Genomic DNA, 56,017 nt, shown 5'->3' with positions numbered 1-56,017 from the left:
CGTCGATGACGTCGCCGATCGGCCGCCCCGCCGGGCGGCCCTTGTTGAACTCGTTGACGAAGGCGCGTGCCCCGATTGCGCCCATCGACTCGATCGGCGGCAGGTTGAGCGTAGCCAGCAGGTTCAGCACCAGCCGCACATCCGGCTGCAGGCGCACCACCTCGCCGTCATTGCATTGCGCGGCGACATTGGGGCCGGTGAGCTTGAAGCCGAGCATGCCGCGGCTGACAACCTCGTCGCAGATGCTGCGATAGGGGCCGACGCCGCCGGTATAGGGCATCAGGCCCTGCACCTTGCCGGGCACGTTGGCGCCCGTGTACCAGGTGTTGGCGAGCCGGTGCAGCGTCACCATCGAGCAGTCGGCCATGTGCCGGCCCCAGCCGGCCTGCGCCGTCTCGGTCGGCTCGATCGTGGCGAAGCCGGCGTCGCGCAATGCTTTGAGCCGGTCTACGACCCAGTCGACATGCTGCTCGATCGACACCGCCATGTTCGACAGCACCGACGGGCTGCCGGGGCCGGTGATCATGAAGAAGTTCGGGAAGCCTGCGACGGTGAGCCCGAGATAGGTCTGCGGCCCGTGTGCCCAGACATCGGTGAGCGACTTGCCGCCACGTCCGGTGATCGGATGCACGGCGCGGATCGCGCCGGTCATGGCGTCGAAGCCGGTCGCGAACACGATGACATCGACGTCGACGCTGCGCTTGGCCGTCGTGATGCCGCTTGCGGCGATCGCCTTGATCGGCTCCTGGCGCAGATTGACCAACGTGACGTTCGGCCGGTTGTAGGTCGCATAGTAGTTGGTATCGAGGCAGGGCCGCTTGGCGCCGAAAGGATGATCGTGCGGCATCAGCGCTGCCGCCGTCTCCGGATCCTTCACGGCCGCAGAAATCTTTTCGCGGATGAGGTCGCAGATCAGCTTGTTGCCGTCGACATCGACGGCCTGGTCGGCCCAGAGCTGTGTGAGGATGTAGACGAGGTCGCCCTTGCCCCAAGCTTCCTCGAAGCGCGCACGCCGCTCGGCGTCGCTGAGCTGCCAGCTCACTGCGGTCTGCTGCGGATAGGGCACGCCGGCCATCGACTGGCGCGCCTGCTCGCGATAGGCCGCGCGGTCGCCTTGCAGGAGACTCGCGCGATCGGACGGTGCGGGACCGTTTTGTGCAGGCAGCGCGAAATTCGGCGTGCGCTGGAACACGGTCAGGTGCGCGGCCTGCTCGGCGATCAGCGGGATCGATTGAATGGCCGACGATCCCGTACCGATCACCGCGACGCGCTTGCCGGCGAGATCGACGCCGTCATGCGGCCAGCGTCCGGTGAAATAGACCTCGCCGCCAAAATCCTTGACGCCGTCGATTTCCGGCGGTTTTGGCGCCGAGAGGCAGCCGGTGGCCATGATGTAATGGCGGCAGGAGACCGGTGCGCCATTGTCGGCGGTGAGCTGCCAGCATTCGGTCGCCTCGTCCCATTTCGCTTCCGTGACCTTGGTCTTGAAGCGGATGTCGCGCCTGAGATCGTAGCGGTCGGCGACGAAGCCGAGATAGCGCAGGATCTCGGGCTGGGTCGCGTATTTCTCCGACCAGGTCCAGGCCGTCTCGAGGTCCGGATCGAAGGTGTAGCTGTAATCGATGGTCTGGATATCGCAGCGCGCGCCGGGATATCGGTTCCAGTACCAGGTGCCCCCGACATCGCCGGCCTCGTCGAGCGCGACGGCCGTGAAGCCGGCCTTGCGCAGGCGATGGAGGAGATAGAGACCGGCAAATCCGGCGCCGACCACGGCGACGTCGACCTGTTGGGCTGTTCCATTCGCCGCATTGGATTCACGTGCGGCAACCATTGCGTCCGGCATGGCATTCCTCCCGTGTTTTGTTTTGCCGGCAGGCTAGCGCTGCAGGCTCGGCTTGTCATCAGAGCAAGTGCAATCTTCGGTGGTCGTTTGCGGCGTGATCGTGGCGGCGCGAACGCTGCTTCAATGCACGCATCGCGATGCACAATGGCCGTGATTGCCCGGGCTAATCATGCCCGATCCGTCTGTGTATGCTTGCGGCTACAAGCCACGCGTACTGACCGGGCGTCATGACAGAGTTGAGTGAACGGACCAAAGCGAACATGGACGTCGTCCTGGAGGAGACGTGCCGCCAACTGCCGCATGGCGGCGATCACGACAGCCGCAGATTCATCGCCAAGCGCCTGATCGAGGCGGCGCAATCCGGCCACTCCACGCTCGGTGAGCTCGGCATCATCGCACGGCACGCACTGGCGGAGCTTATCGCCAAGGGGAGCTAGGCGCGGCCGCGACGCTTGCCTCGCAGTGGGCCACGGACATAACCTGCCTGCACCCTTCCGCGCATCGAGATGCTCCGAAGATGCGGTCCCTGTTCGCGCTTTTTGCGACGTCTGTCGTCCTGTGTTGCGGCGGTTCGGCCGTGGCCCAGCCGGTCGGCCAGTTTCCGTTCGCGTTGACGCGCGAAGGACAGATGCTTGGCGCCGTCGAAGGCGAGGTGGCGTCGTTCAAGGGGCTGGCCTATGCGGCGGTGCCGATCGGCGCGCTGCGCTGGCGCCCGCCGCAGGCTACGCCCGAGAGTTCGGAGATGCGCACTGCCTACGAGTACGGCGCGCCGTGCCTTCAGCCATCGCTGCCGGGCGCGAACGAGGATTGCCTCACGCTGAACGTGTTCCGTCCCTTCGGGGTCGACGGCCCGCTGCCGGTGATCGTGTTCGTCCACGACGGCGCTTTCGTCCGTGGCACCTCGAACGATCCGCTGTTCGACGGCGCCAGGCTGACGCAGGCCGACCTCATCGTGGTGACCGTGAATTTTCGCCTCGGCGCGCTCGGCTGGCTCGCTGATCCCGCGCTGTCGGAAGGCGGCTCCGGCAATTACGGCCTGATGGACCAGATCGCCGCCTTGCATTGGGTGCACGACAACATCGCGGCCTTCGGCGGCGATCCGAACAACGTCACCTTGTTTGGCAGCGGCGCAGGCGCGACCTCGATCGCGCTCCTGATGCTGTCTGCGCAATCGCGCGCGCTCTTTCAGAAAGCCATTCTGCAATCGGTCCCTGGCCGCGCGCGCCTGCGCTCGGCGCAAGAGGCCGAGATTGTGGGCCGGCAATTCGTGGCGGCGCTTGGGCGACAGGCTGATTTGCGCGCCGCCGGGCCGCGAGATCTGCTTGCCGCCGAAAAACATCTGCTGGAAAAATCACGGCGCAGCTTCGCGCCGATGATCGATGGAAGCCTGGTGAGCGAGGAGGTCGCCGCAGGCTTCGCCGCCGGACGTGAGAGCCGCATTCCCCTGATCATCGGCTCGAACGACGACGAGACAGGTTTCGACAGCGAGCTCGATATCAGGGAGGAGCTGGCATCGTCGGGCACCACGGGCGATGAACTGCGCGAGCTCTATCCCGACCTCGCCAGAGCTTCGGACCGCGCGGCAAGGTTCTACACCGACAAGGTCTTCTCGGAGCCGGTGAGACTGCTGGCGCGCCTGCATGCCGCAAGCGGCGCGCCGACCTTCCGCTATCGCTTCGCCTATGTGCCGGAGGCACGGCGCGCCAACCCCGAGGGCGGTCACGGGCGGGAATTGCAGTTCATCTTCGGTGTGGAAGGCGTGCCCGGTGCGGGCATCTTCTCCCGAGGTGATCGCGAGGTCGCAAACCGCATGCGCGCCTACTGGATCAACTTCGCCAAGAGCGGCGATCCCAACGGTGCGGACCTGCCGCATTGGGATGCGGCCGCAGGCAGCGATCGCCTGCTGCTGATCACGAACGATCGCATCGCGAGCGGAGACGACCCCTGGTCGGAGCGTCTCGACCGGCTGGCGCGCTAGCTAGGGCAGGATGAGTTGGACTTAAGCCGCGAGCTCGACGCGCGGTGCCGGGCTCAGCCGGTCTTCCTCCAGATAATCCATCGCGCCATCCTTCTCGATGGCGTAGAACTGCTGGCCTTCCTTCGATCTGTAGGCGGCGCGGACGACGCCGCGGCGGCCCTTGTCACTGTTGACGACGTCCCCCAGCGCAAACTTCTTCATCTCACGTCCCTGGCTTCTGGCCGACTCCTTCGGCCACGCCCGTGACTTTGGGCGGCAAATCGTTAACGTCTTGCTAACCATACGGGTTTGCCTATGCTCGCGACCGATCGCCCGGGCAGCTCGCACGTGCATGTTGCCAACGAAACGAGCTTTCGCCCATGGTGCGATTTCCGACCTTCTTCCTGTCGCATGGCGGCGGTCCCTGGCCGTTCATGGAGGACCGGCGGGTGCAATATGCGAAGACCGCCGAGGCGTTCGGCCGGCTGCCGCAGCTATTGCCGGCAAGCCCGAAGGCAGTGCTCGTCATCACCGGACATTGGGAGGCCGACGCCTTCACCGTGTCCACCTCAGCGCATCCGCCGATGGTGTACGACTATTACGGCTTCCCCGAGCACACCTATCACCTTAAATATCCGGCGCCGGGCCAGCCCGAGCTCGCCGGGAAAGTGAAGGCGCTGCTCACGCGGGCCGGCCTCGATTGCCGGGAGGATCCCAATCAGGGTTTCGATCACGGCACCTTCGTGCCGCTCGGCCTGATGTATCCGAACGCCGACATGCCGATCGTGCTGCTGTCGCTGAGATCGAGCTATGATGCGGCCGAACACATCAAGGTCGGGCAGGCGATCACTTCGCTGCGCGATGAAGGCATTCTGATCGTCGGCAGCGGGCTGACTTATCACAACATGCGCGGGTTCGGCCGGGCGGAGTCGAAGCCGGTCTCGTATGATTTCGAGGCCTATCTGAATGAGGCGATCAGCCACAAGGATGCGGCGCGCCGCAACGCGATGCTGGTTGACTGGGAGAACGCACCGAGCGCGCGCCTGGCCCATCCGCGCGAAGATCATCTGCTGCCGCTGATGGTGGCCGCCGGTGCCGCCGGCAGCGACGTCGGCCATCGCGTCTTCGTCGACGAGGTCGCGAATGTCGCGATGGCGTCCTATGTGTTTGGCGGGTGATCTTCTCCCTCTCTCGCGTTCGGCACGGCGATCGCATATGGCTTTTTGGCAAGGCCTTAGCGCCCGCCTCGTCCTTCGAGACGACCGCTCCGCGGTCTCCTCAGGATGAGGCTAATCGGCATCCGTGCCCGTTGAAACTGCTGCCACGCATTCCATCCTCGTCCTGAGGAGCCCGCCTAAGCGGGCGTCTCGAAGGATGGCCGCAGGAACCGTTCTCAAAGCAAGATGTGGAATCTCACCCGTACTTCAGCTTCATGAACAAGATGCCGCCGGCGAGCACCATGGTGACGGCGTTGGCGGCGACCAGCGGGGCGTCGCCGGAGAGCAGGCCGTAGACGAGCCAGAGTGCCAGGCCCAGCACCATGACCAGGAACATGCCGAGCGAGATATCGCGGGCCGAGCGGGACTTCCACACCTTGATGAACTGCGGCGCGTAGGCGACGGTGGTGCAGGTGGCGGCGGCAAAGCCGAGCAGCTTGATCAAGAACGGGTCCATGCCGGCTCTATAGCATGGATTCGTCGGTGTCATGCCGTGCGGCGCGATGTCAAGAGATCGCGATAGAGCGCGGCATAGTCGCCCGCGCGGTTACGCCAGGACACGTCGGTCGCAAGGCCGCTCAGTTGCAGCCGCCGCCAGGTCAGCTTGTCATGAAAGGCGGTGTTGGCCTTGCGCAGCGTGCCGGCGAGAGCTTCCGCGGTGACGGGGCCGAACTTGAATCCGGTGGCATCGCGGCCGGACACGTCGGCCTCGCCGATATCGACGATGGTATCCTCGAGGCCGCCGACGCGCGAGACGATGGGCACGGCGCCGTAGCGCAGCGCGCAGAGCTGGGTCAGGCCGCACGGCTCGAACCGTGACGGCACGATGAGTCCGTCCGAGCCGGCCTGGATCAGATGCGCCATGATCTCGTCATAGCCGATCACGACCCCGATCCGGCCCGGGTTCGCGCGTGCGGCGGCCTGATAGCGCTCCTGGAGATCGCGGTCGCCGCTGCCGAGCAGCGCGAGCTGCATGCCTTCGCTCAAGATGGTCGGAATGGCCTCGAGCAGGAGATCGAGCCCCTTCTGCCAGGACAGGCGGCTGATGACGCCGAGCAATGGCGCCTCGTCCGAGGAATCCAGATTGAACTGTTGCTGAAGTACCGCCTTGTTCGCGGCCCGGAACGTAAGGTCCTCCGCGCCGAAGCGGTAGGCGATGTGCGGATCGATCTGAGGATTCCAAACGGATATATCGATGCCGTTGAGGATGCCGCTCAGCACGTTCGCGCGGGCGCGAAGCAGGCCGCCGAACCCCATGCCGCCCTCGTCGCTCTGGATCTCCTGCGCATAGGTCGGCGAGACCGTGGTGACGCGATCAGCGAATTGCAGGCCCGCCTTCAAGAAACTGATGCCGCCGAAATATTCGAGGTCGTTGACGCCGTAGGCGTGCCAGGGCAGGCCAATCGAACCGATCAGCTCAGGAGCGAACTTGCCCTGATAGGCCATGTTGTGGATGGTCATCACGGTAGCCGGCCGCGGTCGGTTGTCATAGTGCAGATAGGCCGGCGCGAGCCCCGCCTGCCAGTCATGGGCGTGCACCACGTCGGGAACGAAGGCCGGAACGAGGCCGTGGCCGATATCGGCGGCGATGCGCGACAGCGCCGCGAAGCGCACGCCATTGTCCGGCCAGTCGATGCCTTCGGCCGTCACGTAGGGGTTGCCAGGCCGTGCGTAGAGATGCGGCACGTCGAGCACGAACAGATCGAGGCCGTCATGCGAGCCGGCGAGCAGGCGTCCGGGTCCGCCGAAATAATCCGGCCAGCGCCGGATTTCGTCGGCTCCCCCGAGCATCCGCATCACGTCGGGATAGCCCGGCATCAGCGTGCGCATCTCGACGCCATGTGCCTTCAGCGCGATCGGCAGCGCGCCCGCGACATCCGCGAGGCCGCCGGTCTTGATGACGGGATAGACTTCGGAGGCGACCGCGAGGACGCGAACAGGCGTCATGTATTGAGCCTGTCGAGCATCGGCTGGGTGATGAGCGAAATGCCCTGCTCGGTGGTGCGGAAGCGCTTTGCGTCCAACTCGGGATCCTCGCCGACGACGAGTCCTTCCGGAATCTCGACACCGCGGTCGATCACGACGTTCTTCAAGCGCGCGCCGCGGCCGACATTGACATAGGGCATGATCACGGCGTTCTCGACATTGGCGTAGGAGTTGACGCGCACGCCTGTGAACAGCAGTGAGCGCCGCAGCGAGGCGCCGGAAATGATGCAGCCGCCCGAGACCAGCGAGCTCACGGCCTGGCCGCGCCGGCTCTCCTCGTCGTGGACGAATTTTGCCGGCGGTGTGATCTCCGAATAGGACCAGATCGGCCAGGCGCTGTCGAACAAATCGAGCTCGGGCACCACGTCGGTGAGGTCGATATTGGCGGCCCAATAGGCGTCGACCGTGCCGACATCGCGCCAATAGGCGCGGGGGTCGCTGCCGGAGCGGACGCAGGAGGTCGAGTACTGGTGCGCCATGGCGCGACCGTTCTTGACGAGGTAGGGGATGATGTCCTTGCCGAAATCGTGGTTGGAGTTCGGGTCCTCGGCGTCGCGCTTGAGCTCCTCGAACAAGAATTTCGCGTCGAACACGTAGATGCCCATGCTGGCGAGCGAGACGTCCGGCTTGCCCGGCATCGGCGGCGGATCGGCCGGTTTCTCCAGGAACGACTTGATCCAGCCGTTCTCGTCGATATGCATGATGCCGAAGCCCGAGGATTCCGCCCGCGGCATCTCCAGGCAGCCGACGGTGACGTCGGCGCCGCTGTCGACGTGCTGGCGCAGCATCACCTCGTAATCCATTTTGTAGATATGGTCGCCGGCGAGAACCACGATGAAGCGGCAGGCGTGGGATTCGATGATGTCGATGTTCTGGTAGACCGCATCGGCCGTGCCGACATACCACATGCTCTCGGAGACGCGCTGGCTTGCCGGAAGGATGTCGAAGCTCTCGTTGCGCTCGGGACGGAAGAAGTTCCAGCCCATCTGAAGGTGCCGGATCAGGCTGTGCGCCTTGTACTGGGTGGCAACCGCGATGCGGCGGATGCCCGAGTTCACCGCGTTCGACAGCGCGAAATCGATGATGCGGGATTTTCCGCCGAAATAGACTGCGGGCTTGGCGCGCCGGTCGGTCAGCTCCAGGAGCCGGCTGCCGCGTCCGCCGGCCAGGACGAACGCCAGCGCCTGGCGGGCAAGCGGCTCGGGTCTCGCGGCACTCATGTCATCCTCCCACAACTCTGGCGCTTCGCGAGAAGCCTCCCGGCCGCGCACATTGGAACCGATAATAATGGCACGAATAGTCAATCGGGAAGGCGGTTGTTGGTTGCGAACGCACGGGAAGCTTAATGCTTTGCCGCGGCGATCGGGCCTCAGGCGCCGTCGTACCGGTGTCATACGCGGCGGGGTCGTCGAACCCCATCCGGTACCGGTTGATCAGAATGGAGACATGCGTCTTGTGCGGTGCACGCAAATTCGAAGCTGAACTCGAGGCCGAATTCGAGGCTTTGACTTGGCGCAAGGATGACCGATCATGGCGCTGCGATCCATTTCCAAGCGAAACGTCAGACAGGGAGTAAGACGATGAGGATCTGGAAAACGGCAATTGCCTGTTCGCTGGCCGGTGCGGTCATGGCCGGCCAAATCGAGCAGGCCGCAGCGGGCCCAATGCCGACCAATGTCGCGACCATGAAGGCCGCGGCCAGCGATGATGTCACGCAGGTGTACTGGCGCGGCCGAGGTTTTGGATGGGGTATCGGTGGCCTTGCTGCCGGCGCGATCATCGGCAGCGCCATCGCCAGCAGCGCGCCTTATGGTTATTACGGCGGCGGCCCGTATTACGGCGGCTACGGATATCCGGGGCCGGCTTACGGCTATGCGCCTGCTTACTATGGCGGCTATGGCCCGGGTTACGCCTATGGCCCGGGTTACGGTTATGGGTATCGGTCCTACTACCGTCCCCGTCCCTATTATGGCTACCGCTATGGCTACTACCGGCCCCGGGCGTATTACCGGCCTTACTACCGCGGCTATTGGTGATCTTGCGCGGCTAGAGCGAGAGCCACACGATCAGGCTCATGCAGGCAAAATGCGCGAGCACGATCGCGGCGAGATGCAGCGGGCCGGCCTTGAGACGGAGCCCGCGCATCCCGCCGCCGCCTAGAGCTTCGGTTCTGATTGGCATCAGAACCGAAGCTCTAGATTTCTTTTGACGCGTTTTCTTCACGCGAACCGGTATCCACTTCGCTTGAAAACGCTCTAGTTCGATCCCGCGGCCGCAGCGGTGAAGCTGCGGTCGACGGCTTTGTTCACGTCGAGCTTCTTCGGCAGGATGCCATAGCGCGTCGAGCGGTCGGAGGCTTCCTGCACCTCCTTCACGACGTTCTCGTCGATCACGATCGGGCTGGTGCGCTGCGCGGTGTAGGCCGAGAGCAGCACGTCCTCCGGCAGCTTGGTCAGTTCGGCCGTGCTCTTGGCATATTCGCCGAGGTGATCCAGCGACCACAGCCGCGCCTTGTTCAGCCGCTGCACGAGGTCCTGCACCGCCGCGCGCTTGGTGGCGATGGCGTTGTCGGAGGCGACGATGAAGGTAATGGTCGGCGTCAGGCCCTCACCATGGGCGATCACGCGGGCCTTGTCCTTGAGCGTCGCGAACGAGACGTAGGGCTCCCACACCGCCCAGGCGTCGATCGAGCCCGCGACCAGCGCGATCTTGGCGTCGACCGGGCCAAGCGGTGCGAAGGTCGCGTCCTCCAATTTGATCTGCGCCTTCTCCAGCGTGGCGTCGATCAGGAACTGGCCCCAGCCGCCGCGCGTGCCGGCAAGGCGCTTGCCCTTGAGATCGGCTGCCGATTTGATCGGCGAATCCTGGCGCACGAGAATGGCTTGTGTCCTGGCATCCGACCTGGTGCCGCCGATCGCCTTGATCGGCGCGCCGGCCGCGTAGACCGAAAGGAACGAGAGGTCGCCGGTATAGCCGACGTCGAGTGCACCGGCGTTGAGCGCCTCCAGGATCGGCGCGGCCGCCGGGAATTCCGACCACTCGATCTTGTAAGGCAGATCCTTCGCGTAGCCTGAGATCTCGAGCAGCGAACGGTTGCCGCCCTTCTGGTCGCCGACGCGCAGCACGACGGCGTCGGCTGCGAACGATGCCGCGGCCGTCGACAGGGTGATGGCGGCTGCGAGCAGCGATGCGGCGAGCCGGCGGGTGATGGAATGGTCGAGGGAGTTGATGCTCATGTGGCCTGTCATGTTGCTTTGCTCACGACGCGTGAGCGAAAGATGCCGCGGAACGGTCAAGTCTATGGTCACGCGATGCGCAGTCAATGAAATGACCAACTGTATTGCGCGCGCGATGGGCAAGGACGTTTTAGCGACGTGCTGCTTTCGAGAACGTGCGGTGTGCGTCGGCGAAGCTGCGCAAGAATGAAGCAGGAGAGGGAGTCGCGCCGCCCTCTGCCAACCGATGCATTGGCGGAAATCCTTTCATCGTCCCCGTAGGCGCCGGTGGAGAGAATGACTTCGCTTCGCGCCACATTCGAAATTCCATTTCATTGACGCTGCGGCGAGCGCGCCGCATGATTTGCGCATCGCATCAACGCGGCGCAGGAAGCGCCGGCGAAAAGATTTTCTCTCAACGCAGCTCCGCACGGAATATGCGCAACATAATCCGTTGTGCAGATGGCGGAGCCATGCCAGCGCAGGAGTGGGGACGGATGAACGACGACGACAAGCACGGCGGATCGAGGCTCGACCGGCGCCACCTGCTCCAGGCGGGCCTCGCGGCGGCCTTCGCCGCGCCGCTCGGTGCGCTTGGCGCGCAGGCTTTTGCGCCGCGCGGGATTGCGTCCGGCATCGACTTCTCGGAGTTTCCGCTGTGCCGGACGGCGTCCGACACGCCCGCGCTCACCGGCGCGCCGCGCAAGCTGAAGCTGTCGTGGAATGCCGGCGCGGTCTGCCTTGCGCCGCTGCCGGTCGCCATCGAGCACGGCTTCTTCCAGAAGCAGAATCTCGACGTCGAGCTCGTCAACTATTCCGGCTCGACCGACCAGCTGTTAGAGGCGATCGCTACGGGCAAGAGCGATGCCGGTCTCGGCATGGCGCTGCGCTGGCTGAAGCCGCTGGAGCAGGGCTTTGACGTCAAGATCGCCGCCGGCACCCATGGCGGCTGCATGCGCGTGCTGACGCGCGCCGACTCCAACGTGAGCAAGCTGGCCGACCTCAAGGGCAAGATCGTCGCGGTCGGCGATCTCGGCGGCCCCGACAAGAATTTCTTCTCGATCCAATTGGCAAAACTCGGCATCGATCCCAACAAGGATGTCGACTGGCGCGCCTATCCCGGCAACCTCCTCAATGTCGCCGTGGAGAAAGGCGAGGTGCAGGCGTTCCTGTCGTCCGATCCGCTCGGCTATCTCTGGCTCAAGGACAGCCAGTACAAGGAAGTCGCATCCAATCTCGATGGCGATTACCGTGACAAGAGCTGCTGCATCGTCGGCCTGCGCGGCAGCCTCGTGCGCGAGGAGCCGCAGGTCGCACGCGCCATCACGCAGGCGTTGCTCGATGCCGCGATGTTCACCTCGCAGAATCCGGTGGTGGCGGCAAAATCGTTCCAGCCTTATGCGCCGAAGACGGCAACGCTTGCCGATATTGAGGGCATGGTGCGCTACCACACCCATCATCATCATCCCGTCGGCGAGGTGTTGAAGCGCGAGCTCAAGGCCTATGCCGACGATCTCAAGAGCGTGCAGGTCTTCAAGCAGAGCACCGACACGGCCAAATTCGCGGAGCGCATCTATGTCGACGTATTCGCTGTCTGACGGCCTCGCCTCCGGCGCGCCGCGGCTCTCGCGCGCGCCGCTGCTAGCGAGCTGGATCCGTGAATCCGGCGTTGGCGTTCTCGCTAGCGCCGCGTGGATCGCCTTCGGTCTGTCCTGCCTGTGGTGGGAGGATGTCGGGGACTGGTCACGAACCCATTCACTCGGCATCGCTGCCTTCATCGTTGCGGCGGTGGCCTTGTTCGGAACGGTCGGCGCCGATTATCTCGGCTCGGCCGGTCGCGGCTTGCGCCAGCGTGCGCCATGGCTTGTGGCGCTTGGTGCGTTCCTGACCTTGTGGGAACTTGCTACTGCCAAATTCGCCTGGCTGCCACTGCCGTTCTTTCCGCCGCCGCAATCGATCATCGAGGTCTATACCGACGATTTGCCGAAGCTGCTCGACAGCGTGTTCGCGTCGGTCAAGCTCCAGCTCGGTGGCTATCTGATCGGGGCCACGGTCGGCTTCCTGACCGGCGTCTCGATCGGCTGGTCGCGCGCGGTCGGCTATTGGGTGCATCCGGTGCTGCGCTTCATCGGCCCGCTGCCGGCGACCGCCTGGCTGCCGATCGCCTTCTTCACGTTCCCGTCGAGCTGGAGCGCCTCGACCTTTCTGATCGCGCTGGCAACCGGCTTCCCGGTCACCGTGCTGACCTGGTCGGGGGTCGCGAGTGTGGGCAACGCCTATTACGACGTCGCGCGGACGCTCGGGGCAAAGCCGTCCTTCCTGGTGTTGAAGGTGGCGATCCCCGCGGCATTGCCGCATGTCTTCGTTGGCCTGTTCATGGGGCTCGGCTCGTCCTTCGCCGTGCTGGTCGTCGCCGAGATGATCGGCGTCAAGGCCGGGCTCGGCTGGTATCTGCAATGGGCGCAGGGCTGGGCCGCCTACGCCAATATGTACGCGGCGCTGATCGTGATGTCGCTGCTCTGCTCTGGCGCGATCACGCTGCTGTTCGCGATCCGCGACCGCCTGCTGGTCTGGCAGAAGGGGACTGTGAAATGGTAGCCGCAACTGCACTGGCTGAAATCGACGCTCACCCGGCCGCCGGCGCCGCGCTCGACATCGAGCAGGTCAGCCACGCCTTCGACATCGATGGTGCCGAGCTGCCGGTGCTCAGCGAGGTCAGCATCTCCGTCGAGCCGGGCGAGTTCGTTGCGCTGCTCGGTCCCTCCGGCTGCGGCAAGTCCACGCTGCTGCGCCTGGTCGCAGGCCTCGACAAGCCCAGGTCGGGAACGCTGCGCGAGGACGAGGCCCGCATCACCCGGCCGCATCCTTCGCGCGTTGTCGTGTTCCAGGATCCGACCCTGTTTCCCTGGCGTACGGTCTGGGACAACGTCGCGCTCGGGCTGGAGGCGCAGGGCATTTTGAAGAGCCAGCGGCACCGCGTCGATGCCGCGCTCGATCTTGTCGGCCTTGCGTCCTTCCGCAATGCCTATCCGCACCAGCTTTCAGGCGGCATGGCGCAGCGCGTCGCACTGGCCCGCGCGCTGGTCAATGATCCAAAAATCCTCATCCTCGACGAGCCGCTCGGAAAACTCGACTCGCTGACCCGCATCACCATGCAGGGCGAGCTGGTCTCGCTGTGGCAGCGCAAGGGTTTTACCACGCTGCTGGTGACGCATGACGCCGAGGAGGCGCTGGTGCTCGCCAATCGCGTCATCGTGTTCAGCGACCGCCCGGCACGGGTGAAGGCCGACATCCGTGTCGATCGGCCCTATCCGCGCCACCGCGGCGATCCGTATCTCGCGGATCTGCGCCGCCAGATTCTTGGCCTGCTGGGACTGGACGCCACATGGTGACTTCGATCGCCAAGGGGCGCATGGCCCATAGCGAGCCCGATTACATCGCACGTGCCGAGGCGCTGGCCGAGGACTTCGCCGCGCGCGCGGCCGAGCACGACCGCACCGGCAGCTTTCCCTTCGAGAATTTTCGCGAACTGTCCGAGGCAGGTCTGCTGTCGCTGACGGTGCCTGCGGCCCATGGCGGGGCCGGAGCGGGCGCTCGATACGCCGCACGCGTCCTCGGCATCATCGGCAAGGCCGATCCGTCGACCGCGCTAGTGCTGTCGATGCACTACATCAACCACCTGGTGATGGCACGGAGCCCGACCTGGCCGGCGCGGCTGTCGCGCAAGCTTGCGCGCGAGAGTGTCGAAGGCGTTGCGCTCGTCAACGCGCTCCGCGTCGAGCCCGAACTGGGCTCGCCTGCGCGCGGCGGCCTGCCCGCGACCATTGCACGTCGGACCGAGACCGGCTGGCGGCTCTCGGGGCACAAGATCTATTCGACGGGATCGCCGATCCTGAAATGGTATCTGGTCTGGGCGCGGACGGACGAAGCCGAGCCGCGCGTCGGACAGTTTTTGGTGCCGGCGGGCCCGCCGGGGACGCGCATCGTCGAGACCTGGGATCATCACGGGCTGCGGGCCAGCGGCAGCCACGACGTCATCTTCGACGATGTCGTGATTCCTCTCGATGCCGAGATCGATGTGCGCAAGCCGGCGGACTGGCGCCCACCTGATGTCACACAGGCGACCGTCCATACCGTCTTCGTCGCCGCGATCTATGACGGCGTCGCGCGCGCGGCGCGTGACTGGCTGGTCGCGTTCCTGAAGCAGCGCGTGCCGGCCAGCCTGGGTGCGCCGCTTGCGACCTTGCCGCGCGCGCAGGAGATCCTTGGCGCGATCGAGGCACGGCTCGCGGTCAATGCGCGGCTGATCGCATCCTTCGCCGGTGATTTCGATGACGGCATCGAGCTTTCCGCGGCCGAGTCCAACGTCATCAAGCTGACCGTGACCAACAATGCCATTGCCGCGGTCGAGGACGCGCTGTCGCTCACCGGCAATCACGGCCTCTCCCGCGCCAATCCGCTGGAGCGGCACTATCGCGACGTCCTGTGCGGCCGCGTGCACACGCCGCAGGACGATTCCACGCGCACCGGCCTCGGCCGTGCCGCATTGGGACTCTAGCTTTCAGAAAAGAAACAGGGAGACGATCATGTCGATCGAGTTCATCGGCTTCATCAGCAACAACAATTCATCCGAAACCGTGGTCCGCGAGGGACCGATCCTCAACCCGACCCACATCGAGACGGTGGCGAAGGCGCATGAGAATGCCGGCTTCGATCGCGCGCTGCTGGCGTTTCATTCGACCACGCCGGACGCGCTCCAGGTCGCCCAGCACGTCCTCGGCGTCACCGACCGCCTCAACGTGCTGATCGCGCAGCGCCCCGGTTTCACCGCTCCGACCCTGCTGGCGCGACAGTTCGCGGCGCTCGACCAGTTCTCCCGCGGCCGCGTCGCGCTCCATGTCATCACCGGCGGCAACGCCACCGAGCTGCGGCAGGACGGCAATACGCTCGACGACAAGGACGAGCGCTACGCGCGCACCTCCGAGTTCCTCGACGTCCTGAAGTTGGAATGGACCAGCGACAAGCCCTTCACCTACAAGGGCAAGCACTATCAGGTCGAGAACGCCTTCTCGCAGGTGAAGCCATATCGCCCGGAGGGCATCCGCGTCTATTTCGGCGGCGCCTCGGATGCGGCGATCGACGTCGCCGGCAAGCACGCCGACACGTTTGCGCTGTGGGGGGAATCCTACGCGCAGGTGCGCGACGTCACCTCGCGCGTTCACAATGCGGCCGTCAGGCAGGGCCGTCCGACGCCGCGCTTCAGCCTCTCGGTGCGGCCGATCATTGCCCCGACCGAGAAGCAGGCCTGGGAAAAGGCGGAAGAGATTTTGGCGCGCGCCACCGCGCTCCAGGACAAGACCGGTTATCGCAAACCCGCCGACGGCCATGCCACGGCCGGCGCGCGGCGCCTGCTCTCGCTCGCCGACCAGGGCAGCCGCATCGACAAGCGGCTCTGGACCGAGATCGCAAAGCTCACCGGTGCCAACAGCAACACCACCGCACTGGTCGGAACGCCCGAGCAGGTCGCGGAAGTCTTTGGCGACTATTACGATCTCGGTATCACCCATTTCCTGATCCGCGGTTTCGATCCGCTGATCGACGCCATCGAATATGGGCGCGAGCTGATCCCGCTGACGCGCGCGTTGGTCGCCAACCGTCAGGCCGTTCACGGCGAGGCCGCGGAATGATCCGCCTCATGCTGGCTGGCGCGCTGCTGTTCGGCTCGTTCGAGCTGGCGGCGGCGCAAGCCACCTTGCGCGTCGGCGACCAGAAAGGCAATTCGCAGGCCGTGATGGAAGCGGCGGGCGTGCTCAAGGACGTTCCGTACAAGATCGAGTGGAAGGAGTTTCCGGCAGCGGCTCCGCTGCTGGAAGCGCTGAGCGCCGGAGCGATCGAGACCGGGCTCGTGGGCGACGCGCCCTTCACCTTCGCTGCCGCCTCCGGGGCGCCGGTGAAAGCGATTGCCGCGATCCGGCAGACGCGCGAGGGCCTGGCCATTCTTGTGCCCGAGGCCTTGCCGATCAAGAGCTTTGCCGATCTGCGTGGCAAGAAGATCGCAACCGGCCGCGGCTCGATCGGCCAGCAACTGATCCTGGCCGCGCTCGAGAAGAACGGCTGGAGTGCGAGCGACGTGCAGATCGCGTTTCTCGCGCCTTCCGATGCCAAGGTCGCCTACACGCAAGGCTCTGTCGACGCGTGGTCGACCTGGGAGCCTTATGTCAGCCAGGAGGAGGTGCTGTTCAAATCGCGCCGCATCATCACCTCGGAAGGCCTGACGCCGGGTTTGAGCTTTCAGGTGGCGCGGCCCGACGCCATCCGCGACAAGCGCGCAGAGCTGACCGACTTCATTCGGCGTCTCACCGCGGCGCGGGCATGGTCGCTGAACAATGTCGAGGGCTATGCCGCGACCTGGGGCAAGCTGATGAACATCCCGACCGCCGTGCCGCAGAATTGGCTCTCGCGCGCAAAGATCCGGATTGCGCCGATCGACGACGGCGTGGTCGCGGACGAGCAGAGCACGATCGACCTCTATTTTCGCTGGGGCCTGATCAAGCAGAAGCTGGATGCGGCCGAAATCGTCGATCGCTCGTTTGCAGATGCGATCGCGAAGGCGGGGTTGTAGCCTCCTGTGTCCCGGACGCGACGCAGCGTGCAACGCTGCTCCGCAGAGCCGGGATGCACAGAATGCTCGACGATATGGGCTCCGGCTCAGCAGCGCGCCGCTGAAGAAGCGCTGCGCTGCGTCCGGGGCACGAAATCTCATATGCCTCTCAAGTGTCCGTGAAGCGAAGAGAGCACCTCCTAATCTGATTGCCTTCTTCGAAACGTTCCTTCTGCATTCCTCGCTCTCGACAACACCCCCATTGCTATTTGCACCACCTCCCTTGCGCCACGCTGGATCCCCTCAGAAATCATCCAGACGATCACATCGGGAGACCGGCCATGGGCCTGCAAGAAACAAAAATCGAATCGCTTCCTTTCGTCACTGCCGAACTCAACTACCTCGCGCCGGTTTCCGGCAAGCCGCGCACTTACGCCTTCGATCCGCCGCCGGGCGAGCCCAAGAGCACGTCGCTGCCGGAGCCGCATCAGGTCCCGATCTTCGATGCGCGCCTGATCGCGCAAAATTTCTCGCTCGACCGCGAAGGCTTTGCGCTGGTGCGGCATCCGACCCTGGTGAAGGACTTCAACAACGACGAAGAGGTGAGGGCGGTCTACTATCCCGCCGTCGAGGCCTTCCTGCGCGCAACGCTGAAGGCCGACCGCGTCGTCATCTTCGACCATACCGTGCGCAGGCGCGTCGAGGGCGCCGCGGACATTCGCGACGGTGGCCCGCGTCAGCCGGCAACACGCGTCCACGTCGACCAGACCGCCGTCTCCGGCGCCAACCGTGTGCGCGAGCATCTGCCCGATGAAGCCGAGGAGTTGCTGAAGGGCCGCGTCCAGGTGATCAACCTCTGGCGGCCGATCCGCGGTCCCTTGCGCGATTCACCGCTGGCGATGGCCGACGGCACGACGGTCGCGCCTGACGACCTCGTCGCCTCCGATTTGATCTATCCCAACCGTCGCGGCGAGACCTATTCGGTGAGATACAATCCGAACCACCGCTGGTTCTATTTTCCCGAGATGACGCCGGACGAGGCGCTGCTGCTCAAGTGCTATGATTCCGCAACCGACGGCCGCACCCGCTTCGGGCCGCACACCGCTTTTGTCGATCCGACCACGCCTGCGGATGCGGCGCCGCGCGAAAGCATCGAGGTCCGAACACTGGTTTTTCACAAACAGTAACAATGTGTGATGGCACTGCCGGGCGCGGCCCGGCAGTGGCTTGGAACCCCAGGGAACAACGGAACGTTTGTAGCGCCGGGCAGGGCCAACCCGGAGCGGTGCCGTGCGAGGACAGACGACGCTATTTTCTTGCCTTGCTACTTTTTCGCTTTCCGCCTTTTCAGTTGCACACGCCGAAAGCGGACTTGCTTCTTACTACGGATACGGAAAGGCGGGAAAAGGCGGCGACTTGACCTGCGCGCACCGGACGCGCCCCTTCGGTAGCGTGCTGAGGGTGTCCTACGGGAGCCGCTCGATCCAGTGCCGCGTCAACGATCGCGGCCCCTTCATCCGCGGCCGGATCGTCGATCTCTCGGTGCCGGCCGCCAAAGCCCTCGGCATGATGAGTGCCGGTGTGGTGCGGGTCTCGGTGGAATAGGCCTGCCGGCGCGCTATAGTGCCGCCCAAAGCATGGGTGAGGGGGCGCTATGGCAAAGATCAGGGTGGGACTCGTAGGCTGCGGCTTCGTGTCGGAGCTGCACATGTATGCGTTCCGGCGGGTCTACGGCGTGGATGTCGAGGTCGCGGCGGTCGCTGCGCGCGGCGACCATGTCGTCGAATTTGCGCACCGTCACCAGATCCCGCGGGTCTATCGCAGCTTTGCCGAGCTGATCGCAGACCGCGAACTCGATGTCATCGACATCTGCACGCCGCCCAATCTTCATGCCGGGATGATCGTCGCCGCCATGCAGGCCGGCAAGCACGTGATCTGCGAAAAGCCGTTCGCCGGCTATTTCGGCCGTGAGGGCGACCGGCAGCCGATCGGCAAGCATGTGTCGAAGGCGCTGATGTATGAGCGCGTCTTGGAGGAGATGGACGCCACGCGGGCCGCGATCGAGCGCACCGGAAAGCTCTTCATGTATGCCGAGGACTGGATCTACGCACCCGCGGTGACCAAGACCGCAGAGATTCTAAGAGCGACCAAAGACAAAATCCTGTTCATGAAGGGTGAGGAGAGCCATTCCGGCTCGCATGCGGCCCACGCCGCGCAATGGGCGATGACCGGTGGCGGTTCGCTGATCCGGATGGGGTGCCATCCGCTCTCCGCCGTGCTGTATCTCAAGCAGGTCGAGGCGAAGGCGCGCGGCGAAACCATCCGCGTCGCCAGCGTCACCGGCGATGTCGGCAACGTCACGGCTGTCCTGAAGCCGGAGGAGCGCATCTACATCAAGGCCAATCCGGTCGACGTCGAGGATTGGGGCATGCTGACCGCCACCTTCTCGGACGGCACCAAGGCCACCGTGTTCTCCGGCGACATGATCATGGGCGGCGTGCGCAATCTGATCGAGACCTACACGTCAGGCGGCTCGCTGTTCGCCAACATCACGCCGAACACGCATCTGATGAGCTACCAGACCTCCGAGGAGAAGCTCGCCTCTGTCTACATCACCGAAAAGGTCGATCGCAAAACCGGCTGGCAATATGTCTGCCTCGAGGAGGAGTGGACGCGCGGCTACCTCCAGGAGATCCAGGATTTTATGGAATGCGCCGCGAGCGGAAGGCTGCCGCTGTCGGATCTGGCGCTGGCGTACGAGACGATCAAGGTGAACTACGCGGGGTATTGGGCGGCGGAGGAGGGACGGCGGGTGGTATTGTAGAGAGTCGTCGTAGCGAATGATTGGTCCGCGCGCTTATTTTCCTTCTCCCCTTGTGGGAGAAGGTGGCGCGAAGCGCCGGATGAGGGGTTGCGTCAGCGAACCCAAATGCGAGAGATTCAAGCGCTGAGACAACCCCTCACCCGTCTCACCGCTTCGCGGCGAGCCACCCTCTCCCACAAGGCCCACAAGGGGAGAGGGGCGGACCGTCTGCGCGGCTTGAATCCTACGTCCCGTAAGTCGACCCCTTCGGCAGCGGAAACACCGGATCTTGCGTGCGAATGTTCGTCGGCCACACCACCGAGATATGCTCGCCGGCGTTCTGCATCACGACCGGGGTCGAGCGCTCGTTCTGGCCGGAGAGCGGCGTGCCCGGCGGGAAGAATTTCACGCCATAGCCCTGGATGGTGCCGCCGGCGGGAATGTCGACGTCGAGCGCAGCCTTGCGAATGGCCTCGGGCTCGAAGCTGCCGTACTTGTCCTTGGCGACCGGCAGCACGTTGTTGAGCAGCACCCAGGTCTGGTTGAAACCCATCGAGCAGTGCGGCGGCACGTCGGTGGCGCCGGTCTTGGCCAGGTAGCGCGAGACCATGGTCTTGGTCAGATCGCCGATGCCCGGTGCAAGCTTGGCGGCATCGAGCAGTTGCGCCGGCACCGGATCGATGTTGCAGAAATTGTCGATGTCGGGGCCGAAGGTCGCGCGCAGCTTGTCGAGCTGGCTGTAGCCGGCGCCCGCGCCGAACAGCATCTTGAAGCGCAGGCCGCTCTCGCGGGCCTGACGCAGGAACAGGGTGATGTCGGGGTTGTAGCCGGCATGCGAGATCACATCGACCTTGGCGCGCTTGAGCTTGGTCACAAGCACCGAGAGGTCGGGCGCGGAAGCTGAATAGCCTTCGCGCATCACCACCTGGATGCCCGCCTGCTTGGCATAGGCCTCGTCGGCCGCGGCGACGCCGACGCCATAAGGGCCGTCCTCGTGGATCAGCGCAACCTTGACGTCCTTCGGGTCCATGCCGAGCTTGCCTTGGGCGTGCTCGGCGACGAAGCCCGCGAAGGCCTGGCCGTACTGATCGGAATGGATCTGCGCGCGAAACACATACTGCAGGTTCTTGTCCTTGAACACGGCAGTCGAGACCGCGGTCGTGATCCAGAGGATCTTCTTCTGCTGCTCGACCTTCGCCGCCATCGGCACCGCATGCGCGCTGGAATAGACGCCGTTGATGATGTCGATTTTTTCCTGGCTGATCAGCCGCTCGGCCTCGTTGATCGCCACGTCCGCCTTGCTCTGCGAGTCCGCCGCGACCGGTACGATCTTGGTCTTGCCGCCGATGCCGCCCTTTTCGTTGACGAGGTCGATGGCGATCTGTGCGCCGACCGAGGAGGCGACCGAGCCGCCGGCGGCGAACGGACCGGTGAGGTCGTAGATCAGGCCGATGCGTAAATTCTCGGCTTGCGCCTGGGCCCGTGTCCAATCGAGGCTGAGTGCGGCGGCGGCCGCCGAGCTCTTCAGCAGCTGCCTGCGTGAAGTCGGCATCCTATCCTCCCTCAAAAACCGTCTTTGTGACTGGCTCTATTTTTTGCGAAGTATTCAGAGCGGACGGTAGAAAGTCAACATCGCCCAAGGTCGATACGCGCGCTGGCCACGACACAACGCATCTGCGAAAGGCAAAGAAAAGCCCACCGCTCCGTGCGGAGCGATGGGCTTGATGTCAGCGCGAACCGATTGCTGCGACAGTTTCACGACGTTCGGCCGTCGCCCGCGCCGCTCGCATTGATCCTCGTGACGCAGCAAGACTGGCTCGCGTAGCCCCGTTCCAGGGATTGCCGCTGCCGGTGCCGATCCAGCGCCAGATCGACGAGGCGCGTCAGCAGCTCACCATATGGTACGCCCGAGGCTTCCATCATCTTCGGATACATGCTGATCGACGTGAAGCCGGGCAGGGTGTTGATCTCGTTGAAGCAGAATTTTCCGATTTGCCGGTCGAGAAAAAAGTCGACGCGCGCGAAGCCGCTGCATTCGAGCGCCGCGAACACTTCTGTGGCGAGTGACCGCACGCGCTCCATCTGCGCTGCGTCTAACCTGGCCGGAAGGTCAACCCGGGCGCCATCGGGATCGAGATATTTAGCCTCATACGAATAGAACTCGTGATGGGCATTGGGATTCAGCTCGCTGGCGACGCTTGAAAACAGCGTCTCGCCCTCGAGCACCGCGACCTCGATTTCGCGCGCATCGATGCCCTGTTCGACCAGCACCTTGACGTCATAGCGAAATGCGTCGTCGAGCGCCGTGCCGAGCACATCCCAAGTCTTGACCTTGTGAATGCCGACACTGGAGCCCATGTTGCATGGCTTGACGAAGACCGGGAGGCTCAAACCTTCGACCGCCTTGGCGAGCGACGAGGTGCGGTCCTGAATGAAGGCCTTGCGGGTGAGCACATGATAGGGCGCGACCGGAATGCCGGCGAACTCAGCGAGCCGCTTGGCGACATCCTTGTCCATGCTGACGGCGGAGGCGAGAACGCCCGATCCTACATAGGCGACCTCCGCCAATTCCAGGAGGCCCTGCACGGTGCCGTCCTCGCAAAGCGGCCCATGCATGACCGGAAAGACGACGTCGATCTCGATCGGGGCGGCCGCTCCTTGCGTGATCGGCATGAGGGCGCCGCGTCCATCAGGTCCTCTGGCGAGCCGCATCTCCGGCGCATCGGGCAGGATCGGCAAGGATGCCGCCCGCACCTGATCGAGCGCATGAAGATCGTTCCATTGCCACCGGCCCGTCTTGTCGATGGAGACCGGGATCACCTCGAAGCGGGTGCGGTCGAGATGATGGAGCACGGAGGCCGCCGATTTCAGCGAGACCTCATGCTCGCCGGACCTGCCGCCATAGAGAACAACGACGCGAATTTTATCTGCCATGGTTCAATTATCACGCGCTCTGCCCGGAAGTCACCTGTGTTACCCCCGGTTCAAGCGTCGACAAGGCGACCAAAACAATTCGGCGCCGGCGAGGCACGACGGCGCCGTGTCTCGATGAGGCTCGCGGCGCCTCAGCCCGGACCTGCGAAACGGCACTCAGGATTGCGAGAGGGGAGCTGAGGTCTAGCGCTTGCGCAAATCGTGGGCAGCGACGCGCGCGGCCCTAGCGGCCAGCTTGCTCTCCTCCCGCAACATATCGACGAAGGCGCGAAGCCCGGCCGCCATATGCCGGTGACCTGGATAATAGAGGCGCAAGCCAGGGAATGGCGGCGTCCAGTCTTCGAGCACGGCTTGCAAGGTGCCATCGGTGAGATGTTTCGCAACCCAGAAATCGCTGACGAATGCCAGTCCCAGTCCTTCAAGCGCGGCTTCCACCATCAGACTGTCATTGTCGAGCGTGAGCCGGCCCGGCACATCCAGCGCCATCTCCTCTCCACGCTTTTCGAACTCCCAGCGATACAGCGTTCCGCCCGGCATGCGCCTGCGAATGCACTCATGGCTGAGCAGATCCGACGGCGACTTTGGCAATGAAACGCGTGCGAAATAGCTGGGTGCGCCGACGACGATGAAACGCGATGCCGTACCGCAAGCGACGGAGACCATGTCCTGCGGCACGGCTTCGGCCAGCCGAATTCCCGCATCGAAGCCCTCCGCGACGATATCGATGGTGCGGCCCTCCAAGGTCAGTTCGACGTTCATGTCAGGATAGCGCCGCAGGAATTTCGCAACGACGGGGCGGAGGATCTGGTGCGCGGCACGCTCTTTCAGATTGATGCGAAGGGTTCCCGTCGGCGTATCGCGAAACTCGTTCACATCTTCCATCGCGCCGGCAATTTCACGCAACGCGGGGCTGACGCGCGCGAGAAAGCGCTCGCCTGCTTCTGATAACGACACGCTGCGGGTGGTGCGGTTGATCAGACGCACGCCGAGGCGTTTTTCCAGCCCGGCAATCGCATGGCTCAATGCCGAAGGCGAAATGCCGAGCTCGGTTGCGGCGGCGCGAAAGCTGCGATGCGCGGAAATCGCGGCAACGGCGTTCAGCTCGAAAAGACCGGTGTGAAGCATTGTACGATATCCTGCATCAGGTCATGCCAGTTTATGCCGATTATTGCACTAATCAACCGGCCTATATGGAGACCACACTCGAGACTGGGAAGAGATCTCACATGGCAAAAACATTCCTCATCACTGGCGTTTCATCCGGCTTCGGCCGCGCGTTGGCGGAGGCTGCATTGAGCGACGGCCATGCCGTCGCCGGCACCGTGCGCAACGACGCCGACAGGCAAAATTTCGAAGCGCTCGGTCGAAGCGCGCATGCGATGGTCCTTGACGTGACCGATACCAAGGCTATCGCGCCTGCCGTTGCCGACATCGAAAGCAAGATCGGCGCGATCGAAATCCTGGTGAACAATGCCGGCTACGGCCACGAAGGCATTTTGGAAGAATCGTCCATCGACGATCTACGACGCCAGTTCGAGGTCAACGTGTTCGGCGCCGTGGCGATGATCCAGGCCGTGCTGCCGTCCATGCGCCGGCGACGCGCCGGACATATTCTCAACGTCACGTCGATGGGCGGGATCATCACGCTGCCGGGCTTGAGCTACTACCACGGCAGCAAGTTCGCGCTGGAAGGGATCTCCGAATCCCTGGGCAAGGAGGTCAGGGAGCTCGGTATCAAGGTCACCGCGGTTGAGCCGGGCGGTTTCCGCACCGACTGGGCCGGACGATCGATGGTACGAGCAGAACGATCGATCGGGGATTACGACGCGATCATCGATCCGATCCGCAAGCGGCGCATGGAACTGAGTGGCTGGCAGATCGGCGATCCCAAGAAGGCCGCGCTCGCGATGCTGAAAGCAGCCCTGTCGGCAGATCCACCGGCGCATCTGCTGCTCGGCAGCGACGCCGTTCGGCTGGTCGACGAAAAAATGAAATCGTTGCAGGCCGAGTTCGATGCGTGGAAAAGCGTCTCACTCTCCACCGACGTTGCTTAACGCAATCGACGCGATCGGATTGGTTTCGAAGGGCGTCAGCGGATCACGCCGACGCCCTTGCGCTCTCGCCGCTCAACCAGGTCCAGCGCCCTGCGTGGCCGTATACACCGCATAGAGCGACTGGCTCGCCGCCATGAACAGGCGATTGCGCTTGGGGCCGCCGAAGCAGATGTTGCCGCACACCTCGGGCAGGCGGATGCGGCCGAGCAGCTTGCCGCCCGGCGACCACACCGTCACACCGTTATAGCCGACGGCGCGGCCGGCATTGCTGGAGGCCCAGACGTTGCCGTTGACATCGCAGCGCACGCCGTCGGGTCCGCACTTCACGCCGTCGATCACGCAATCGCTGAACTTCTTGAGGTTGGAGAGCTTGTTGTCGCCGCCGACGTCGAACACGAAGATCTCGCCATTGCCGCCGGGCCCGGTGTCGCCCGGTCCCTTGCCGGTCGAGGCGACGTAGAGCTTCTTGTAGTCGGGTGAGAAGCACAGGCCGTTCGGATCCGGCACCTGCTCCTCCGTGACGACGAGGTCGACGCGGCCGGAGGGATCGATCCGATAGCAATTGGTCGGCAGCTCGCGCTTGCCCGGCACGAAGCCGGCCGGCTGTCCGATCCGCGGATTGAGCTTGCCGCCGGAATTGCTCGGACCGCCGGCGACATCGGGCTCGCCTTCGTAGAGCTGGCCGCCATAGGGCGGATCGGTGAACCAGTAGCTGCCGTCGGGATGGGCGACGACATCGTTCGGCGAGTTCAGCTTCTTGCCGTTGTAGCTGTCGCAAAGCACGGTGGCGGTGCCGTCATGCTCGTAGCGCGTCACCCGCCGGGTCAGGTGCTCGCAGGAGAGCTGGCGACCCTGGAAGTCGAACGAGTTGCCGTTGGAGTTGTTGGAGGGCGCGCGGAATACGCTGACGCGACCGTCGTCCTCGCTCCACCGCATCTGCCGGTTGTTGGGGATGTCGCTCCACAACAGATAGCGGCCCTGTGCACTCCATGCCGGGCCTTCGGCCCACAACAGGCCGGTATAGAGACGCTTGATCGCGGTGTTGGGCTGCGCGAGATCGTTGAAGGATGGATCGACCGCGATGATGTCTGGGTCCCAGAAATAGGTGGTCGGCGCGCCGTTGGGGCCGAAATCGCGCGGTGGCGTGGTGATCGTCGTTGGCGGCGCGGCAGGTCCGGTCTGGGCCAGCGCGGAGCCGGCGCCGGCCATTGTGGCGGCGGCGCCGAGCGCAAGCCCCCGAACGAGTGTTCGTCGTGAAAGCGCAGCATCGTGGTCACGCTGCTCGTGGTCACGAGCTTCCTGGCGTGTCATCGCGTCCTCCCGGTCATGTTCGGCTGGCCGGTTGATCCGGCCGAGCATGGGAAGGTTAGTCCGGTCCGATGACGGTTGCGAGGGGGAGGTACGCATCCTCCGCGTGATATCGGGGCGGCAAAAGCGCTGGAACATCGAACATGGAAACGACAAATTCGTCCCGCGTGACGGGTTTGCCGGAACTGCCTGTGGGACATTGCCAAGCTGTGGAGCATGTCAAGCCTTGACCTCGTGCGCGATGCTGGCAGAACGACACACGGGGTGTAAGTCGGAGTTCACTGTGGCAGTCGCTGTCGTCGTACTGGTTTTGCTGCTCGGGATTGCATTTGCGGCCGGCTATTTCACCCGCGACCACGTCTCCCGCAAAAGACGAGCCGAGGCGCGCCGCTGGCGCGAATATACCGAGCCAGATTGGCTCAGTGCCAACGCGCCAGCCAACACCAACGAGGTCGCGAACGCCGGCAAGGTCGCCACCGGCGAGCTCGGTCAGATGCTGGACCGCTGGGAGAGCAGGGCCCGCGCCCGCCGCACGGCGTAGCTTGACGACCCGACCGGCGAAACACACCGGCATCGGGTCGTTGCTGCGCGTCCGGTGACATCGCCGGCGCTGCAGTCATGTCAGCCCTTCTGTCCATCTTTTGGCGTTGCAGTTGCGCCTATTTCTCGTCTAGAAACGGCGCATCGAGCCTCCCGGCAACCAACCGTCAACGGTTTTGACCGAGGATTTGAGGGCTCAACAGGGTCTGGCAATGCTGATTCGCGGCCAAATTGATGGGATTTCGGGGGAGGTGGCTCTGGCCGCCGCCACGATCCCGGCCGCGCTGCTGCCCACCCTCCTTATTGGCGGGCTTCTTCTTACTTGCCCCTGAGGGCCGGCTGGGCGCCATGCGCCTGGGCGCTCAGGGGTTGTACGAGATCACCGGACACCTCGAGCGCCCAGAAGACTGACGGCGCAAAAGCTCAAAAGGAATTTTCGAAATGACCTCCGTGAACAAGTCCGAGAAGGACCGCGTCATCATTTTCGACACCACGCTGCGCGACGGCGAGCAGTGCCCCGGCGCCACCATGACCTACGAGGAGAAGCTCGAGGTCGCCGCGCTGCTGGACGATATGGGGGTCGACGTCATCGAAGCCGGCTTTCCCATCACCTCCGAAGGCGACTTCCAGGCCGTCAGCGAAATCGCCCGCCGCTCCAAGAACGCTGTCATCGCCGGCCTGTCGCGCGCCCATCCGGCCGACATCGACCGCTGTGCCGAGGCGGTGAAATTCGCCAAGCGTGGCCGTGTCCACACGGTGATCGCGACTTCGCCGCTGCATATGCGGGTGAAGCTGAACAAGACCCCGGAGCAGGTGCTCGAGACCTCGGTTGCCATGGTCGCGCGCGCCCGCAACCAGATCGACGACGTCGAATGGTCGGCCGAAGACGGCACCCGCAGCGAGATGGACTATCTGTGCCGCATCGTGGAGGCCGTCATCAAGGCCGGCGCCACCACGGTGAACATTCCGGACACCGTCGGCTACACCACGCCCGACGAATACACCCACTTCATGAAGACGCTGATCGAGCGCGTGCCGAACTCGGACAAGGCGGTGTTCTCCGTGCATTGCCATAACGACCTCGGCATGGCGGTGGCGAACTCGCTGGCCGGCATCGTCGGGGGCGCGCGACAGGTCGAGTGCACCGTCAACGGCATCGGCGAGCGCGCCGGCAACGCCGCGCTGGAAGAGATCGTGATGGCGATCAACGTCCGCAACGACAAATTCCCCTACTGGAACAAGATCGACACCACGCAGCTCACCCGCGCCTCGAAGGTGGTGTCGGCGGCGACCTCGTTCCCGGTGCAGTACAACAAGGCGATCGTCGGCCGCAACGCGTTCGCGCATGAGAGCGGTATCCATCAGGACGGCGTGCTGAAGGACGCCTCGACCTACGAGATCATGCGGCCCGAGATGGTCGGCCTGAAGCAGTCGTCGCTGGTGCTGGGCAAGCATTCCGGCCGCCACGCCTTCGTGCACAAGCTGGAGGAGATGGGCTACAAGCTCGGCCCCAACCAGCTGGAAGATGCGTTCACGCGGATGAAGGCGCTCGCCGACCGCAAGAAGGACATCTACGACGAGGACATCGAGGCGCTGGTCGACGAGGAGATGGCGGCCTCGCACGACCGCATCAAGCTGACCTCGCTGACCGTGATCGCCGGCACCCATGGCCCGCAGCGCGCGACCATGAAGCTCGACGTCGACGGCCAGATCAAGATCGAGGAGGCCGAAGGCAACGGTCCGGTCGATGCGGTGTTCAACTGCATCAAGCGCCTGGTGCCGCACGAAGCCAAGCTGGAGCTGTACCAGGTCCATGCCGTGACCCAAGGCACCGACGCGCAGGCCGAAGTCTCGGTGCGGTTGTCGCATGAGGGACGTGCGATGACCGCGCGCGCGGCGGATCCGGATACGCTGGTGGCCTCGGCAAAAGCCTATCTCGGCGCGCTCAACAAGATCGTCATGAAGCGCCAGCGCGACACCGTGACGACCGCGGCGGCGAGCTGAGGCTCACTCTTACGGCCGATCGGCAGAAACGCGGCGCCCCTGGCGCCGCGTTTTTCATTTGGGACGCGCCATGCGAATGGGGTACATCGCAACAAATATGTTATTAACATGTCATGTTATCATTTCATTAACCGGTAGTGCCACGGGCCACGTCCCGCTGCTGGAGAATTGAAATGTCACTGACCGCTGGTTCCATCGCCTTCACCGGGTTCAACGGCGACGGCAACGACAATCTGTCCTTCGTTGCCCTGGCCGACATCCCGCAGGGCACAGTGATCAACTTCACCGACAGCAACTGGAACGGAACCGGCTTCGCCACCGGCAGCAACGCCGAAAGCACGATCGCCTGGACCGCGACCAGCGCGATTCCCACCGGCACCGTCATCGACATCAACAACATCGGCAAGGGCACGTTCGGCACCAGTGCCGGCTCGGCTACCTTCACCAACGCCAACAATACCGGCCTGTCCAACGACAGCGAGGTCGTCTACGCCTATGTCGGCTCCTCGACCGCGCCGACCTTCCTCGCCGCGATCTCCAATGTCGGCTATGCGACCTCCGACGGCACCCTGACCGGCACCGGCCTCGTCGCCGGTCAGACCGCCGTCGGTTTCACCGGCGGTCTCGACATCGTCGGCTATAACGGCCCGCGCTCCGGCTTTGCCAGCTTCGCCGACTACCTCGCCGCGATCGGCAACACCGCCAACTGGGCCACCCAGAACGGCAGCGGCGACCAAAGCGCCGACGGCACCACGCCGGACGCGCCGTTCCCGACCACCGCCTTCACCGTGGCGGCTGCCGCCACGCAGACGATCTCGTTCTCGCCGGCGAGCGTGTCGATCACCGAAGGTGACAGCGGCACCAAGACCATGACCTTCACGGTTCTGCGCACCGGCGGCACCACCGGCGCGATCAGCTTCTCCGGCAGCTTCGCCGCCGGCACCACCAATGCCGCCGATTTCGGCGGCACGCTTCCGGGCTCGACCTTCAGTGGCAGCATCGCGGACGGCGCGTCCTCCGCGACCGTCACCATTGTCGTCTCCGGTGACACGAGCAGCGAGGACGACGAAAGCTTCACCCTGACGCTCACTGCCGCCTCCAATGCCAGCGCCCCGGTCTCGATCGGCACCGCGGCGGCGACCGGTACCATCGTCAACGACGACGGCGTGACGCTGCTGACCAGCGACGTTGTCGTGATCACGATGGCGGACAACTCCCATCTCATCAACCTGGCTGGCTCCGCCCCGCACGGCACGACGCCGATCACCTGGGTCGCCGGCAGCACGACGCCCGGCGCAATCATCGACAATTTCGGCACCATCACCGGCACCAGCCGAGCGATTGCCACCAGCGGTTCGACCAGCGGCAGCTTCACCATCAACAACAAGACCGGGGCTACCATCACCGCGACCAAGGACGCGGTGAAGATCTCGAACCTGGTCTCCGGCACCAGCGGCACCTTCACCGTCAACAATCAGGGCACGATCTCCTCGACCGGAACCGGCAGCAATGCCGGCCAGGCGCTCGATCTCGACGACATCAATTCGGCTGGCGTGCACACCGTTATCAACAACGCCGCAACCGGCGTGATCTCAGCGGCCGATGCCGACGCGATCCGGGCCGGCGCCAATGCCGCCATCAACAATTATGGCCAGATCGTCAGCCACAATGCCTCGGCGTCTTCGTCCGGCAACGACGCGATCGACTTCCAGTCGGTCAACACCGGTGGTGTCGTCAACAACTATGGCATCATCGACGGCGCGCGCCACGGCATCACCGGCGACCAGCCGATCACCGTCAACAACAACGGCACCATCACCGGAGAGGCCGGCTCCGGCATCAACATGGATAGTGCTGCGAACACGACGACTGTCGTGACCAACCGCGGCACCATTAGCGGCATCTCCTCGAGCGGCGCCGATGCCGACGGCATCGATGTCGACGGCCTGGTCTCGATCGACAACTTTGGAACGATCAAGGCGGTCGGCCTGACCGGCGCCGCGAACGGCCTCAACGAGGCCCTCGCGGTTGGCGGCGGCTTCGTCCACAACGAGGTGGGCGCCCTGATCGTCAGCGACCAGCGCGCGATCACGGTCGACGACAGCAACGACGGCAGCGCCTTCGGCGTCATGACCATCATCAATGACGGCACCATCCGTGGCAACAACGGCGAGGCGATCTCGATCGTCGGCACGTTCGGCGACACCGTCACCAACACTGGCGGCATTTTCGGCAGCGTCGCCACGGATGGCGGCAATGACACACTCACCAACAGCGGCTCCATCATCGGCGACGTCGCGATGGGCGCAGGCGACGATAGCATCAACCTTGCCACTGGTTCGATCGTCACCGGCACGATCGATGGCGGCGACGGGTTCGACACGCTCACGCTTTCGGGCGGCGGTACACTGCTCGGCGCCGTGGTCAATGTCGAGAAGCTCGACATCCAGGGCGGGGTCTGGAGCATCAAGGACGCCACCGGCTACTCCGACATCCAGGTTGAGAGCGGCGCGGTGGTCGTGCTGGAGGGCTCGGCCAACGGAATGGTGGTTGCCGCGGGCGCCGCACAGGCGGTCTTCGGTCTGGCCTCGAACTCCGTGATCTCGGGCAATCAATACATCCAGATCGGCGGCTCGGCCGACGGCACGACGATCGAGACCGGCGGCGAGCAGGATATCCTCGGTGGCGGCATCGCTAGCAACACCAATGTGGACGGCGGCACCCAGAATGTCTTCGGGGTTGCGATCCAGACCTCGATCGCGAATGGCGGAATCCAGCACGTTCACAACAACGCCTTCAGCACCATCGTCAATGCCGGGGGTGAGCAGAACGTCTACATCGACGGCAGCGCGACCGGATCCACCATCAATGCCGGCGGTATCCAAATCGATTGGGGCTTTACGATCATCACGACGATCAGCGGCGGCGGTCAGTACGTGTTCGGCTCGGCGAGCCTGACGACGATCAATTCGGGCCTGCAGGCCGTCGAGAGCGGCGGCACGGCCTCGGACACGACGATCCATGGCGGCGGGCAGAACGTCTATTCGGGTGGAACCGCGATCAACACCACCATGGATGGCGGCATCCAGTCGGTCTACGGCGGGACGGTGGTCCAGACCACGATCAGCAACGGCGCCTTCCAGTACCTTCACGGCAGCGCGTCGATGACGACGGTCAACTCCGGCAGTCAGCAGAACGTCTACGCCGACGGTATCGCGACCGGCACCACGATCAATGCCGGCGGCCTGCAGGTCGATTGGGGCGCCGCCAGCGCCACCATCGTCAACGGTGGCGTGCAATATGTGTATGGCAGCGCGACCGGCACGACGGTCCTGTCCGGCACGCAGCATGTGCAGTCCGGCGGCAGCGCGGACGACACCACGATCGGCTCGGGTGCGATCGCCTATGTCCACGCGGGCGGGGCGATGGACGATGTGATCTTCGCCGGTCCCAATGCCTCTCTGGTGCTCGCTCAGTCGTCGGCGCTCACCGGATCGATCTCCGGCTGGCAGGCCGATGACAGCGTCGACCTCGGCGACGTCCTGTTCAGCGGCGGCGTGACCTCGTTCGCCTATGCGCAGAACAGCGACAACACCGGCGGCACGCTGACGGTCTCCGACGGCACGCATACTGCGTCGCTGAGCCTGCTCGGCCAGTACAGCGCGGCCGACTTTGCGCTGTCCTCTGACGGGCACGGCGGCACCCTAATCACCGATCCGGCGGTGGCGCAGCAGGCCCAACTGGCGCCGGCGCTGCACGGCTGAGGCCGCACACGACCCTGGTTGGCGATAGCAAAGGTCTCCCTGCCGTCGTCCGGTGCGGGCGCTCGGATCTCCCCGCGGGATACCGCATTTTTGCAAGGAGACCCCTGCTAACAGGCAATAGCGCCCGCGCCTGCTTCGCTATAAAGCTGCCTTCAAGTCTCGGGGCCGGCGGTCCGCGCCCCTGAAGGACGTGCGGGAGGAAGCATGCGGAAACTCATCTTGGCTGCGGCATCGGTTGCGGTCCTGTCGCTCTCGCCGGCATCGGCCCAATCGCCGATCATCATCAAGTTCAGCCACGTGGTCGCCACCGATACGCCGAAGGGCAAGGCGTCGGAGAAGTTCAAGGAGCTCGCCGAGAAGTACACCGGCGGCAAGGTCAAGGTCGAGGTCTATCCGAACTCGACGCTCTACAAGGACAAGGAAGAGCTCGAGGCGCTCCAGCTCGGCAGCGTGCAGATGCTGGCGCCGTCCAACTCCAAGTTCGGCCCGCTCGGCATCCGCGAATTCGAGGTGTTCGATCTGCCCTACATCCTTCCCGACCTGAAGACGCTGCGGAAGGTGACGGAAGGCCCGCTCGGCCTTCGGCTGCTTAAGCTGCTGGACTCCAAGGGCATCACGGGCCTGGCCTATTGGGACAACGGCTTCAAGCAGATGAGCGCCAACAAGAAGCTGGTCGCGCCGGCCGACTATCAGGGCGTCAAGTTCCGCATCCAGTCCTCGCGCGTGCTCCAGGCCCAGTTCAAGTCGCTCGGCTCGCTGCCGCAGGTGATGGCGTTCGGGGAAGTCTACCAGGCACTCCAGACCGGCGTCGTCGACGGGCAGGAGAACACCTGGTCGAACATCTATACCCAGAAGATGCACGAGGTGCAGAAGTACATCACCGAGACCAACCACGGTTACATCGGCTACGTCGTGATCGTGAACAAGAAGTTCTGGGACGATCTGCCGGCCGACATCCGCGAGCAGCTTTCGAAGGCGATGAAGGAAGCGACCGACTTCAACAACGCGCAGTCGCAGAAGGAGAACGACGACGCGCTCGCCGAGATCAGGAAGAGCGGCAAGAGCGAGATCATCAAGCTCACGCCGGAGCAGGACGAGGCGATGCGCAAGGCGATGGAGGCGGTCTACAAGGACGCCGCAGGCCGCATCGGCCAACCGTTGATCGACGAGTTCCAGAGGGAAGCGAAGAGCACGACGAACTGATCTTTACAGACGATGAATGAAGGCTTCCGTGCGGGCTGCACGGGAGCCTTTTTGTTGCGAATGATTTCCGATTGCGACTGAACCGAAATTCAGGGGCGTTACATCTTCGAAAGAACGCGCTCCCTGTCCAAGTTGTAAGTTGCGCGTAAGCCGGGCTGCGCCCATCCTCGCAACATCCTTCCAGAGGAGAGTTCGTATGAGGAAGTTCACCATCGCCGCCATCGCCGTGCTCAGCATCGCCGGCTCCGGCGCGGTCTATGCCCAATATCATCGCCCGTGGATGCAGGAGCACATGCGTCACATGCGCATGAATCCGGAAGACCGCGCCGCCTTCGTCGACGCGCGGATCGCCGCCGTCCATGCCGGACTGAAGCTCAACGCCGACCAGGAGACGTTGTGGCCGCCGGTCGAGAGCGCGGTGCGCGAATTCGCCAAGCTGCGCATCGACCGCGCCAATGCGCGGATGGATGCCGGCAAGGACGCCAACAAGGATGCCGACAAGCCGGAGGATCCGGTCGCCCGCCTGCGCCAGCGCGCCGAGGACATGGGGGCGACGTCGGCGGCCCTGAAGAAGATCGCCGATGCCGCCGATCCGCTCTACAAGACCCTGGACGAGGGCCAGAAGCGCCGCCTCGCCGTGCTGACCCGCCACCGCGGCCCGTTCGGCGGCGGCGAAGACGGCCCGCCCCGCCACTTCATGGACCGCATGATGGAGCGCGGCATGGACCACTTCCACCGTGACCGTTTCGACCGCGACGGCGGCCCGGACCGGGACCGCGAGGGCCGGCTCTGAGGCTTCAAGGGCTGTCCGGGATCAACCCTTGCGAAGCCGCTGGAATCCAGCGGCTTTTCGCTTTTTGAGGGATGTGGACGAACCCTTGGCGAACCCTTGGCAAACCCTTGGAAAACTTGCGTGCCGTCGCTTGCCAGACCCGGATCGCTTTGCTAAACGACCGACCTCGCAAGGCATTGACCGCCTTTCGGGCGCATAGCTCAGTTGGTAGAGCAGCTGACTCTTAATCAGCGGGTCCCAGGTTCGAGCCCTGGTGCGCCCACCATATAAATCAAACACTTAGCATCAGTCGTGACGCGGTAAGTGGCCTCATTTTACAGGTCATTTTACAGGTTTGTTCGCGCTTCGAGCTTCAGCACCGCAGCTTCGGCGAGCTGAATATCACGACCCAAGTAATGCGCGTCGAGAATGGCTTCGACGTCCTTTAGCGAGTGACCGGTCACGGCAGCGATCTGTGGTACGGTCGCGCCAGCGATCGCCAGCCGCACCACTGCTGTGCCGCGCAGGTCATGAAACGTCAGGCCGCTGATGCCGGCGCGTTCACAGGCCTTGCCCCAGGACGTGCGAAAGCCGTCAGACGTCCACGGCCGGCCGAGCGTGTTCGTCAGGATCAGCGGTCCACGACGCTCAGTGGTGTCGAGGAGAGCCCGCAACGGCCCACCGGCCGGCATCGCAACGCGCCGGCCGCCCTTAGATTGGCGAAGGCGGATATAAGGGCTGTCGTAGGCGGACCAGGGCAAGCGCAAGAGGTCGCCCTGTCGTTGCCCGCTCCACAGAGCCAGAATGAGGGCGAGTTGAATCTCGGTCGAAGCGACCGACAGAACGGCGGCAATGTCCTGTTCGGACCAAATCTTGTCTTTGCGGTCGGCCACGTAGAGTCGTCCGCCTCGCTCACATGGGTTGGTTGCGATGATGCCGCGATCTTTCGCAAATGACATGAGGCGCGCCAACGTAGTCCAGGCGTAGTCGGCCTTGCGCGGCGTGTTCGAGAACCTGTCACGCCAGCTCTTGAACTCGCCGCGAACCCTTCGGTCGGTGAGTGCGGCGATCGGCAAGTCACCGAATTCGTCCTCGACCAGCTTGATATAGGCAAGGTACGCGCGTCTCGTCGATTGAGCGAGGCCGTTGAACTCTGGTGCGGCCTTGTACTGGGCGACGATCGACATGAACGTGCCAGCACGCGGCTGTCGAATGCTGGCGTGCGCGTCATTAAATTCGCGGATGAATTCTGGCGTGCCCGGCTTGGCCTTGATTTGCGGCCCGCCGCGCCAAGCATAGTAGTAGGTCTTGACCTCGCCAGCAGCGAGGCGGGCGTTGACCTTATGAATTCCTTTCAGAACGACGCGCACGTTTAGCTCTCCATTCATCTAGGGCGGACGATTCCTGTTGTTGCGGCTGTAGGCCGCTCATCACGTCCAATGCGAAGTCGATGGCTTTCAGATCCCAGCGGGTCGTGCCGGGAAGGGACGAAGGCAGCTTGCCGGACCGCACCCAAGCCGAGAAAGCGTTCGGTGATAAAGTAAGCAAAAAAGAAGGACGTAAGCGCGCCGGCGTCAAAGTAAAGAAGTCACGCCGCGCGCAAGGCCTCGCGCATTCATGGGATTCGCGCTGCCACTGCCACTGCCATTGCCGGATGATAGGCTCAAGATCGTGATGCGAGGATAAATTCGGGTGGCGGCGTAGGAATGACCGACATTCAGACCTTCATCTTAGAGCCCAGCACGCCCGAGTTGGCAATGTGCGCGTACTGGCGCGCAGACGCCTTTTCAGTACTCCAAGCGTCCTTCGAGCAGGAATTGAGGTCGATGGAGCTATTTGCATCGGATCAGAGCCGCGGTATAGCGCTGGTCGCGAAAGCGGATGGTGAGCCGGTCGGGACGTGTCTTCTGGTTGAGTCAGAGATCGAGCCTAACCATGATGTGTCGCCTTGGCTCGCAGGCTTATTCGTTGTCCCCGAGCATCGGCGCAAAGGCGCTGGTGCCGCGTTGGTCCGAGCGATAGAAGATCAAGCCCGGCAACGGGAATTTTCGCGAGTTTACCTGTACACTACGGATACCGTGGGCTTCTACGAAAGGCTCGGCTGGGAAGTGCGAGATCGCACTAACTGGAAGGGCTTCGATACGGCACTAATGGTGCGCGATCTCTAGAGTTGCTGCGATGGCCGCTGCTGCAGCTTTGTTCAGGTCCTTCCTCTGGCCTCGCAGTCAAGCGGAGCAGTTGCACTGTTAGGTCGAATCAACTCTGATGTGGCAGTAGCCTCAAGGAAGTACAATGCGAATTTAACTCGCCATCTCTGCAGCGGCTTTGCTTATTATGAGTACAGCGGATGCATCGGCATTCTCGATGAGCTTTCGGTGGTGCGGGCTAGGCTCTCCGGTGTTTTCGTTGAGCGCTGTACCGAAGGGGACGACGACGCTGCAATTCCATATGGTTGATCTTCAGGTCCCGAGCTACGACCATGGTGGTGGGACAGTGCCGTATAAGGGGCAATCGACAGTGCCATGCGGGGCTCTGACGAACTATTCGCCCCCAAGTCCGCCGAGCGGCAGCCATTCGTATCAGATCACAGTCACCGCATTCGGACCCGGCAACTCGAACGTCGGAACGGCGACCTTCACGAGGGAATTCCCGGAGAAGAAATGACCTGGGCCTACCTATGCGCGCCTAAGCATACTCGAAGACTGTGTTGCAGGGGTCATCAGTCTAGCTTGAAAAGGGTTTGTCCCAAGCGCTCCTTGAGTGTCTCCAGCAAAGACATTCTCGTACTAGGCTCTTGCACAATGTAAGTCGGTGCAGGCGCAATATTCAGTGGCGCCGCTGCTCGATGGGCGACGACCTTCTTCGCAGGTTCACGCTTAGCAACGTGCTTCCTCTTAGAAATGTCAGCATCGCCGTCCGAAGCGGCTGGCTTTGGGTTGGCGTTGAGCTCAGCAAAGGCGACCCGTGGTCTTTCCCGAGCAGGTTCGACAGCAGTTGTTGATGCATCGAAAGTCGCGCTTGGCGGCACAATAGTCGGCAAACTGGTATCAATAACCACTCTTTCTGGTAGTTGCTCGACTGAACTGATTCTAATGTTCGGCCGCTCTGCGTCGCTACGACTCGGTTCTGGTGTCGGTTGTTGGAAAAAACAAGCTATCCCGATGAGCAACAGGACGAGAGCACTGCCGACGACCATGAAGTATTTCATCAAAGGCATAGGCCGCCTCCTTTGGGACGACCTTGAGATTTGGATTGTTAGCAGATCGCTAAAGATGGATTAAAACCGAAAACGTGGTTATCGCCGATGCTGCGATGCAGAATGAGGCCATCTCACGAAGATCCGTGACTTCGAGGTTGCGTCATAGACCTCGATCTTCAGCCTCGGATACTGCGCCAGCAGCAATTGTAGAGCGGACCAGATGAGGGAGCAGGCATCCCGGCGCACGAAGTGCGGTCTTCCGCTAGCTATCGGGCGGCTTTCTCAAGTTTCACTCGGTAGGTTCGCGATCGCTCGACTGAGCATGATTTCGATGCACCGAGTGCAGATCAGTTCGCCGTGGCCAGCCGGTGGGTCATGAATGACCAACTCTTGCGCGTACTCTTCTTCGTAGTGGTGCAACGGGCGTTTTCGTGCATCCTGCTTTGCCTACGCGCGAGTTGGGCGGGAGAAGGAACAGGCGGGGTGGTTACACCCCCCAGCGCAATCACGAGGGCGCCCTGGGGCGCGCCGCGCGACATGTTCTTATCGTCATGTCGCGCGGTGCATTAGTAGTTATCGTTGGTGACCAAGTCCTATCCCCAGGTGCAGCGCTTTCTGACGGAGGGCCCCGACCGAGCGCCTAGTCAGCTTTGATATTTTGACGACTGGCGTTCGCGCCTTTGAATGATCCTTGAGTTCTCTTAGATCGGCTTTTGTCCATTCGCGGCGCTTCACGGTTTTCCTAGCGGCCCGAGCTTTCTTCAAGTCAATCGCTCCTGTTGATCACGAAGGCCGGTTGTTACCACGATAAACGGCGGCGGCAAGTACACCAACAGGAACTAATGATCAACGTAATGATGGTCTCGGCGCAAAAACCTTGCTGCTCGGCCCCGTTGCTGCCTGGGCCTAGGAAATTGTACCATAGCTGAACGCGCCCTCAGGTCTGCCCAGGGGATATGAAGAAAAGCGATCCTTGTCTGGGCCAGCCCATTGGCGGGGCCTGCCGCTCATGGTGTCCTTTGCCACTAGATCTCTCCGAGCCGGACATCACCCACGGGTGCCGCAACGCGCTGGACAGAGGACGTCCTCGGCTTCGCCCAGCCTCGGCATGCAATTGTTGACCCAGACAGTCATATGATCAGGCTATCGACCCTTTTTCCAGGAAGTCTAACCGTTGGGTTCAGGAGATGATTTGAACTTCGCGAGCTCAAAGTCTCTCACATCGTAAATATCCCGCAGGATCCTAAGTGCCAACCTGGCAACATAGGCAAGATCGTAGGCGTTCCGGATCTCAATCTTTCGCGAGGAATTCTTCGATGCCCCGGGAGCTGCAAAGCCGAATTCGCGTACGAGTCTATCCTTCTTCTCGCGTGTAAGGACCTGAGCGATCTCCGGTACATACTCTTCCGAAACCGATTCACAGCGGAAATAGCGGTCGTGGGTCGGTGCAAAACATTGGAAATAGGCGCGTCCTGCTTCGAAGATACAATACGCGTCCGAGCTTTCGGTCATGCGCCTCTGATCAATTCGGTTCAGATGGATAAATGCAGTTTCTAGCCAGCGTTTCTCGGATGCAGACAAGTTTCCGAGCGGCGATTCCTCTCTCCTCAGTGGCCGGAAAACGATGATTGATGGATGCGCCTTCCATTTTTCATCGAAAACCAGCTCGGACTCGTCGACGACTGTGGAGATTGCAGGAATACCAAGTTCCTTTGCGATCCGCCCCACCTTGCGCCAAAACAGGGAAGAATCGCTTGCCCGCAACTGCCACAACCATAGCGCCGCCCATGAAGGCAAGGATCGACCAGCGAGCCGCTGAGCCGCATCTAATTGCAGCCAATCTGCATTGCGGGGATCAGCGTCAGGATCAATCACGCGGTGCCCGTTGCTATCATGTTTCTTTGCGCGATTCGAAGCGGAGAGAAATTCTAGGGCCGATCTTAGGAACTGCTTGATACGACTCCATTCTTCTTGAGTGAGAATACTCCGAGCGCGCAACTGTGCCATGAAGCCGAGCGAGTCATCGTCAAGTAGACGGCCGCTCTCCAACTCGATCAATGAGAGTTCTTCTGCCAATTGTTCGGCTCGGGGTTCGCTCCCCATCAGGTTGATCCGCGGCTCGATGAACCGAAGTCATCAAGGAACTCTGAGACCGGTGTGACACCGGAAACCAGTAGATGATCCCTGGCGCGGGTGCAGGCGACATAGAGCAAATGACGCTCGGTATCGTAGATCTCTTGTAGGTCAGCGTCGTCGCCCACGTTCTCGATGCGCTCTTGCAGCGGGATGACCTCATCATCACAAGCCATCACCGCGACGGCACGGAACTCAAGCCCCTTTGCCAGATGCATGGTGGCGATCGCAACCTTTCCGCTCACCGTTTCAACCTGATCGTCCAATACCTTAAAACCGAGACCTCCGGCCTCCACCGCGGCCTGGGCACGATGCAACTGGGCCTCGGAACGCACAAAGATACCGAACTCGTGGGGTAGGACACCAGCTTTGCTCAGCTCTGCGATCCACTTGCCGACCGCCGCGTATTCTTCGGCTTCGTTACCAAAAGCACGAATGATCGGCTCAGGGCCATTGAATACTGAGATCGCATCGTCGCGCCTCTCCGTGTTGCCGTCCACATCCGAGGTCGATGGACCCAGTAGACGATCAGCTTGGGTGCGGATTTGGTGCGACGTGCGGTAGTTGACCCGCAAGGTTCGCGAGCGGCCGCGGATATCGACACCTAGCGACTTCCAGGAGAAAGGTTGCTGAAAGATCCGTTGTCCCAGATCTCCAGCAAAGAACAGGGCGTTGGGTCGGTCGGCGCCCAGAGCGGCCAGAAATCGCAGGTGAGAAGGGCTGACATCCTGCGCCTCGTCCACCACCGCAAAATCGAATACCACTCGTTTGACCCCAGCGGCAGAACCCAGCGAGGTGAAAAGCTCCGGCCAGGTGACGAGCTTTCTCGATCGCAGATCGGATTGGACGCGCTCAAAGATGGACCACAGTTGCTTGCGTTGGCCTTCTGGCAGGCGAGTCTTCCGGCCCAGCCTTGCGACGTCCCGATAAGCTTCCCAGGTCTTCAGCTGCCAAGCGTCGACCACGTGATCCCACTCGGCCATCAGGAATCGTTGCCTGAACTTGTGCCCCTCGACGGAGCCGGCGGCCTTTACCATCAAGTCTCGAACAATGTCTCGTGTCGCAATTGTCACCGGGCCTATGTGCGCCTTGTAAAGCCGAAGTCCGATGCTGTTGAGGGAGTGAACATCTATCCGTTCGGCCAGTCGAGGCTCGTTACCCAGCAACCGTCGCAGCTTCGACTGAAGGGCAGAGGCGAGGGTGTCGGAAAAGGTGGTCAGAAGTACGCGGGCCTGCGGGCTAGTTCGGGCCAGGTGGGCCGCCCGATGCAAGGCCACGATCGTCTTGCCCGTGCCGGCCGAACCGGACACTCGTGCCGGTCCGGAATAGTCGCGTTGAACCCAGTCGCGCTGCTCCGGATGCAGGAAGACTGTCCATTTTTCCCAGGGATAATCGAGGGCACGCTCCAGCTCCTCGACATTGGTCATCGTCCGGAAGCGGCGCTGCGCGTCCGGGTGTTCGAACGCGCTCGAAAGCTCCTTCGCAGGAACTGCTGGGCGTGGCTTGCCACCCGTCGCCAGCTCTAGCAACGCTTCTGATGCTTCGGCCGGCAAATGATCGGCCAGAACTAACAGCGTGTCCTCAGTTGCCTTTTTTACGTCGCCAAGCCACTCGGTGGGCACCTAGCTCAACAACTCGTCCTCAGAAACGTCGGCAAATAGCGGTGGCTTTTCTGCCGGTGCTGTTTGGACCAGAGCCAATTCGGTCTGCACATAGACGGGAATGAAGATCTCCTTCACCGTCTCGCGGATTTCGACCAGCTGCGCGGCTCCCGTCTTGGGATGCGTCTCCAGCTTGCGGCGTTCCGCCCAATCATAGGCTTTGTCGTGATGATCTACGTAGCAGAGCAGCAGGCTGGTATCACCTTTATGAACGATCAGCCGGATATCGCTGTTAACCCGGACCGACCAGAAGTTCTTGTCCTTCGCCTTGTCGAGCTTGTGGAAACTCATGCCCGGATTGGCGGGATTGAGCTGCAGGTCAAACGCTGTCGTTTTGACGGCCTTCTGCTCGTCGCCGGTCAGTCGGGCGAGGCTGTCGGTGAAGGTGTCAGCGATACGAAAATCCATGAGCTGCTCTTAACCACGCGCCGATTGGCTTGTTGATCGTATTAGCCCAACTATCGCATTGTCGATGATCTTTGTTGTGCTGCTGTGCCATCCTCCGTTCGAAATGTACTGATTAGGAGTTGTTTTGCGCGCGATCCGAGTAAACGCAACAAAGGCGTGCCCAAAACAGCTCCTTTGCTCGTATTGAAATGTGGGGTTCTGCCAGCAAAAAAACTTTTGCGTATACGCGCGATCAATCGGGACCATGAGGTCTGGAAGCACATGATGAAGTGCTTTTGATCCAGCGACAATGGGGGTATTATTTTCAACGATATCGAGCCCATCGATCAATAGCCAAAGCTGTCGGCCAGTTGCGTTAGGGTCCAGCTTCGGATCGTCAATTGCAGCTTTTTCCAATACTGCTATTTCAGGTCCCTTGGCTTGTAGGGCGGAGACGAACGCATCGAAGCTTTTGAGCTTCGACGCACGAACACCAATGCCCCATGCTCCCAATGTCAGGTAGAGTGATTTGAGAAATTGATTGTCAAAAATCGCTTCGGTTGCTGATCCAAGCTCCCGACGCCGCCGAATAGTTTCAACATGGTGCTCTAATTGACCGTACTTCGCAAATGGAGGATTGTGCTCGAAAACAAGAATGTATGTGGGGAAGTTATTGATTAAGAGATCCATATTCGACTGCTGATTGATTTTTGCCATCGCGCTGCCCTATCGTAAGTATCGTGGACCGACTATTTCTTTTCCCGTGAATGCATCTGGGAGAGATAAAAAGCTGAGTGTGCGAAGGACAGACCGAACCTGCGCAGCCGGCCAAATGCCGCCGCGAGCCGCTGGTCTACCCTGAGCCTTGAGACCCTTTGCTTTGCTATAGTCCAAAGCGAACAGGACCGTCCGCCTGAAGCTGTCGGATCGTAGGCGCAAGGTCGCTTGTGTCCCATGCGGCTCTCGCTTCGGCAACGTCGGTGCAGACGTCTCCTTTCGTCATGGCGAAGGCAACTGCGAGACGGTTCGCGACAAGTCGCGTGCAAGTGGACCAGGCAAAACCTGATCAAAGAGTCCGCTTAGTGTACGGTAGTACCAGATCGTGCCTTGACGACCTCCGGTGAACCGCTCCCAGAGGTCATCGCCGATCTGGCGGTAGTCGCTAAGAATCGCTTCCGCGTTGTCGACCTTGTCGGCGAGCGAGACCAGAAGCGAAGTCGCTGGCTTGGCCGGCAGTTTGGAAAGGTAGGCCTCCTTTCGCGTGCGCCACTCGGGTTTAGGATCGGTCCATGAATCCGTGCAATCGGCGACGATCTGGGCGACGTCCGGTCCGAAGCGTTTTCGTATGATTTCGAGCGTTGCTTCACCGCCATGATCTTCTGCGGCATCGTGCAGGAGGCCGCCGATCGCTTGAACCTCGCTGCCACCGGCGGACAGCACGCGGCTCGATACGCTCAGCAGGTGAGCGATGTAGGGGATACCGCTTCCCTTTCTGAACTGGTCGCGGTGCAGATCGGCTGCATAGACCAATGCATCGTCATACTGCTTCGAGAGTGGTGTCACGGTTCTTCCTCACTATGATCAACCCGGTATTCCGGGACTCTATTGAACTGTCTGCAATGAAGTGCCCTCACTACCTTTCGCGACTTCGGATGCGCGGAATTTCTCTAAATGCTGGCTCACTACCTCAGGCGCGGGGCGATAAATTAGTTCATTTGGCAACGTGATGATCTTGCCGTGGTATTTGGCGTAAGGAGATGCCTCTAACTGCTTCGACGTGCGAACCGTCAACGCGCCGTCGACATACTGGAGGGACAAGAGATGCGCGTCACGGATCAAGGAAATTACTGGGGACATGCGTAAGTCGATCGATCGCAAGCGATCACGAATGATCAAGGATTTCTTCTCCGCTCGATTCGTGAGCTTCGCAAAGGAGCTTGATGTTAGGCTTGGGGATGACCGGTCCACTGCGATCTCGACCACGACGAACGCGCGAGGCAGTGAGGGGCCGCGTGGACTCGCCGCTTACAACTATGCGTTTTTGCATACAGCGAGAGAGTTTGGATCATCGGTATTCTGTCCGCTGGTGATTGACGCCCCTAACCAGCAGGGCCAAGACGCACAACATCTACCCGCGATCATCGCATTCTTGGTCAAGAGGAGACCATCCGGTGCCCAGCTCATCCTCGGCGTTGAGGAGGCAGTCGGTATCGAGGCTGATGACGCTCGTATTGTGAACATCGGCGAACGCAGGAACCAGCTTCTTAGCGCTGCGCAGTTCGAGACCGTCAGCAATCATCTCAGCGCCTACAGCGCGACGACCTGGATGAGAAGATTGAGCCAAGTCGGCGGCTCGCCGTCGCGGATGGTTGCTTGTGCACTAAGTGAACACTTTTTAAAATGGTCTACGGCCCAGTACCCGGTCACTTATACTCCTTGCCTCTTCCACACTTAGTTCGCGTGAACGCGCGTATCGGCAAGAATGCAAAAACGGAGACGCGGATGCGCGGGGCAATGAATGAGCGGCGGATCGGCCGCACCAATCTTTCCGTGAGCGAGCTCGGGTTCGGCGGGGCTCCATTGGGAAATATGTTCCGAACGTTGGACGACGCGAGCGCGCTTGCCGCCGTGGAGGCATCGGCCGCGTGCGGCATCCGCTACTTCGATACTGCGCCGATGTACGGGTTCGGATTGAGTGAGGTGCGCCTCGGTCAGGCTATCAAACCCATGGTCCGAGAAGAGATTGTCATCTCGTCCAAGGTTGGTCGCACCCTGACGCCGGTCGACCCTAGTCAGGTGACGCCGGGAATCTGGGATCAGCCCTTGCCCATGCGGGCCGATATCGATTTCAGCTACGATGCGGTGATGCGATCCTTCGAGTCCACGTTGAAGCGACTCGACACGCCGTTTGTAGATATGCTGGCAATTCATGATCCGGACGAGGCGGCGGTGAGCGCAGGTCTGGACCCATACAGTCGCTCGCACTTCAAAGCCGCTATGGATGGCGCCTATCCCGCGCTCTATGAGCTGCGCAGGCGAGGGCTACAGGTGCAAGATCCGCGCTCCTTCCTTCGCCCATCTTTCGGCCATGGACTCGCGTTAATGCAGCCGGAAGACTCCGTCTACGGCGCGTAGTTCGGCAGGCTTGATCAGTTTGGAGTGCGCGACGGTGACCGCAAACAGCGGGCCTTCGAGCTTTGCTTCCCAGAACGCGAGGAAATCCTTTAGCGCCGGGAAATTTGGAAACATGTCGTAGTCCTGCCAGACGTAAGTTTGCAGCAACCAGCGACGATCCGGACGGCGATAAACGATTTCCGCTGTTGTCAGTCCGCGGCCTACTACCTGCTTGCTGAAATCCCCGGAAACCGCATCTTTCTCGACCATGCAAACCTCCAGCCAACCAAGACAGTTGCATGATTCTCAATTCGCCAAAGACGAAAACGTTCAATAAGTCATAGTAATCAACGCGCTAGCAGCATGTTACTTGGCCTGCTAGCAATCGCCGCCAGCGTTCCTCCTCAAACATCGCGGGCCGAAGCCCTTGCGCCCCAGTGTCACAGGCTTATGTGTAGAGCGGCTAGCACTCGTTCATTGCGACTGCCAATCCAGAAATAATCACAAAAACTAAGGGAGGATCGCATGAAATTCCGTCCGCTCCACGACCGCGTCGTGGTCAAACGCATCGATGCCGAAGACAAAACCGCAGGCGGCATCATCATTCCGGACAGTGCCAAGGAAAAGCCCTCGCAGGGCGAAGTCGTCGCCGTCGGTCCGGGCGGCCGTGACGAATCGGGCAAGCTCATTCCGATCGATCTCAAGGTGGGTGATCGCGTGCTGTTCGGCAAATGGTCCGGCAACGAAGTCAAGCTCGATGGTCAGGAACTGCTGATCATGAAGGAAAGCGACATCATGGGCGTTCTCACTGATCTGCCCGCCGCCAAGAAGAAAGCCGCGTAAGCGCCAGCCAGTTTTCCTTTTCCTGAGGATTCGGCGCAGCCGGGTTCTCGAAGGATGAGGCCCGCAATTCAAATCTCATCCCTCAAGAGCCCGCCCAGTCCCGCGGTCTTTGGGATCTGACCAGTTGAAAACGGAGATCATTATGTCAGCCAAAGAAGTCAAATTCGGCGTCGATGCCCGCGACCGCATGCTGCGCGGCGTCGAAATTCTCAACAACGCGGTAAAGGTGACGCTCGGTCCGAAGGGCCGCAACGTCGTGCTCGACAAGTCGTTCGGCGCGCCCCGCATCACCAAGGATGGCGTCACCGTCGCCAAGGAAATCGAGCTTGAAGAAAAGTTCGAGAACATGGGCGCGCAGATGGTACGCGAAGTCGCCTCCAAGGCGGCCGACGCTGCCGGCGACGGCACCACCACCGCGACTGTACTCGCGGCTGCGATCGTTCGTGAAGGCGCCAAGTCGGTTGCCGCCGGCATGAACCCGATGGATCTCAAGCGCGGTATCGACATGGCGGTGGCCGCCGTGGTCGCCGACCTCGTCAAGAACTCCAAGAAGGTCACCTCGAACGACGAGATCGCCCAGGTCGGCACCATCTCGGCCAATGGTGACGCGGAGATCGGCAAGTTCCTGTCCGACGCCATGAAGAAGGTCGGCAACGAGGGCGTCATCACGGTTGAAGAAGCCAAATCGCTCGAGACCGAACTCGAGGTCGTCGAAGGCATGCAGTTCGACCGCGGCTACATCTCGCCCTACTTCGTCACCAACGCCGACAAGATGCGCGTTGAGATGGATGATGTCTATATTCTGATCTACGAGAAGAAGCTTTCCAGCCTGAACGAACTGCTTCCGCTCCTGGAAGCTATCGTGCAGACCGGCAAGCCGCTGATGATCGTCGCCGAAGACGTCGAAGGCGAGGCTCTCGCTACCCTGGTCGTCAATCGTCTCCGTGGTGGTTTGAAGGTCGCGGCCGTCAAGGCTCCGGGCTTCGGCGATCGCCGCAAGGCGATGCTGCAGGACATCGCGGTTTTGACCGGCGGTCAGGCGATCTCGGAAGATCTCGGCATCAAGCTTGAGAACGTCACGCTTAACATGCTCGGCCGCGCCAAGAAGGTGATGATCGACAAGGAGAACACCACCATCGTCAACGGCGCCGGCAAGAAAGCCGACATCGAAGCCCGCGTTACCCAGATCAAGGCGCAGATCGAGGAAACCACCTCGGACTACGACCGTGAGAAGCTGCAGGAGCGTCTGGCCAAGCTCGCAGGCGGCGTCGCGGTGATCCGCGTCGGCGGCGCGACCGAAGTCGAGGTGAGGGAGCGCAAGGATCGCGTGGATGACGCGATGCATGCGACCCGCGCGGCTGTGGAGGAAGGCATCGTGCCCGGCGGCGGCGTCGCCCTGCTGCGTGCCGCCGAGCACCTCAAGGGGCTGCGTACCAAGAACGACGACCAGAAGACCGGCGTCGAGATCGTGCGCAAGGCGCTGTCCGCGCCGGCCCGCCAGATCGCGATCAACGCCGGTGAAGACGGTTCCGTCATCGTCGGCAAGATTCTGGAAAAGGAGCAGTATTCCTATGGCTTCGACTCGCAGACCGGCGAGTACGGCAACCTGGTCGCCAAGGGCATCATCGACCCGACCAAGGTGGTTCGCGTGGCGATCCAGAACGCGGCCTCGGTCGCGGCTCTCTTGATCACCACCGAAGCCATGGTGGCCGAAATGCCGAAGAAGAACGCGGGCGGTGGCATGCCTGCGGGTGGCGGCGGCATGGGCGGCATGGGTGGTATGGATTTCTAAGTCCAACCGTGTAGCGCTCAAAAGAAAAAGAAAGGCCCGGCAGCGATGCCCGGCCTTTCTGCATTTTCTTGCGCCTGATCGCGGTTGCCCAGTGCCACGTCAGTACATGGTTCGGAGCGGCCTTCAGGGCGCGCTCATACCAGACCTACGAGAATTTGCAGTCGCCGAGCTTGCACGAATATTCGTTCGAAGCATCGGCGCTGTTCGACCCCAGCTCGTACAGCACCCCGACCAGTCGGAAACCCCGGCAGGCAGCCTGCGCTTCATTTTCAGCCTCCGAGCCGTCGGCGAAGGGCACGTATCGTCGCTGACATTTCGCGCCGGCACCATCGCGACCGACGGCAGCATTGCAATCGATCCGACCGCGCGGCTCGCTTCGAGCCCCGGATCGGATATCGGGTCCCCGGACCAATCGGCGACGAAGTCGAGATCGTCTTCAAGCCGGAGCAGGACATCAGTGAACGCGTCATCTTCCCGGTTACGGAATCGCAGTCGAACGGCATCGAAGACGCCCGCTTCGTCGAATTCAGCGATGGCGGGCGGACGACCTATTACGCAACCTATACGGCCTACAAGGGCACGGCGATCCGATCGGAATTGATCGAGACCCGCGACTTCCTGTCATTTCGAATGTCGCCCCTGCATGGTGCTGCGGCGCGCAACAAGGGCATGGCGCTGTTCCCACGCAGGATCGACGCCAAGTACGCCATGATCGCTCGACAGGACAACGAGAATCTCTATCTGGTATATTCGGAAGACCTGTACAGGTGGGAAGGTGGTCAGGCGATCCTGAAACCGCAATTTCCATGGGAGTTCGTGCAGATCGGCAACTGCGGATCGCCGATCGAACTGGCAGAAGGCTGGCTGCTGCTGACGCACGGCGTTGGCCCAGTCCGGAGATATTCGATCGGCGCCGTGCTGCTCGACAAGCGCGATCCGTCCAGGGTGCTGGCGCGTTCCAGCGAACCGTTGTTGCGGCCCGAACCGGGCGAACGCGAAGGATACGTTCCCAATGTGGTCTACACCTGCGGGGCGATGACACACAACGATCAACTCATTCTGCCGTACGCCGTATCGGACACCTTCTCCAATTTCGCGACCATCAAGATTTCTGCGCTGCTGAACTCGATGTCCTGAATTCCAAATCGCCCGGTGCGTTCTCAAAGGACAGCCTATGGCTCGCGAAACAAGCTACTTCGTCCAAGCGTTCAACGCCGGCCGGGGAGGAAGCCTGAAAGCCGATACTCCGATCGCCTGCAAATCGGCAAGGGGCGCACTGCAGACGGCAGAGAGACTGGCGTTGAGCAAGCTCGGCGTCATTGCCTTCTCATCCACCGGAGATCCGGAGATGGGTGACTATGACGACGAGCCAACCGTCATCTTTCGCAAGGGCGAGCTTCCATCCGCATTCGACTGAGGTTGATCGCGCGCGCCGAAAAAGCTGGTGACTTGGGCGGTCGCGCGTGCTCGAGGCACAGCTACCGATGGCTGTGGTGGCTCAAGAGTCCGGAATTAGGACGCTCCAGAACGCACAACGCCGCCAGGCCGAATAATGCCTGGCGGCGCTGTGTCAGATCCGGACACTGCAATCCCCCGGTAGCTATCTGTCGGCACAGAGCGTGCCAAGGTTCACGGTCGCGCGCGTTGCTCTCGAATAGTGGCTGGAACCAACGTCACGGGACTAACTTGGTAAGAGGTGACAGGATGCCGTCCCCCTCGGTATCCGATGAATGCCGGCCCCAGTTCTTCCCCGGTGCTGGGGCCGTTGTTTATCTAGACCCGCAATATCCCTTGGCTTCGTCAATCGATCTGAATACGGACTTACGCCGCCGGCGAGGTCAGGGAAGCGATCGGAACATCGAATGCGTACACGAAGCCGGTCGGCTCATAGGTTAACCGCACGTCGCCCTTGAGCTGCTTGCCAAGGGTTTCGATCAGTCGTGTCCCGAAGCTGCGCTTTTCCGGAGGCTGGACTGCCGGACCGTTTTTCTCGGTCCATGCAAGGTGCAAGCGCTGTGTCTGTGGATTCAGCGCCCAGGCGATGTCGACGCGTCCCTCCGGGACCGACAGGGCGCCAAACTTCGTGGTGTTCGTGCAAAGCTCGTTAAGCGTCATCGCGACGGCGATGACGGCACCCGACGTTATCCGGATATCGGGTCCCGAGATCGAGAATCTCGGCTCGTCGGCATTGTCGAAGGCTTCGATGGCGCCGCGGACGACCGTGCCGAGATCCGCGCTGGTCCATCTTGCCTGCAGAAGGAGATCGTGTGCCCGGCCGAGCGCCAGCAGCCGGCCCTCGATGGCGTGCTGCGCGTGTTCAGCCCCCTGCAAGTTGCGCAGGCTCTGCGAGACGATGGCGCCGACGGTCGCGAGCGTATTCTTGATACGGTGGTGCAGCTCTTCAAGGATCAGCTTCTGCAGCTTGTCGGACGCGTCGCGCTCCTTGGCGTCGATGCCGGCCTTGGCAAGTAGACTGCGAGTATTGATCTCGGCCTGCGCGAGGAGAAGCCGCAGGCTGACATTCTCTGCCTCCAGAAAATCCTGGTGTGGTGCTGCGCCGCTCGCGAGGCTGTGGTCTGTACTGAGATCGTCTTCAGGCATTCCCAATTGTATCACCATGAGTTGGCTGCCGCACTGATCTTTGACGGGCTCTAACGCAATCAGGCGATTCTGGTGGCAAAATCGACGTGAAAACTGCCGGCGTCAGGCTTGGCCGATCATGTTCCGCATCTGGGCAATCATTTGCCTGGCTTCGAGTGGCTTGCCGAAAAACCTGCTGCAGGGAGGTAGATCGATGCTCGGCGGGTTCAATTGCCCCGACACCACGATGATCTTGATCGACGGCCAACGCGCGTGCACGGCGTGCGCAAGTCCCACGCCGTCCATGCTGCCCGGCATCTGGATGTCGGTGCACATCAGCGCGATGTCGGATCTGGATTTCAGGATTGCGACCGCTTCGTCGGCATCCAGGGCTTCAATTGGCGTGTAGCCGGCGTCTTCCACCAGTCGACCGCGCGCATGCGGAGGATCATCTCATCCTCGACGATGAGAACGACGGCTGGAATGCATGAAAAATCGAGTACCATCGGATGGGTGTCCACGGCTATCGATTCGGACAGGCGGTCGATCTGGGACAAGCATCTCGGCGCCCATATGATCCATGTCACGGCGCTCTTTTCCTAAATACCCGAGCCAATCACGATGCGTGAACGGTGAATCGGGAAGGAAGTAGCGCTGAACGGCCGTCATTGCGCCGGCGCGCCGCTCTTGCTGAAGAAATGCTCGTGCATTTCAGCGGCGTTTCGCAGGATCATTGCCTTGTTCATCGCCCCCGTCCGCTGATCTCCCGGCGGCATCCCGCGAGCTTCATCCAAGGCGGCCACCGCTCTGGCGTCCAGCTCCTTGGCCAACGATGGCCGGGTTCGTTTCGTCGGAGCGAACGAGCTGTTTGCCTGAGCCGATTGTGCCGGCCCGCCGAGGTGGACTACCATTGAATGAGCATCGCGGCAGCGATCAGCAGCACAAAAAAGATCGGCAGCAATACCGGCGGTACGAGCCACTCGCGAACACTGAATTTGTAGATATTGAACATATCGGCCGCCTTTTTGTCGCGGCGGGAGCGCAATGCTCTCAGTCACCGATGACAGCCGGGGAAGCGCGCAGTGGTATGGAAGATATAGTGACGCTTCGCCACTGGTTGCAACTCATTTATCGGGCCATGATCGAGCAGGGTTGTAATCTGATTCCGGAGTAGCCATTTACGCTTGAGCGCAGCCGGATCGCTTCAACACTATTCCCGTTACGCGAAGCTTTCGCTATGCCAGATTTTGTATCGGCCAACGGCACATCGTTTTGTCGTGCGCGTCACGGGTCAGGACAAACTATGGCCATCGAATATGCATCGGTGGGGTTCTGCAAGCCGGCACGGCGCCCCCGTACACCGACAACTTGATTGGTCACTGCCACATGATTGAGTTTCCAAATCACAGTCGTTCATATGACCGGACGCGGCATGCCGTGCGATTTTGGGGACACGATAGCGCGATAGAGGCATCGTTTTTCATAGACGAAGGCGCGTGGAGGCGCATTCGACCAGATGCCCGTCCTGATGAGTCGGGCTTTCTGAACGCGTTCGATTCCAACCGTGATCGGATATGCGCCGCCGCTGCCAGAGTCTACGTTCGCGGAAGCAGAGGTTCTTACGACCTGGTCGCCGAAAATTTTTGAAACGAATGCCGCCGGTGGTTTGATTGGCGAGGCTGATCGAAGCAAACGTCGGCATCGGTGATCTGATCGGCCCTCCTGGAGGTTGTGATGGCTACAGATTTTGCATCGACGTTCCTTGCGAGTGGAGGAATTTCCGCGTTGGCGCCAGCAACGGGCATCCTCATTGCAGACCGTGCGAACGTTTTGAATGTTGCTCTCCGGTGCGACGGTTCGATCGGCGGTAAGCGGTGCAGCGGAAGCGACAGTGACGAGAAGCGCGCTTGAGCCGGCGGCCAGAGCGATAACGAGATTCTTCATAATATCTCCAAAAGTGATTGTGTCGGTAGGTCAATAGACTCGCGATCCAGCATAGTTCTTCCGGGGCGATGAGCGCCCAGCGCAACAAGACCGACAAGGCCGACACGCTCGGCATTGCCCACCTGGTGCGAACCGGCTGGTTCCGCAAAGCCCATATCAAGAGCGAAGCCTGCTACCGGCTAAGGCCGCTCCTGACGCACCGGCGCAATCTGAAGCGCAAGTTCTTGGATCTGGAGAACGCGATCCGCCACTCGCTGAAGGCCTTCGGCGTCCGCTTGAACCGCACCGGGCGTGGCGGCTTTGCGCAAGCGGTGCGCGACGCGGTCGCCGGCGATGCGCTGGTCAGCGAGCTGATCGACCCATTCGGAGCGCCCGGGCGGCGCTCTGGAAGGAGTACTGCCGGCTGCATGATCTGGTCGTTAAACTGGTGGCCAGCCACGAACTGACCGCCGCTTCATGCAGATTCCCGGTGTCGGACCGGTCGCCGCGTTGAGCTTTATGACGGCAATCGACGCCCCTCGCGCTTCAAGCGCTCGCGCGACGTGGCGGCGTATTTTGGGCTGACGTCGCGGCGCTGGCAGCCCGGCTCCTCGATCGATGTGCAGGGGCGGATCAGCAAGGCGGGCGACCTGGACTTGCGGCGTGCGCTCTATGAGGCGGCGTCCGCGCTGCTGACCCGGTTCAAGCCAAGGACAAGGTCAAGACCTGGGGCCTGCTGATCGCCAGGCGCGCCGGCCACCGCAAAGCGGTGGTGGCGGTCGCCGGCAAGCTGGCGGTGATCATTCACGCGATGTGGAGCGACGGCACCGTCTATTGCGGCGATCCGGCGACATCTGCGGCGGAGGCCTCAGTGCAGACTGCGCGCAACGATCGCCGGCTGTTGGGAGCGCATGCATGAAGCCAGCTCCGGCACATGGAAACGTAAGCCTCAGGTGATTGCAGCACATTGAACGATGGAGCTCCGCAACTAGCGGAAGAGACCTGGTGCAGATCAAGGACGACGGAACGCACGTTATCTTGCCTGCGACGGCGCACCTGGTGGTGCGGCCGGATCGCGTGGGATTGCCTGTGATGTGGCTTCGTCATGCCGATGGAAAGATGCGCCGCGACGGCCAGCCCTGTTTACGAACCTGATGAAGCGCATGCGACGGCCCAAGTGCTGAACGCAAAGGAACGCATGGACCCCGCCTGGTGAATGCAGATCGTGATCGCGCTGATGGCGAATGCTGCTCGCAATCGAAGCAGCGAGAAGGAGCGCTGCTTGTTTGGAGAAATCGCAAAAAAGCGTAGGAGTGGGTTGACTTTGCGCGCCCGATTAGGAAGGCAAGATAAAGTGAGATTCCTCGCTGCCGGAACGTCGTTCCTAAGTTTTTGTCTGCACATTGCTTTTGCGCGGCGCGTTTTGAACCGGTGAGGTGAGGCGGGGCGCTTCCGATACTTCCTTCTTTGTTTTTCAACGGTCCAAGCGGCACCGCTTGCGATGGGCGGGAAATGCGAGACCGAAGCGCTTACGCTGATGTGAGCATTTCTGCGCTCCTCCGCGATCGACGCATTTCAGCTCTTGCGGGAAGTGTTTCGACTTCCAATCGTCGTCTCATGGCACGCGACGAAGACGACTTCTGCATCCGTCCCGGCAAGGTTCGCGATCGCAGTGGTGCACGAACGAGTGCCCGCGGGATCGGCCCGATGCGCCGACGCCCCGGCCAGCTTCCTTGGTGAGGTCCATCAGGCTATACGCCGGGCGGGCGGCAACCCCGATCGCACGGGCAGGGCCGGAAAGGGAAGCGGCCGGTTCAATGCGCGGGGCCGGGGCGCTGCGACGGCGCTGACGCTGAAGGATCGGAGCGCGTGGAGCCGGGACGGAAGCGGCGTGCGCACACGGGCGCGGCGGGTGGCGGTGAAGGCTCGCGTGGTCAAGCTCAACCCGCAGCGCGGAGCCGCCCGCGGACGGCAGTTCGTCGGCGCCAAGGTAGTGGACGCGCACCTCCGCTATCTCGAACGTGACGGCGTGACGAAGGATGGCAAGAAGGGGCAGGTCTATTCGGGCGAGCGCGACGTGGAGGATGGTCGCGCGTTCCTGGACCGGGGCCGCGATGACCGGCACCAGTTCCGTTTCATCGTCTCTGCCGAGGACGGCGTGGAGCTTGCCGATCCGCGCGAGACAACCCGCACCTTGATGAAGCAGAGGCCGACCTCGAGACCAAGCTCGACTGGATCGCATTCGATCACCACAACACCGGCCACCCCCACACCCATATTCTCGTTCGGGGCGTAACTGACGACGGCAAGACCCTCAACATTGCCGGCGATTAATCCGGGCACGCGGTCTGCGCGCGCCTGCTCGGTCACGCGCTGGGCGGTGCGAGTGTGGACCCGGGTTCCGGCTATGAAGGTCGTGTATGGGGCGAACGTCATGTGGAAGCGTTCGCCGAAGGTCGCGGCGATGCCGCCGATGTCCGCGAAAGCAATCGGGCCGATGATGCCCGAGCCGGGTGAGAACGTCAGCGCGGTCTCGGACGTATTTGGGAACGTCTATAGCCATTGCATCGAGCTGGCGGCCGGTCGGGCTGCTGAGGGTATGCTGTTGGGTGGTCATGATAGCCGGTCTGCCGCCGATGATCTGCGGCAAGCGCGTGAATTGGCACTTCTCATTTGCAAGAGCGATGAAGCCATCACGTCGTTCCTCACGTACTGTGATGTCGCCGCGCGTGATTTGCTGATGCCCTATGGTGATCTCGTCATGGTGCTGTCCATCGTGTTGCGGATCAGGCGCACGCTGGACGGCGCCGAGATTGATCGGATCATCTCGGATGTGGAGACGCAAAAGGTGTTGGCGGCTGAGCGCAGGCGGCGCACGGAGTGGCGCAAGTGCGAGTTGGCGGCCGAGCGTTTTCTAGCCGAATGTAATCACACCAATGTCGCAGCCCTTGCCACATTCTGAATCAGATCGGATGCGGTAATCGGCGACATCAGCGATCAGAAGGCACGGCGGATGTACCCGGCCTGACGATCTTGAACGGTTCCGGCGCGCTCTATCGCCGGAGCCGTTTCATTCTCGGCTTGCTTAACGCTGATGCCCTAGACCGATGCCGATCGCACGAGCCTTCTGTCGCAGGGAGCCTTCGGAACGCTTCATTAGTTTTGAAACTTTGGCGACTGGCGTGCGGGCTTTGGAATGTGCCTTGAGCAGCTTCACGTCGTCTTTGGTGTACTCTTTGCGCTTGCTAGTCGTTCTTGCCACTTGATGCTCTCCGATTGAAGGGGCTGCGTAGATATCAGCGCCGAACTGCTTCATCAAGTGAACGCGTGTGAACGGGCTAAAAACGGCCTTCGCAATCCGTGTCCCGAACGCAAGAGGTTCGTTGTCCGCCTTCGGACATCCAACAATGCGGTTGGGCTCAGAGACTTGGACCACAACGGTCGCCCTAAGAGCCACTCTCGACGTGTCAGGGCCAGAATTGTGCGGATGCCCAGACGGCGAGCAACTTCCGCAGTGTTCAGGCCCTCGCATCGCATGCCAAAGATCGTATTCGAGCTGAGGTAGTCATTTCGGCCCCACCATATTCGGCGGCGGCTCAACCGCGCTCAAGTGCATTTCCATTGCAGCTTGTTCTTCGGACAGCCGCTTTTCGAGGTATTGCCGTTCGATCTCACTTAACTTCGTTTTGAGCAGGCGCCGATACCGATCAATGTTGTTTCTATGGGTCCGTAAACGAGCAATTCTTTCTTCGGTCATCGTCCATCTCCCGACGGGCGTAGTCGCAATTACTTCCTTAAAAATGAAGGGGTAACCTCCGCCCTGAATAATGGCAGCCTAAGCAGTCCGGTCAAGATCATCTGTCTGACTGTACTGGCGACAGGGGCGACCATCAGTGCCCTCTGGACCATTCCTTAGGACAAGTCCGAAATTCAACAAAAACCAAAACCATTTTTCCCCTTGAACCTATAATTTAAGAGCGGTCGGTGGACTGCCCGCTTTGGTGCGCATTCCGGACTCAAGTCGGACATTGCGTGAGGTCCGAGTGCCTGCCATTCTTGGCGCATCATGCTCGCGCTTCGGCAGCTCCGTGATGAAGGTGGCGGCATCGTGCGGGGTGATCAGCTTGCGGCGATCAGACAGCGGGATGGGATCATCGAATGCGCGCGCCAGCCCTTGTCAGGCA

Annotated in this window: 54 protein-coding genes, 1 tRNA gene and 2 pseudogenes (1 of these 57 cut by a window edge); 33 read left to right on the top strand and 24 right to left on the bottom strand. The window is 62.1% G+C overall.

The genetic code is table 11. The features are described 5' to 3' along the window. A protein-coding gene (locus QCM77_RS30695) for a flavin-containing monooxygenase (protein WP_279686106.1) crosses the window boundary here: on the bottom strand, positions 1 to 1,843 show its 5' portion. 848 nt of this gene lie to the left of the window's left edge; the window shows 1,843 of its 2,691 coding nt (coding positions 1–1,843); its start codon is at positions 1,841 to 1,843; its stop codon lies off the left edge, out of view. 227 nt (positions 1,844 to 2,070) lie between these two features. On the opposite strand from QCM77_RS30695, the gene QCM77_RS30690 reads away from it, so the two are divergent. Then, entirely contained in the window at positions 2,071 to 2,280 is a 210-nt protein-coding gene (locus tag QCM77_RS30690) for a hypothetical protein (RefSeq protein ID WP_279686105.1), read from the top strand. A gap of 80 nt (positions 2,281 to 2,360) precedes the next feature. After that, on the top strand, positions 2,361 to 3,821 hold the full coding sequence (locus tag QCM77_RS30685; protein ID WP_279686104.1) for a carboxylesterase/lipase family protein: 1,461 nt from the start codon (positions 2,361 to 2,363) through the stop codon (positions 3,819 to 3,821). Between the two features lie 21 nt (positions 3,822 to 3,842). On the opposite strand, the gene QCM77_RS30680 is transcribed toward QCM77_RS30685, so the two are convergent. Further along, entirely contained in the window at positions 3,843 to 4,022 is a 180-nt protein-coding gene (locus QCM77_RS30680) for a hypothetical protein (RefSeq protein ID WP_279668930.1), read from the bottom strand. 158 nt (positions 4,023 to 4,180) lie between these two features. Between QCM77_RS30680 and QCM77_RS30675 the strand changes: the two genes are divergently transcribed. Beyond that, entirely contained in the window at positions 4,181 to 4,978 is a 798-nt protein-coding gene (locus QCM77_RS30675) for a DODA-type extradiol aromatic ring-opening family dioxygenase (protein WP_279686103.1), read from the top strand. Between the two features lie 235 nt (positions 4,979 to 5,213). Here the strand turns inward: QCM77_RS30675 and QCM77_RS30670 are convergent, their stop codons facing one another. Genes QCM77_RS30670 through glgC form a run of 3 tightly spaced genes read right to left on the bottom strand, consistent with a single transcriptional unit; the run spans position 5,214 to position 8,223 of the window. Beyond that, the gene (locus QCM77_RS30670; RefSeq protein ID WP_279686102.1) at positions 5,214 to 5,474 is read right to left on the bottom strand and encodes an SWEET family sugar transporter; all 261 of its coding nucleotides are present in this window, start codon (positions 5,472 to 5,474) and stop codon (positions 5,214 to 5,216) included. Between the two features lie 29 nt (positions 5,475 to 5,503). Then, positions 5,504 to 6,964, bottom strand: a complete 1,461-nt coding sequence (gene glgA, locus QCM77_RS30665; RefSeq protein ID WP_279686101.1) for a glycogen synthase GlgA — start codon at positions 6,962 to 6,964, stop codon at positions 5,504 to 5,506. Further along, positions 6,961 to 8,223 (bottom strand): glucose-1-phosphate adenylyltransferase, encoded by a 1,263-nt coding sequence (glgC, locus tag QCM77_RS30660; RefSeq protein WP_279668934.1) that lies wholly within the window; start codon positions 8,221 to 8,223, stop codon positions 6,961 to 6,963. Before glgC ends, glgA begins: the two co-directional genes overlap by 4 nt. A 360-nt stretch (positions 8,224 to 8,583) precedes the next feature. Here glgC and QCM77_RS30655 point away from each other — a divergent pair, with 360 nt between their 5' ends. After that, complete coding sequence (locus QCM77_RS30655) at positions 8,584 to 9,039, top strand: hypothetical protein (protein ID WP_279668935.1); 456 nt, start codon at positions 8,584 to 8,586, stop codon at positions 9,037 to 9,039. A gap of 219 nt (positions 9,040 to 9,258) precedes the next feature. Here QCM77_RS30655 and QCM77_RS30650 read toward each other — a convergent pair whose 3' ends face one another. Then, positions 9,259 to 10,239, bottom strand: a complete 981-nt coding sequence (locus tag QCM77_RS30650) for an ABC transporter substrate-binding protein (RefSeq protein ID WP_279686100.1) — start codon at positions 10,237 to 10,239, stop codon at positions 9,259 to 9,261. A 476-nt stretch (positions 10,240 to 10,715) separates the two neighbouring features. Here QCM77_RS30650 and QCM77_RS30645 point away from each other — a divergent pair, with 476 nt between their 5' ends. The 9 genes from QCM77_RS30645 to QCM77_RS30605 all read left to right on the top strand — a co-directional run bounded on the left by QCM77_RS30645 (position 10,716) and on the right by QCM77_RS30605 (position 19,643). Further along, the gene (locus tag QCM77_RS30645) at positions 10,716 to 11,816 is read left to right on the top strand and encodes an ABC transporter substrate-binding protein (RefSeq protein WP_279686099.1); all 1,101 of its coding nucleotides are present in this window, start codon (positions 10,716 to 10,718) and stop codon (positions 11,814 to 11,816) included. Then, positions 11,794 to 12,816, top strand: a complete 1,023-nt coding sequence (locus tag QCM77_RS30640) for an ABC transporter permease (protein ID WP_279686098.1) — start codon at positions 11,794 to 11,796, stop codon at positions 12,814 to 12,816. The genes QCM77_RS30645 and QCM77_RS30640 overlap by 23 nt, the downstream gene beginning before the upstream one ends. After that, on the top strand, positions 12,810 to 13,610 hold the full coding sequence (locus QCM77_RS30635; protein WP_279665703.1) for an ABC transporter ATP-binding protein: 801 nt from the start codon (positions 12,810 to 12,812) through the stop codon (positions 13,608 to 13,610). Before QCM77_RS30640 ends, QCM77_RS30635 begins: the two co-directional genes overlap by 7 nt. Then, positions 13,604 to 14,776, top strand: coding sequence for an acyl-CoA dehydrogenase family protein (locus QCM77_RS30630; protein ID WP_279665704.1), 1,173 nt, complete (start codon positions 13,604 to 13,606; stop codon positions 14,774 to 14,776). Before QCM77_RS30635 ends, QCM77_RS30630 begins: the two co-directional genes overlap by 7 nt. Before the next feature lie 28 nt (positions 14,777 to 14,804). After that, positions 14,805 to 15,905, top strand: a complete 1,101-nt coding sequence (locus QCM77_RS30625; protein ID WP_279665705.1) for an LLM class flavin-dependent oxidoreductase — start codon at positions 14,805 to 14,807, stop codon at positions 15,903 to 15,905. Further along, a complete protein-coding gene (locus QCM77_RS30620; RefSeq protein WP_279686097.1) occupies positions 15,902 to 16,840 on the top strand; it encodes an ABC transporter substrate-binding protein in 939 nt (312 codons plus the stop codon). Before QCM77_RS30625 ends, QCM77_RS30620 begins: the two co-directional genes overlap by 4 nt. A 320-nt stretch (positions 16,841 to 17,160) precedes the next feature. Then, positions 17,161 to 18,006, top strand: coding sequence for a CmcJ/NvfI family oxidoreductase (locus tag QCM77_RS30615; RefSeq protein WP_279686096.1), 846 nt, complete (start codon positions 17,161 to 17,163; stop codon positions 18,004 to 18,006). Between the two features lie 103 nt (positions 18,007 to 18,109). Continuing rightward, positions 18,110 to 18,424, top strand: coding sequence for a septal ring lytic transglycosylase RlpA family protein (locus QCM77_RS30610; RefSeq protein ID WP_279665710.1), 315 nt, complete (start codon positions 18,110 to 18,112; stop codon positions 18,422 to 18,424). A gap of 49 nt (positions 18,425 to 18,473) precedes the next feature. After that, the gene (locus QCM77_RS30605; protein ID WP_279665712.1) at positions 18,474 to 19,643 is read left to right on the top strand and encodes a Gfo/Idh/MocA family protein; all 1,170 of its coding nucleotides are present in this window, start codon (positions 18,474 to 18,476) and stop codon (positions 19,641 to 19,643) included. Positions 19,644 to 19,866: 223 nt separating this feature from the next. Here QCM77_RS30605 and QCM77_RS30600 read toward each other — a convergent pair whose 3' ends face one another. The 3 genes from QCM77_RS30600 to QCM77_RS30590 form a co-directional block, all read right to left on the bottom strand. Continuing rightward, entirely contained in the window at positions 19,867 to 21,174 is a 1,308-nt protein-coding gene (locus QCM77_RS30600; RefSeq protein ID WP_279686095.1) for an ABC transporter substrate-binding protein, read from the bottom strand. 203 nt (positions 21,175 to 21,377) lie between these two features. After that, positions 21,378 to 22,556 (bottom strand): D-alanine--D-alanine ligase family protein, encoded by a 1,179-nt coding sequence (locus QCM77_RS30595; RefSeq protein ID WP_279665714.1) that lies wholly within the window; start codon positions 22,554 to 22,556, stop codon positions 21,378 to 21,380. Between the two features lie 183 nt (positions 22,557 to 22,739). Further along, positions 22,740 to 23,681: a LysR family transcriptional regulator gene (locus QCM77_RS30590; RefSeq protein ID WP_279665715.1), complete on the bottom strand. Its 942-nt coding sequence runs from the start codon at positions 23,679 to 23,681 to the stop codon at positions 22,740 to 22,742. Positions 23,682 to 23,782: 101 nt separating this feature from the next. On the opposite strand from QCM77_RS30590, the gene QCM77_RS30585 reads away from it, so the two are divergent. Continuing rightward, positions 23,783 to 24,610: an oxidoreductase gene (locus QCM77_RS30585; RefSeq protein WP_279686113.1), complete on the top strand. Its 828-nt coding sequence runs from the start codon at positions 23,783 to 23,785 to the stop codon at positions 24,608 to 24,610. Between the two features lie 72 nt (positions 24,611 to 24,682). Here the strand turns inward: QCM77_RS30585 and QCM77_RS30580 are convergent, their stop codons facing one another. Then, a complete protein-coding gene (locus QCM77_RS30580; protein WP_279686094.1) occupies positions 24,683 to 25,921 on the bottom strand; it encodes an SMP-30/gluconolactonase/LRE family protein in 1,239 nt (412 codons plus the stop codon). Between the two features lie 238 nt (positions 25,922 to 26,159). Between QCM77_RS30580 and QCM77_RS30575 the strand changes: the two genes are divergently transcribed. The 6 genes from QCM77_RS30575 (at position 26,160) to QCM77_RS30550 (ending at position 34,487) form a co-directional block, all read left to right on the top strand. Further along, the gene (locus tag QCM77_RS30575; RefSeq protein ID WP_279686093.1) at positions 26,160 to 26,459 is read left to right on the top strand and encodes a hypothetical protein; all 300 of its coding nucleotides are present in this window, start codon (positions 26,160 to 26,162) and stop codon (positions 26,457 to 26,459) included. Between the two features lie 440 nt (positions 26,460 to 26,899). Beyond that, a complete protein-coding gene (locus QCM77_RS30570) occupies positions 26,900 to 28,462 on the top strand; it encodes a 2-isopropylmalate synthase (protein WP_279686092.1) in 1,563 nt (520 codons plus the stop codon). 173 nt (positions 28,463 to 28,635) lie between these two features. Continuing rightward, positions 28,636 to 32,226 carry a beta strand repeat-containing protein gene (locus QCM77_RS30565; RefSeq protein WP_279686091.1) on the top strand — a complete coding sequence of 1,197 codons (3,591 nt, stop codon included), beginning with the start codon at positions 28,636 to 28,638 and terminating at the stop codon, positions 32,224 to 32,226. Positions 32,227 to 32,430: 204 nt separating this feature from the next. Continuing rightward, positions 32,431 to 33,429 (top strand): TRAP transporter substrate-binding protein, encoded by a 999-nt coding sequence (locus tag QCM77_RS30560; RefSeq protein WP_279686090.1) that lies wholly within the window; start codon positions 32,431 to 32,433, stop codon positions 33,427 to 33,429. A gap of 196 nt (positions 33,430 to 33,625) precedes the next feature. Further along, positions 33,626 to 34,222 carry a Spy/CpxP family protein refolding chaperone gene (locus QCM77_RS30555; RefSeq protein ID WP_279686089.1) on the top strand — a complete coding sequence of 199 codons (597 nt, stop codon included), beginning with the start codon at positions 33,626 to 33,628 and terminating at the stop codon, positions 34,220 to 34,222. 189 nt (positions 34,223 to 34,411) lie between these two features. Further along, a tRNA-Lys gene (locus QCM77_RS30550) sits at positions 34,412 to 34,487 on the top strand. Between the two features lie 61 nt (positions 34,488 to 34,548). Here the strand turns inward: QCM77_RS30550 and QCM77_RS30545 are convergent. Then, a complete protein-coding gene (locus QCM77_RS30545; RefSeq protein WP_279686088.1) occupies positions 34,549 to 35,571 on the bottom strand; it encodes a tyrosine-type recombinase/integrase in 1,023 nt (340 codons plus the stop codon). A 336-nt stretch (positions 35,572 to 35,907) separates the two neighbouring features. On the opposite strand from QCM77_RS30545, the gene QCM77_RS30540 reads away from it, so the two are divergent. Further along, on the top strand, positions 35,908 to 36,369 hold the full coding sequence (locus QCM77_RS30540; protein ID WP_279686087.1) for a GNAT family N-acetyltransferase: 462 nt from the start codon (positions 35,908 to 35,910) through the stop codon (positions 36,367 to 36,369). Positions 36,370 to 36,920: 551 nt separating this feature from the next. Here the strand turns inward: QCM77_RS30540 and QCM77_RS30535 are convergent. The 7 genes from QCM77_RS30535 to QCM77_RS30505 form a co-directional block, all read right to left on the bottom strand. Beyond that, positions 36,921 to 37,418 (bottom strand): hypothetical protein, encoded by a 498-nt coding sequence (locus QCM77_RS30535; RefSeq protein WP_279686086.1) that lies wholly within the window; start codon positions 37,416 to 37,418, stop codon positions 36,921 to 36,923. A 1,149-nt stretch (positions 37,419 to 38,567) separates the two neighbouring features. Beyond that, positions 38,568 to 39,503: a TY-Chap domain-containing protein gene (locus QCM77_RS30530; protein ID WP_279686085.1), complete on the bottom strand. Its 936-nt coding sequence runs from the start codon at positions 39,501 to 39,503 to the stop codon at positions 38,568 to 38,570. After that, positions 39,503 to 41,155, bottom strand: a complete 1,653-nt coding sequence (locus QCM77_RS30525; protein ID WP_279686084.1) for a 3'-5' exonuclease — start codon at positions 41,153 to 41,155, stop codon at positions 39,503 to 39,505. Before QCM77_RS30525 ends, QCM77_RS30530 begins: the two co-directional genes overlap by 1 nt. Then, on the bottom strand, positions 41,156 to 41,602 hold the full coding sequence (locus QCM77_RS30520; protein ID WP_279686083.1) for a type II toxin-antitoxin system RelE/ParE family toxin: 447 nt from the start codon (positions 41,600 to 41,602) through the stop codon (positions 41,156 to 41,158). 9 nt (positions 41,603 to 41,611) lie between these two features. Beyond that, the gene (locus QCM77_RS30515; RefSeq protein WP_279686082.1) at positions 41,612 to 42,298 is read right to left on the bottom strand and encodes a hypothetical protein; all 687 of its coding nucleotides are present in this window, start codon (positions 42,296 to 42,298) and stop codon (positions 41,612 to 41,614) included. Positions 42,299 to 42,580: 282 nt separating this feature from the next. Further along, a complete protein-coding gene (locus QCM77_RS30510; protein WP_279686081.1) occupies positions 42,581 to 43,144 on the bottom strand; it encodes an HD domain-containing protein in 564 nt (187 codons plus the stop codon). Between the two features lie 39 nt (positions 43,145 to 43,183). Beyond that, the gene (locus QCM77_RS30505) at positions 43,184 to 43,477 is read right to left on the bottom strand and encodes a hypothetical protein (protein ID WP_279686080.1); all 294 of its coding nucleotides are present in this window, start codon (positions 43,475 to 43,477) and stop codon (positions 43,184 to 43,186) included. Here QCM77_RS30505 and QCM77_RS30500 point away from each other — a divergent pair. Then, positions 43,470 to 44,036 (top strand): hypothetical protein, encoded by a 567-nt coding sequence (locus tag QCM77_RS30500; protein ID WP_279686079.1) that lies wholly within the window; start codon positions 43,470 to 43,472, stop codon positions 44,034 to 44,036. The two genes, QCM77_RS30505 and QCM77_RS30500, sit on opposite strands and share 8 nt — an antisense overlap. 47 nt (positions 44,037 to 44,083) lie before the next feature. After that, positions 44,084 to 44,716, top strand: coding sequence for an aldo/keto reductase (locus QCM77_RS30495; protein WP_279686078.1), 633 nt, complete (start codon positions 44,084 to 44,086; stop codon positions 44,714 to 44,716). Here QCM77_RS30495 and QCM77_RS30490 read toward each other — a convergent pair. Beyond that, the gene (locus QCM77_RS30490) at positions 44,681 to 44,965 is read right to left on the bottom strand and encodes an usg protein (protein ID WP_279686077.1); all 285 of its coding nucleotides are present in this window, start codon (positions 44,963 to 44,965) and stop codon (positions 44,681 to 44,683) included. The two genes, QCM77_RS30495 and QCM77_RS30490, sit on opposite strands and share 36 nt — an antisense overlap. Before the next feature lie 255 nt (positions 44,966 to 45,220). Between QCM77_RS30490 and QCM77_RS30485 the strand changes: the two genes are divergently transcribed. The 4 genes and pseudogenes from QCM77_RS30485 to QCM77_RS30470 all read left to right on the top strand — a co-directional run bounded on the left by QCM77_RS30485 (position 45,221) and on the right by QCM77_RS30470 (position 48,747). Beyond that, positions 45,221 to 45,538, top strand: coding sequence for a co-chaperone GroES (locus QCM77_RS30485; protein ID WP_279686076.1), 318 nt, complete (start codon positions 45,221 to 45,223; stop codon positions 45,536 to 45,538). 142 nt (positions 45,539 to 45,680) lie between these two features. After that, positions 45,681 to 47,330, top strand: coding sequence for a chaperonin GroEL (groL, locus tag QCM77_RS30480; protein ID WP_279686075.1), 1,650 nt, complete (start codon positions 45,681 to 45,683; stop codon positions 47,328 to 47,330). 170 nt (positions 47,331 to 47,500) lie between these two features. Further along, positions 47,501 to 48,467 (top strand): annotated as a pseudogene (locus tag QCM77_RS30475) (glycoside hydrolase family 130 protein); the annotation flags it as partial. A 37-nt stretch (positions 48,468 to 48,504) separates the two neighbouring features. Continuing rightward, on the top strand, positions 48,505 to 48,747 hold the full coding sequence (locus QCM77_RS30470) for a hypothetical protein (protein WP_279686074.1): 243 nt from the start codon (positions 48,505 to 48,507) through the stop codon (positions 48,745 to 48,747). Positions 48,748 to 49,151: 404 nt separating this feature from the next. On the opposite strand, the gene QCM77_RS30465 is transcribed toward QCM77_RS30470, so the two are convergent. The 3 genes from QCM77_RS30465 to QCM77_RS30455 form a co-directional block, all read right to left on the bottom strand. Further along, positions 49,152 to 49,931, bottom strand: a complete 780-nt coding sequence (locus tag QCM77_RS30465) for a sensor histidine kinase (RefSeq protein WP_279686073.1) — start codon at positions 49,929 to 49,931, stop codon at positions 49,152 to 49,154. A 102-nt stretch (positions 49,932 to 50,033) separates the two neighbouring features. Further along, positions 50,034 to 50,333 (bottom strand): response regulator, encoded by a 300-nt coding sequence (locus QCM77_RS30460; protein WP_279686072.1) that lies wholly within the window; start codon positions 50,331 to 50,333, stop codon positions 50,034 to 50,036. Between the two features lie 242 nt (positions 50,334 to 50,575). Continuing rightward, positions 50,576 to 50,740, bottom strand: coding sequence for a hypothetical protein (locus tag QCM77_RS30455; RefSeq protein ID WP_279686071.1), 165 nt, complete (start codon positions 50,738 to 50,740; stop codon positions 50,576 to 50,578). An 80-nt stretch (positions 50,741 to 50,820) separates the two neighbouring features. On the opposite strand from QCM77_RS30455, the gene QCM77_RS30450 reads away from it, so the two are divergent. From QCM77_RS30450 to QCM77_RS30425, 6 genes and pseudogenes are all read left to right on the top strand, one after another. Further along, positions 50,821 to 51,084, top strand: a complete 264-nt coding sequence (locus QCM77_RS30450; RefSeq protein ID WP_279686070.1) for a hypothetical protein — start codon at positions 50,821 to 50,823, stop codon at positions 51,082 to 51,084. A gap of 212 nt (positions 51,085 to 51,296) precedes the next feature. After that, positions 51,297 to 51,557, top strand: coding sequence for a DUF1488 family protein (locus QCM77_RS30445; protein ID WP_279686069.1), 261 nt, complete (start codon positions 51,297 to 51,299; stop codon positions 51,555 to 51,557). A 362-nt stretch (positions 51,558 to 51,919) separates the two neighbouring features. Next, a pseudogene (locus tag QCM77_RS30440) lies at positions 51,920 to 52,752 on the top strand (IS110 family RNA-guided transposase); the annotation flags it as partial. An 86-nt stretch (positions 52,753 to 52,838) separates the two neighbouring features. Then, the gene (locus QCM77_RS30435) at positions 52,839 to 52,988 is read left to right on the top strand and encodes a hypothetical protein (protein WP_279686068.1); all 150 of its coding nucleotides are present in this window, start codon (positions 52,839 to 52,841) and stop codon (positions 52,986 to 52,988) included. A gap of 775 nt (positions 52,989 to 53,763) precedes the next feature. Beyond that, positions 53,764 to 54,129, top strand: a complete 366-nt coding sequence (locus QCM77_RS30430) for a hypothetical protein (protein WP_279686067.1) — start codon at positions 53,764 to 53,766, stop codon at positions 54,127 to 54,129. A gap of 138 nt (positions 54,130 to 54,267) precedes the next feature. Then, complete coding sequence (locus tag QCM77_RS30425; protein ID WP_279686066.1) at positions 54,268 to 54,795, top strand: hypothetical protein; 528 nt, start codon at positions 54,268 to 54,270, stop codon at positions 54,793 to 54,795. A gap of 123 nt (positions 54,796 to 54,918) precedes the next feature. Here the strand turns inward: QCM77_RS30425 and QCM77_RS30420 are convergent, their stop codons facing one another. Together QCM77_RS30420 and QCM77_RS30415 are read right to left on the bottom strand one after the other, a co-directional pair. Continuing rightward, entirely contained in the window at positions 54,919 to 55,149 is a 231-nt protein-coding gene (locus QCM77_RS30420) for a hypothetical protein (RefSeq protein ID WP_279686065.1), read from the bottom strand. Between the two features lie 249 nt (positions 55,150 to 55,398). Then, positions 55,399 to 55,590 carry a hypothetical protein gene (locus tag QCM77_RS30415; protein WP_279686064.1) on the bottom strand — a complete coding sequence of 64 codons (192 nt, stop codon included), beginning with the start codon at positions 55,588 to 55,590 and terminating at the stop codon, positions 55,399 to 55,401. Between the last annotated feature and the right edge of the window lie 427 nt (positions 55,591 to 56,017).

It is taken from the genome of Bradyrhizobium nivariense, assembly GCF_029846695.2.
Lineage (GTDB): Bacteria > Pseudomonadota > Alphaproteobacteria > Rhizobiales > Xanthobacteraceae > Bradyrhizobium.
Note: the sequence above shows the minus strand (reverse complement) of the source record. Positions and strands in the feature narration are given on the sequence as shown.

Excerpts from the sequence above, each read along its gene's own strand:
- QCM77_RS30575 (WP_279686093.1), top strand. The coding sequence starts at position 26,160 with ATGCTGGCAGAACGACACACGGGGTGTAAGTCGGAGTTCACTGTGGCA.
- QCM77_RS30490 (WP_279686077.1), bottom strand. The coding sequence starts at position 44,965 with ATGGTCGAGAAAGATGCGGTTTCCGGGGATTTCAGCAAGCAGGTAGTA.
- QCM77_RS30585 (WP_279686113.1), top strand. The coding sequence starts at position 23,783 with ATGGCAAAAACATTCCTCATCACTGGCGTTTCATCCGGCTTCGGCCGC.
- QCM77_RS30685 (WP_279686104.1), top strand. The coding sequence starts at position 2,361 with ATGCGGTCCCTGTTCGCGCTTTTTGCGACGTCTGTCGTCCTGTGTTGC.
- glgA (WP_279686101.1), bottom strand. The coding sequence starts at position 6,964 with ATGACGCCTGTTCGCGTCCTCGCGGTCGCCTCCGAAGTCTATCCCGTC.
- QCM77_RS30565 (WP_279686091.1), top strand. The coding sequence starts at position 28,636 with ATGTCACTGACCGCTGGTTCCATCGCCTTCACCGGGTTCAACGGCGAC.
- QCM77_RS30570 (WP_279686092.1), top strand. The coding sequence starts at position 26,900 with ATGACCTCCGTGAACAAGTCCGAGAAGGACCGCGTCATCATTTTCGAC.
- QCM77_RS30590 (WP_279665715.1), bottom strand. The coding sequence starts at position 23,681 with ATGCTTCACACCGGTCTTTTCGAGCTGAACGCCGTTGCCGCGATTTCC.
- QCM77_RS30535 (WP_279686086.1), bottom strand. The coding sequence starts at position 37,418 with ATGCCTTTGATGAAATACTTCATGGTCGTCGGCAGTGCTCTCGTCCTG.
- QCM77_RS30595 (WP_279665714.1), bottom strand. The coding sequence starts at position 22,556 with ATGGCAGATAAAATTCGCGTCGTTGTTCTCTATGGCGGCAGGTCCGGC.
- QCM77_RS30445 (WP_279686069.1), top strand. The coding sequence starts at position 51,297 with ATGATTGAGTTTCCAAATCACAGTCGTTCATATGACCGGACGCGGCAT.
- QCM77_RS30640 (WP_279686098.1), top strand. The coding sequence starts at position 11,794 with ATGTCGACGTATTCGCTGTCTGACGGCCTCGCCTCCGGCGCGCCGCGG.
- QCM77_RS30655 (WP_279668935.1), top strand. The coding sequence starts at position 8,584 with ATGAGGATCTGGAAAACGGCAATTGCCTGTTCGCTGGCCGGTGCGGTC.
- QCM77_RS30485 (WP_279686076.1), top strand. The coding sequence starts at position 45,221 with ATGAAATTCCGTCCGCTCCACGACCGCGTCGTGGTCAAACGCATCGAT.
- QCM77_RS30605 (WP_279665712.1), top strand. The coding sequence starts at position 18,474 with ATGGCAAAGATCAGGGTGGGACTCGTAGGCTGCGGCTTCGTGTCGGAG.
- QCM77_RS30650 (WP_279686100.1), bottom strand. The coding sequence starts at position 10,239 with ATGAGCATCAACTCCCTCGACCATTCCATCACCCGCCGGCTCGCCGCA.
- QCM77_RS30600 (WP_279686095.1), bottom strand. The coding sequence starts at position 21,174 with ATGCCGACTTCACGCAGGCAGCTGCTGAAGAGCTCGGCGGCCGCCGCC.
- QCM77_RS30420 (WP_279686065.1), bottom strand. The coding sequence starts at position 55,149 with ATGAAGCAGTTCGGCGCTGATATCTACGCAGCCCCTTCAATCGGAGAG.
- QCM77_RS30530 (WP_279686085.1), bottom strand. The coding sequence starts at position 39,503 with ATGGGGAGCGAACCCCGAGCCGAACAATTGGCAGAAGAACTCTCATTG.
- QCM77_RS30500 (WP_279686079.1), top strand. The coding sequence starts at position 43,470 with ATGATCAAGGATTTCTTCTCCGCTCGATTCGTGAGCTTCGCAAAGGAG.
- QCM77_RS30580 (WP_279686094.1), bottom strand. The coding sequence starts at position 25,921 with ATGACACGCCAGGAAGCTCGTGACCACGAGCAGCGTGACCACGATGCT.
- QCM77_RS30645 (WP_279686099.1), top strand. The coding sequence starts at position 10,716 with ATGAACGACGACGACAAGCACGGCGGATCGAGGCTCGACCGGCGCCAC.
- QCM77_RS30690 (WP_279686105.1), top strand. The coding sequence starts at position 2,071 with ATGACAGAGTTGAGTGAACGGACCAAAGCGAACATGGACGTCGTCCTG.
- QCM77_RS30630 (WP_279665704.1), top strand. The coding sequence starts at position 13,604 with ATGGTGACTTCGATCGCCAAGGGGCGCATGGCCCATAGCGAGCCCGAT.
- QCM77_RS30425 (WP_279686066.1), top strand. The coding sequence starts at position 54,268 with ATGTGGAAGCGTTCGCCGAAGGTCGCGGCGATGCCGCCGATGTCCGCG.
- QCM77_RS30555 (WP_279686089.1), top strand. The coding sequence starts at position 33,626 with ATGAGGAAGTTCACCATCGCCGCCATCGCCGTGCTCAGCATCGCCGGC.
- QCM77_RS30470 (WP_279686074.1), top strand. The coding sequence starts at position 48,505 with ATGGCTCGCGAAACAAGCTACTTCGTCCAAGCGTTCAACGCCGGCCGG.
- glgC (WP_279668934.1), bottom strand. The coding sequence starts at position 8,223 with ATGAGTGCCGCGAGACCCGAGCCGCTTGCCCGCCAGGCGCTGGCGTTC.
- QCM77_RS30675 (WP_279686103.1), top strand. The coding sequence starts at position 4,181 with ATGGTGCGATTTCCGACCTTCTTCCTGTCGCATGGCGGCGGTCCCTGG.
- QCM77_RS30625 (WP_279665705.1), top strand. The coding sequence starts at position 14,805 with ATGTCGATCGAGTTCATCGGCTTCATCAGCAACAACAATTCATCCGAA.
- QCM77_RS30670 (WP_279686102.1), bottom strand. The coding sequence starts at position 5,474 with ATGGACCCGTTCTTGATCAAGCTGCTCGGCTTTGCCGCCGCCACCTGC.
- QCM77_RS30560 (WP_279686090.1), top strand. The coding sequence starts at position 32,431 with ATGCGGAAACTCATCTTGGCTGCGGCATCGGTTGCGGTCCTGTCGCTC.
- QCM77_RS30520 (WP_279686083.1), bottom strand. The coding sequence starts at position 41,602 with ATGGATTTTCGTATCGCTGACACCTTCACCGACAGCCTCGCCCGACTG.
- QCM77_RS30620 (WP_279686097.1), top strand. The coding sequence starts at position 15,902 with ATGATCCGCCTCATGCTGGCTGGCGCGCTGCTGTTCGGCTCGTTCGAG.
- QCM77_RS30615 (WP_279686096.1), top strand. The coding sequence starts at position 17,161 with ATGGGCCTGCAAGAAACAAAAATCGAATCGCTTCCTTTCGTCACTGCC.
- groL (WP_279686075.1), top strand. The coding sequence starts at position 45,681 with ATGTCAGCCAAAGAAGTCAAATTCGGCGTCGATGCCCGCGACCGCATG.
- QCM77_RS30415 (WP_279686064.1), bottom strand. The coding sequence starts at position 55,590 with ATGACCGAAGAAAGAATTGCTCGTTTACGGACCCATAGAAACAACATT.
- QCM77_RS30680 (WP_279668930.1), bottom strand. The coding sequence starts at position 4,022 with ATGAAGAAGTTTGCGCTGGGGGACGTCGTCAACAGTGACAAGGGCCGC.
- QCM77_RS30540 (WP_279686087.1), top strand. The coding sequence starts at position 35,908 with ATGACCGACATTCAGACCTTCATCTTAGAGCCCAGCACGCCCGAGTTG.
- QCM77_RS30495 (WP_279686078.1), top strand. The coding sequence starts at position 44,084 with ATGCGCGGGGCAATGAATGAGCGGCGGATCGGCCGCACCAATCTTTCC.
- QCM77_RS30515 (WP_279686082.1), bottom strand. The coding sequence starts at position 42,298 with ATGGCAAAAATCAATCAGCAGTCGAATATGGATCTCTTAATCAATAAC.
- QCM77_RS30635 (WP_279665703.1), top strand. The coding sequence starts at position 12,810 with ATGGTAGCCGCAACTGCACTGGCTGAAATCGACGCTCACCCGGCCGCC.
- QCM77_RS30465 (WP_279686073.1), bottom strand. The coding sequence starts at position 49,931 with ATGCCTGAAGACGATCTCAGTACAGACCACAGCCTCGCGAGCGGCGCA.